At 47.7% G+C, this 57,671-nt stretch carries 57 protein-coding genes, 2 pseudogenes and 1 other annotated feature (1 of these 60 running past the window's edge); of the genes and pseudogenes, 33 read left to right on the top strand and 26 right to left on the bottom strand.

Annotated features, from left to right (window positions below; all coding sequences use genetic code 11):
- The 17 genes from wcaM to ugd all read left to right on the top strand — a co-directional run.
- A protein-coding gene (gene wcaM / locus CKK19_RS04495) for a colanic acid biosynthesis protein WcaM (protein ID WP_225455035.1) crosses the window boundary here: on the top strand, positions 1-675 show its 3' portion. The gene continues 717 nt to the left of window position 1, outside the view; 675 of the gene's 1,392 nt are visible here — the last part of the coding sequence; its start codon lies beyond the left edge, outside the window; its stop codon occupies positions 673-675.
- Between the two features lie 174 nt (positions 676-849).
- Positions 850-1,746: a GalU regulator GalF gene (gene galF, locus CKK19_RS04490; protein WP_017383282.1), complete on the top strand. Its 897-nt coding sequence runs from the start codon at positions 850-852 to the stop codon at positions 1,744-1,746.
- 381 nt (positions 1,747-2,127) lie between these two features.
- Positions 2,128-3,072 (top strand): NAD-dependent epimerase/dehydratase family protein, encoded by a 945-nt coding sequence (locus CKK19_RS04485; RefSeq protein ID WP_062932915.1) that lies wholly within the window; start codon positions 2,128-2,130, stop codon positions 3,070-3,072.
- Positions 3,072-4,115, top strand: a complete 1,044-nt coding sequence (locus CKK19_RS04480) for an MraY family glycosyltransferase (protein ID WP_063134482.1) — start codon at positions 3,072-3,074, stop codon at positions 4,113-4,115. The genes CKK19_RS04485 and CKK19_RS04480 overlap by 1 nt, the downstream gene beginning before the upstream one ends.
- On the top strand, positions 4,108-4,668 hold the full coding sequence (locus tag CKK19_RS04475) for a hypothetical protein (RefSeq protein WP_022648623.1): 561 nt from the start codon (positions 4,108-4,110) through the stop codon (positions 4,666-4,668). The genes CKK19_RS04480 and CKK19_RS04475 overlap by 8 nt, the downstream gene beginning before the upstream one ends.
- Before the next feature lie 38 nt (positions 4,669-4,706).
- Entirely contained in the window at positions 4,707-6,593 is a 1,887-nt protein-coding gene (locus CKK19_RS04470) for a polysaccharide biosynthesis protein (RefSeq protein WP_163347862.1), read from the top strand.
- Positions 6,594-6,695: 102 nt separating this feature from the next.
- Entirely contained in the window at positions 6,696-7,781 is a 1,086-nt protein-coding gene (rfbB, locus tag CKK19_RS04465; protein ID WP_225455034.1) for a dTDP-glucose 4,6-dehydratase, read from the top strand.
- Entirely contained in the window at positions 7,781-8,680 is a 900-nt protein-coding gene (rfbD, locus tag CKK19_RS04460; protein WP_063853291.1) for a dTDP-4-dehydrorhamnose reductase, read from the top strand. Before rfbB ends, rfbD begins: the two co-directional genes overlap by 1 nt.
- 52 nt (positions 8,681-8,732) lie before the next feature.
- Entirely contained in the window at positions 8,733-9,611 is an 879-nt protein-coding gene (gene rfbA / locus CKK19_RS04455) for a glucose-1-phosphate thymidylyltransferase RfbA (RefSeq protein WP_063853290.1), read from the top strand.
- Positions 9,612-9,614: 3 nt separating this feature from the next.
- Positions 9,615-10,163 carry a dTDP-4-dehydrorhamnose 3,5-epimerase gene (gene rfbC, locus CKK19_RS04450; RefSeq protein WP_074174375.1) on the top strand — a complete coding sequence of 183 codons (549 nt, stop codon included), beginning with the start codon at positions 9,615-9,617 and terminating at the stop codon, positions 10,161-10,163.
- Positions 10,164-10,225: 62 nt separating this feature from the next.
- Positions 10,226-11,446: an oligosaccharide flippase family protein gene (locus tag CKK19_RS04445; protein ID WP_063853289.1), complete on the top strand. Its 1,221-nt coding sequence runs from the start codon at positions 10,226-10,228 to the stop codon at positions 11,444-11,446.
- Positions 11,443-12,609 carry an O-antigen polymerase gene (locus tag CKK19_RS04440; protein ID WP_063853288.1) on the top strand — a complete coding sequence of 389 codons (1,167 nt, stop codon included), beginning with the start codon at positions 11,443-11,445 and terminating at the stop codon, positions 12,607-12,609. The genes CKK19_RS04445 and CKK19_RS04440 overlap by 4 nt, the downstream gene beginning before the upstream one ends.
- Positions 12,606-13,700 carry a glycoside hydrolase family 99-like domain-containing protein gene (locus tag CKK19_RS04435; protein WP_063853287.1) on the top strand — a complete coding sequence of 365 codons (1,095 nt, stop codon included), beginning with the start codon at positions 12,606-12,608 and terminating at the stop codon, positions 13,698-13,700. The genes CKK19_RS04440 and CKK19_RS04435 overlap by 4 nt, the downstream gene beginning before the upstream one ends.
- 6 nt (positions 13,701-13,706) lie before the next feature.
- Entirely contained in the window at positions 13,707-14,576 is an 870-nt protein-coding gene (locus CKK19_RS04430; RefSeq protein WP_063853286.1) for a rhamnosyltransferase, read from the top strand.
- A gap of 74 nt (positions 14,577-14,650) precedes the next feature.
- Positions 14,651-15,763: a glycosyltransferase family 4 protein gene (locus tag CKK19_RS04425; protein WP_063853285.1), complete on the top strand. Its 1,113-nt coding sequence runs from the start codon at positions 14,651-14,653 to the stop codon at positions 15,761-15,763.
- A gap of 208 nt (positions 15,764-15,971) precedes the next feature.
- Entirely contained in the window at positions 15,972-17,378 is a 1,407-nt protein-coding gene (gene gndA, locus CKK19_RS04420; protein WP_063853284.1) for an NADP-dependent phosphogluconate dehydrogenase, read from the top strand.
- 225 nt (positions 17,379-17,603) lie between these two features.
- Positions 17,604-18,770 (top strand): UDP-glucose 6-dehydrogenase, encoded by a 1,167-nt coding sequence (gene ugd / locus CKK19_RS04415; protein WP_022648612.1) that lies wholly within the window; start codon positions 17,604-17,606, stop codon positions 18,768-18,770.
- 48 nt (positions 18,771-18,818) lie between these two features.
- On the opposite strand, the gene CKK19_RS04410 is transcribed toward ugd, so the two are convergent.
- Positions 18,819-19,823 (bottom strand): NAD-dependent epimerase, encoded by a 1,005-nt coding sequence (locus tag CKK19_RS04410; RefSeq protein ID WP_063853283.1) that lies wholly within the window; start codon positions 19,821-19,823, stop codon positions 18,819-18,821.
- Positions 19,824-20,015: 192 nt separating this feature from the next.
- Here CKK19_RS04410 and wzzB point away from each other — a divergent pair, with 192 nt between their 5' ends.
- A complete protein-coding gene (gene wzzB / locus CKK19_RS04405; RefSeq protein WP_063853282.1) occupies positions 20,016-20,996 on the top strand; it encodes an LPS O-antigen chain length determinant protein WzzB in 981 nt (326 codons plus the stop codon).
- A 112-nt stretch (positions 20,997-21,108) separates the two neighbouring features.
- Positions 21,109-22,064: pseudogene (locus tag CKK19_RS04400) on the top strand (IS4 family transposase); the annotation flags it as partial.
- Positions 22,065-22,175: 111 nt separating this feature from the next.
- Here CKK19_RS04400 and hisIE read toward each other — a convergent pair.
- From hisIE to hisL, 9 genes are all read right to left on the bottom strand, one after another.
- A complete protein-coding gene (hisIE, locus tag CKK19_RS04395) occupies positions 22,176-22,787 on the bottom strand; it encodes a bifunctional phosphoribosyl-AMP cyclohydrolase/phosphoribosyl-ATP diphosphatase HisIE (RefSeq protein ID WP_045348858.1) in 612 nt (203 codons plus the stop codon).
- Complete coding sequence (gene hisF, locus CKK19_RS04390) at positions 22,781-23,557, bottom strand: imidazole glycerol phosphate synthase subunit HisF (protein ID WP_048966310.1); 777 nt, start codon at positions 23,555-23,557, stop codon at positions 22,781-22,783. Before hisF ends, hisIE begins: the two co-directional genes overlap by 7 nt.
- A complete protein-coding gene (hisA, locus tag CKK19_RS04385; protein ID WP_063853280.1) occupies positions 23,539-24,276 on the bottom strand; it encodes a 1-(5-phosphoribosyl)-5-[(5-phosphoribosylamino)methylideneamino]imidazole-4-carboxamide isomerase in 738 nt (245 codons plus the stop codon). Before hisA ends, hisF begins: the two co-directional genes overlap by 19 nt.
- Positions 24,276-24,866, bottom strand: coding sequence for an imidazole glycerol phosphate synthase subunit HisH (gene hisH / locus CKK19_RS04380; protein WP_003859485.1), 591 nt, complete (start codon positions 24,864-24,866; stop codon positions 24,276-24,278). The genes hisA and hisH overlap by 1 nt, the downstream gene beginning before the upstream one ends.
- Entirely contained in the window at positions 24,866-25,933 is a 1,068-nt protein-coding gene (gene hisB / locus CKK19_RS04375; RefSeq protein WP_063853279.1) for a bifunctional histidinol-phosphatase/imidazoleglycerol-phosphate dehydratase HisB, read from the bottom strand. The genes hisH and hisB overlap by 1 nt, the downstream gene beginning before the upstream one ends.
- The gene (hisC, locus tag CKK19_RS04370) at positions 25,930-26,991 is read right to left on the bottom strand and encodes a histidinol-phosphate transaminase (RefSeq protein WP_063853278.1); all 1,062 of its coding nucleotides are present in this window, start codon (positions 26,989-26,991) and stop codon (positions 25,930-25,932) included. Before hisC ends, hisB begins: the two co-directional genes overlap by 4 nt.
- Entirely contained in the window at positions 26,988-28,292 is a 1,305-nt protein-coding gene (gene hisD, locus CKK19_RS04365) for a histidinol dehydrogenase (protein ID WP_023300525.1), read from the bottom strand. Before hisD ends, hisC begins: the two co-directional genes overlap by 4 nt.
- A 5-nt stretch (positions 28,293-28,297) precedes the next feature.
- The gene (hisG, locus tag CKK19_RS04360; RefSeq protein ID WP_000886595.1) at positions 28,298-29,197 is read right to left on the bottom strand and encodes an ATP phosphoribosyltransferase; all 900 of its coding nucleotides are present in this window, start codon (positions 29,195-29,197) and stop codon (positions 28,298-28,300) included.
- Between the two features lie 45 nt (positions 29,198-29,242).
- Positions 29,243-29,366, bottom strand: a sequence feature (His leader region).
- Positions 29,342-29,392 (bottom strand): his operon leader peptide, encoded by a 51-nt coding sequence (gene hisL / locus CKK19_RS04355; protein WP_099516347.1) that lies wholly within the window; start codon positions 29,390-29,392, stop codon positions 29,342-29,344. It overlaps the preceding feature by 25 nt.
- A gap of 172 nt (positions 29,393-29,564) precedes the next feature.
- Here hisL and CKK19_RS04350 point away from each other — a divergent pair, with 172 nt between their 5' ends.
- The 4 genes from CKK19_RS04350 to CKK19_RS04335 all read left to right on the top strand — a co-directional run bounded on the left by CKK19_RS04350 (position 29,565) and on the right by CKK19_RS04335 (position 32,990).
- On the top strand, positions 29,565-30,389 hold the full coding sequence (locus CKK19_RS04350; RefSeq protein ID WP_225455033.1) for an SDR family oxidoreductase: 825 nt from the start codon (positions 29,565-29,567) through the stop codon (positions 30,387-30,389).
- A gap of 41 nt (positions 30,390-30,430) precedes the next feature.
- Positions 30,431-31,360, top strand: a complete 930-nt coding sequence (locus tag CKK19_RS04345) for a LysR substrate-binding domain-containing protein (RefSeq protein ID WP_063853277.1) — start codon at positions 30,431-30,433, stop codon at positions 31,358-31,360.
- Between the two features lie 219 nt (positions 31,361-31,579).
- Positions 31,580-31,642 (top strand): membrane protein YoeI, encoded by a 63-nt coding sequence (gene yoeI, locus CKK19_RS04340; RefSeq protein WP_099458931.1) that lies wholly within the window; start codon positions 31,580-31,582, stop codon positions 31,640-31,642.
- The gene (locus tag CKK19_RS04335) at positions 31,632-32,990 is read left to right on the top strand and encodes an APC family permease (protein WP_022648602.1); all 1,359 of its coding nucleotides are present in this window, start codon (positions 31,632-31,634) and stop codon (positions 32,988-32,990) included. The genes yoeI and CKK19_RS04335 overlap by 11 nt, the downstream gene beginning before the upstream one ends.
- A 121-nt stretch (positions 32,991-33,111) precedes the next feature.
- On the opposite strand, the gene sbcB is transcribed toward CKK19_RS04335, so the two are convergent.
- A complete protein-coding gene (gene sbcB, locus CKK19_RS04330) occupies positions 33,112-34,548 on the bottom strand; it encodes an exodeoxyribonuclease I (protein ID WP_412523758.1) in 1,437 nt (478 codons plus the stop codon).
- Between the two features lie 191 nt (positions 34,549-34,739).
- On the opposite strand from sbcB, the gene dacD reads away from it, so the two are divergent.
- The 4 genes from dacD to CKK19_RS04310 all read left to right on the top strand — a co-directional run bounded on the left by dacD (position 34,740) and on the right by CKK19_RS04310 (position 38,137).
- Entirely contained in the window at positions 34,740-35,912 is a 1,173-nt protein-coding gene (dacD, locus tag CKK19_RS04325) for a serine-type D-Ala-D-Ala carboxypeptidase DacD (protein ID WP_225455040.1), read from the top strand.
- Between the two features lie 118 nt (positions 35,913-36,030).
- Positions 36,031-36,504: a DNA gyrase inhibitor SbmC gene (gene sbmC, locus CKK19_RS04320; protein WP_022648599.1), complete on the top strand. Its 474-nt coding sequence runs from the start codon at positions 36,031-36,033 to the stop codon at positions 36,502-36,504.
- A 91-nt stretch (positions 36,505-36,595) separates the two neighbouring features.
- Positions 36,596-37,654, top strand: coding sequence for an FUSC family protein (locus CKK19_RS04315; RefSeq protein ID WP_022648598.1), 1,059 nt, complete (start codon positions 36,596-36,598; stop codon positions 37,652-37,654).
- Between the two features lie 147 nt (positions 37,655-37,801).
- On the top strand, positions 37,802-38,137 hold the full coding sequence (locus CKK19_RS04310; RefSeq protein WP_000450410.1) for a DUF496 family protein: 336 nt from the start codon (positions 37,802-37,804) through the stop codon (positions 38,135-38,137).
- Between the two features lie 54 nt (positions 38,138-38,191).
- Here the strand turns inward: CKK19_RS04310 and CKK19_RS04305 are convergent, their stop codons facing one another.
- Positions 38,192-38,419 carry a hypothetical protein gene (locus CKK19_RS04305; RefSeq protein WP_225455039.1) on the bottom strand — a complete coding sequence of 76 codons (228 nt, stop codon included), beginning with the start codon at positions 38,417-38,419 and terminating at the stop codon, positions 38,192-38,194.
- Positions 38,420-38,764: 345 nt separating this feature from the next.
- Here CKK19_RS04305 and CKK19_RS04300 point away from each other — a divergent pair, with 345 nt between their 5' ends.
- The 5 genes from CKK19_RS04300 to CKK19_RS04280 are packed head-to-tail and all read left to right on the top strand — an operon-like array spanning position 38,765 to position 42,668.
- Positions 38,765-39,493, top strand: coding sequence for a hypothetical protein (locus CKK19_RS04300; RefSeq protein ID WP_100098101.1), 729 nt, complete (start codon positions 38,765-38,767; stop codon positions 39,491-39,493).
- The gene (locus CKK19_RS04295; protein WP_100098102.1) at positions 39,493-40,104 is read left to right on the top strand and encodes a TIR domain-containing protein; all 612 of its coding nucleotides are present in this window, start codon (positions 39,493-39,495) and stop codon (positions 40,102-40,104) included. Before CKK19_RS04300 ends, CKK19_RS04295 begins: the two co-directional genes overlap by 1 nt.
- 41 nt (positions 40,105-40,145) lie before the next feature.
- Entirely contained in the window at positions 40,146-40,658 is a 513-nt protein-coding gene (locus CKK19_RS04290; protein ID WP_072040168.1) for a TIR domain-containing protein, read from the top strand.
- A gap of 1 nt (position 40,659) precedes the next feature.
- Complete coding sequence (locus CKK19_RS04285; protein WP_225455032.1) at positions 40,660-41,853, top strand: toll/interleukin-1 receptor domain-containing protein; 1,194 nt, start codon at positions 40,660-40,662, stop codon at positions 41,851-41,853.
- Positions 41,850-42,668, top strand: a complete 819-nt coding sequence (locus CKK19_RS04280) for a hypothetical protein (protein ID WP_100098103.1) — start codon at positions 41,850-41,852, stop codon at positions 42,666-42,668. Before CKK19_RS04285 ends, CKK19_RS04280 begins: the two co-directional genes overlap by 4 nt.
- Positions 42,669-42,819: 151 nt before the next feature.
- Here CKK19_RS04280 and CKK19_RS04275 read toward each other — a convergent pair whose 3' ends face one another.
- From CKK19_RS04275 to CKK19_RS04245, 7 genes and pseudogenes are all read right to left on the bottom strand, one after another.
- A complete protein-coding gene (locus tag CKK19_RS04275) occupies positions 42,820-43,704 on the bottom strand; it encodes a restriction endonuclease (RefSeq protein ID WP_022065025.1) in 885 nt (294 codons plus the stop codon).
- Positions 43,705-43,720: 16 nt separating this feature from the next.
- Positions 43,721-43,864, bottom strand: a pseudogene (locus tag CKK19_RS04270) (IS30 family transposase); the annotation flags it as partial.
- Between the two features lie 428 nt (positions 43,865-44,292).
- On the bottom strand, positions 44,293-44,955 hold the full coding sequence (locus tag CKK19_RS04265) for a hypothetical protein (RefSeq protein WP_022065024.1): 663 nt from the start codon (positions 44,953-44,955) through the stop codon (positions 44,293-44,295).
- Positions 44,949-45,440: a TIR domain-containing protein gene (locus CKK19_RS04260; protein WP_100098105.1), complete on the bottom strand. Its 492-nt coding sequence runs from the start codon at positions 45,438-45,440 to the stop codon at positions 44,949-44,951. The genes CKK19_RS04265 and CKK19_RS04260 overlap by 7 nt, the downstream gene beginning before the upstream one ends.
- A gap of 21 nt (positions 45,441-45,461) precedes the next feature.
- A complete protein-coding gene (locus CKK19_RS04255; protein ID WP_100098106.1) occupies positions 45,462-46,493 on the bottom strand; it encodes a nucleotide kinase domain-containing protein in 1,032 nt (343 codons plus the stop codon).
- Positions 46,483-47,040: an adenylate kinase gene (locus tag CKK19_RS04250; protein ID WP_100098107.1), complete on the bottom strand. Its 558-nt coding sequence runs from the start codon at positions 47,038-47,040 to the stop codon at positions 46,483-46,485. The genes CKK19_RS04255 and CKK19_RS04250 overlap by 11 nt, the downstream gene beginning before the upstream one ends.
- Positions 47,037-48,122, bottom strand: coding sequence for a thymidylate synthase (locus tag CKK19_RS04245; RefSeq protein WP_225455031.1), 1,086 nt, complete (start codon positions 48,120-48,122; stop codon positions 47,037-47,039). Before CKK19_RS04245 ends, CKK19_RS04250 begins: the two co-directional genes overlap by 4 nt.
- A gap of 918 nt (positions 48,123-49,040) precedes the next feature.
- Here CKK19_RS04245 and CKK19_RS04240 point away from each other — a divergent pair.
- Positions 49,041-49,988, top strand: coding sequence for an ArdC family protein (locus CKK19_RS04240; protein WP_135711151.1), 948 nt, complete (start codon positions 49,041-49,043; stop codon positions 49,986-49,988).
- A gap of 192 nt (positions 49,989-50,180) precedes the next feature.
- Here the strand turns inward: CKK19_RS04240 and mobC are convergent, their stop codons facing one another.
- From mobC to CKK19_RS04205, 7 genes are all read right to left on the bottom strand, one after another.
- Positions 50,181-50,927: a MobC family replication-relaxation protein gene (gene mobC, locus CKK19_RS04235; protein WP_224396675.1), complete on the bottom strand. Its 747-nt coding sequence runs from the start codon at positions 50,925-50,927 to the stop codon at positions 50,181-50,183.
- A gap of 9 nt (positions 50,928-50,936) precedes the next feature.
- Complete coding sequence (locus CKK19_RS04230) at positions 50,937-52,796, bottom strand: type IV secretory system conjugative DNA transfer family protein (protein ID WP_224396677.1); 1,860 nt, start codon at positions 52,794-52,796, stop codon at positions 50,937-50,939.
- Positions 52,797-53,495: 699 nt separating this feature from the next.
- A complete protein-coding gene (locus CKK19_RS04225; protein ID WP_003036360.1) occupies positions 53,496-53,798 on the bottom strand; it encodes a TrbM/KikA/MpfK family conjugal transfer protein in 303 nt (100 codons plus the stop codon).
- A gap of 60 nt (positions 53,799-53,858) precedes the next feature.
- A complete protein-coding gene (gene virB11, locus CKK19_RS04220) occupies positions 53,859-54,878 on the bottom strand; it encodes a P-type DNA transfer ATPase VirB11 (RefSeq protein ID WP_003036362.1) in 1,020 nt (339 codons plus the stop codon).
- Positions 54,868-56,172 (bottom strand): VirB10/TraB/TrbI family type IV secretion system protein, encoded by a 1,305-nt coding sequence (virB10, locus tag CKK19_RS04215; protein WP_063945085.1) that lies wholly within the window; start codon positions 56,170-56,172, stop codon positions 54,868-54,870. Before virB10 ends, virB11 begins: the two co-directional genes overlap by 11 nt.
- The gene (virB9, locus tag CKK19_RS04210) at positions 56,169-57,059 is read right to left on the bottom strand and encodes a P-type conjugative transfer protein VirB9 (protein ID WP_003036368.1); all 891 of its coding nucleotides are present in this window, start codon (positions 57,057-57,059) and stop codon (positions 56,169-56,171) included. Before virB9 ends, virB10 begins: the two co-directional genes overlap by 4 nt.
- Positions 57,056-57,671, bottom strand: a 616-nt coding sequence (locus tag CKK19_RS04205; RefSeq protein WP_225455030.1) for a virB8 family protein, incomplete at its 5' end; no start/stop codon positions are given. The genes virB9 and CKK19_RS04205, both read right to left, overlap by 4 nt.

The raw sequence follows: 57,671 nt of genomic DNA, 5'->3' as shown, positions 1-57,671 counted from the left end.
TATCCAGAACAGCAGACCGTTAAAAACTTCGTGGTGGCAAATATCACCGGCAGCAACTGTCGGCAGCTGGTGCATGTCGAAAACGGTAAACACTTTGTGATCCGTAATATCAAGGCCAGCAATATTACCCCTGACTTCAGTAAAAAGGCCGGAATTGATAACGCGACAGTAGCTATTTATGGCTGTGATAATTTCGTTATTGATAATGTCGATATGGTCAACAGCGCCGGAATGCTAATTGGTTATGGCGTGATCAAGGGCGATTATCTGTCGATACCGCAGAACTTCAAACTTAACGATATTCGCCTGGATAACCGACAGCTTGCCTATAAGCTGCGCGGGATACAGATTTCCTCCGGCAATGCTACGTCGTTTGTTGCCATCACCAACGTTGAGATGCAGCGGGCAACGCTTGAGCTGCATAACAAACCCCAGCACATTTTCTTACGTAATATCAACGTGATGCAGGAGTCAACGACGGGACCGGCTCTGAAGATGAACTTCGATTTGCGCAAAGACGTGCGCGGGAAATTTATGGCTAAAAACGAGACGTTGCTGTCGCTTGCGAACATAAAAGCGGTTAATGAAAAGGGGCAGAGCTCGGTGGATATTGATCGCGTTGATCAACACGTGGTGAATACGGAACGGTTGAATTTTGCGCTGCCGCACAGGTAATCATCCAGACTATTTTGCGACAATTCCTGGAACGAAATCGCGATCTATTCAGATTACAACTACTGTAATTTGTGGTGGGGTGACCTAGGATTACTTCATATTTACGGCAAAACATGCTGGCGAAAACAGGTTTAAAAGCTATAATTCGTCAACCATTTTAAGGTGGAAGAAATAATGATTAATTTGAAAGCAGTCATACCGGTAGCGGGTCTGGGCATGCATATGTTGCCAGCCACGAAGGCAATTCCTAAAGAGATGCTGCCGATCGTTGACAAGCCGATGATTCAGTACATCGTCGACGAGATTGTTGCTGCAGGGATCAAAGAAATCGTTCTGGTGACGCACTCTTCGAAGAATGCGGTAGAGAACCACTTCGACACCTCTTATGAACTCGAAGCGTTGCTTGAGCAGCGCGTTAAGCGTCAGCTTCTGGCGGAAGTTCAGTCTATCTGCCCTCCTGGCGTGACCATCATGAACGTGCGTCAGGCGCAGCCGCTGGGTCTGGGCCACTCGATCCTGTGCGCGCGTCCGGTCGTAGGCGATAACCCGTTTATCGTGGTACTGCCGGACATCATTATTGATACCGCTTCCGCCGATCCGCTGCGTTACAACCTGGCGGCAATGGTGGCACGTTTCAATGAAACGGGCCGTAGCCAGGTGCTGGCGAAACGTATGAAGGGCGATCTCTCTGAGTATTCTGTAATTCAGACTAAAGAGCCACTGGAGACGGAAGGGCAGGTGAGCCGTATCGTTGAGTTTATCGAAAAACCCGATCAGCCGCAGACCCTGGACTCCGACCTGATGGCAGTTGGCCGTTATGTGCTGAATGCGGATATCTGGGCTGAGCTGGAAAAAACTGAGCCGGGCGCCTGGGATCGTATCCAGCTGACCGATGCGATTGCTGAGCTGGCGAAGAAGCAGTCGGTTGATGCGATGCTGATGACCGGCGATAGCTATGACTGCGGTAAGAAAATGGGGTATATGCAGGCGTTTGTGAACTATGGCCTGCGTAATCTGAAGGAAGGGGCGAAGTTCAGAAGCCGGATTGAGAAGTTGCTGGCTAACGACTGATAGTCCTGCCAAGGCCTGAACAACGGCAGTTACCATTTTGGGATGTTGAGACATTACCAAAGTGATAACTGCCGTTTTTTGTTATTAATTTTAATGATTACATACGGTTATCTGATTCAAATCTCAGCAGCTTTGTAGCGATTTGTGCTTGTTTCTCTGGTCGTTTAGGACGACAATTAACGCCTGTTTTTGTCTGTAACCAGACAAGCAAAATCATTAATCAAACATCGCTCAGTGCACTGGTAGCTGTTAAGCCAGGGGCGGTAGCGTGCCTGGCATTTACAATTGAATTTTAAACGAACAGTTGTGAACGAGACAGTTTCACGCAAATCTGCACTACGTGCGTGCGTAAATATCAGATTGAGCAGATAGGGGATGTCAATGAAAGTAATGGTGACGGGCGGGACCGGGTTTCTTGGAACTGCTTTAGTCCAGGCGTTGAAGTCATCAGGACACGAGGTGATATTAACAACGCGCAAGCAGGAGAACCCTGAACAGGGCATTTACAACCTGGGTGATATCTCAGCCAATACCAACTGGTTAAATCTCCTGCAAGGATGCGACACTGTCATTCATACCGCAGGAAGGGCGCATATCCTTAATGATGATGCTCAGGACGCTTTAGCGGAATTTCGCCGTGTCAATCACGACGCAACGATGAAATTAGCGAGCGATGCTGCGACCAGCGGAGTTAAACATTTTATCTTTGTAAGCTCAATCGGCGTTAACGGTAATGCCACCTCAGGGATCCCATTTACTGAAGCCTCGGAGCCACAACCCACCTCTGATTACGCCATTTCCAAGCGAGAAGCCGAGCAGAGTCTGCTTAATCAATTTGCAGAAAGTGATATGGCGATCACTATTGTTCGCCCGGCATTGATTTGTGGTGAAAATGCACCGGGTAATATACAGCGCCTTTTAAAACTGGTTTCTAAAAACCTACCGTTGCCATTTAAAAATGTCAGGAACAAGCGAGCGCTGGTGTCTCTGGATAATGTCGTCAGTTTCATCAACGAATGCGTGGTAAATGAGAAATCCAAAAATCAACTCTATTTACTCGCAGATGTGGAACGACCTTCTACAGCAGATATGATTAATGCCTTTGCTTCAGGAATGGGCATTAAAGCGAAACTGGTCTCTTTCCCAACGGGTATCTTCAGGTTGTTGCTTTCTTCTGTTGGTAAACGAGGAATTTACGATCAGCTGTTTGGCGATCTGGAAGTCGATGCCTCTAAATCCCGGGAGCATTTAAACTGGACGCCCCCGATAACGCTTTATGAAACGATGAAAAAAACGGCGAAATATTATATCGAAGGTAATAAATAATGACGAATTATGGGATTGTGATATTCGCTTTTTTAGCCTCCTGCGCATTGACTTGGGGATTGCGGGGGTATGCAATAAAGCATAATGTTATTGATCGCCCAAACCAGCGAAGCTCTCATTCTGTGCCCACCCCACGAGGTGGAGGAGTAGCGATCGTCCTGACGCTCCTGGTCGCTTTGGTAGGATTTTATTTTAACCATACGCTTACGTTCGACAGCTTCCTGGGTTTATTTGTTCCAGGTGTAATTGTCGCCATCATTGGTTTTCTTGATGATCATGGTCATATTGCGGCGCGATGGCGTCTATTAATGCATTTCCTGGCAGCAGCAATTGGCATTTATTTCCTGGGATCCTTCCCTGTAATTACGCTGTTTGGTTACGATCTTTCTTTATCCTGGATTGGTATGATTCTCGGCTGTGTATATCTGGTCTGGATGCTGAACTTATATAATTTTATGGATGGGATTAATGGCTTAGCCAGCGCTGAAGCAATAACATTCGCCGCATGTAGCGCAATGTTGATTGTTGTAAACCAGTACACGGACGCGCCTGGAAGTATTTATCCGCTGACGCTTGCCCTAATCGGTGCCGCCGCCGGTTTTATTGTCTGGAATTTCCCGAGAGCAAAAATCTTCATGGGGGATGCCGGGAGTGGTTTCCTGGGGATAACTCTTGGACTGATGATTCTCCATATTGCGAAAGCAGATACGCATTTCTTTATTGCAGAATTATGTCTGCTGGGCGTATTTATCGTCGATGCCACGACAACGTTATTGAGGAGGCTCGTAGCAGGTAAAAAGGTCTATGAAGCACATGCCAGCCATGGCTACCAAATCCTCGCAAGAAAATATGGCAGCCACGTTCCGGTGACATCATTGGCAATTGCCGTCAATCTGCTGTGGCTTTTCCCCTTCGCCTTTTTTATTGCCTCAGGCAAAATTGATGGTGTTGTGGGGCTGCTCATCGCCTGGTTCCCGCTTCTCGTTGTTGCACTGAAATGTGGTGCAGGAGTTAAAGACAAAGAGAGCAACGTCAATGCATGACTTATTGATTTTGGGCGCGGGTGGTCATGGCCGTACGCTGTACGAGACAGCGAGACTGCTGGGATATAAGGATATCGTTTTCCTCGACGATAATACCTCTGCCTGCCAGGAAATTAATCAGCTGATTATTGGAAAAATTTCCGAACTACAGTTACATATTGGTAAGGTCAGTCATGTCGCTATTGGCATCGGAAACAATAAAGTCAGAGAGCAGCTCTATCAGCAACTGCTCGGCTTAGGTATTCATCCTGTAACGCTTATACATCCCTTTGCATTTGTCAGTCCATCGGCGACCCTTGCTGAGGGAACTGTTGTGTTAGCGGGAGCTGTAGTGGGTGCCAACGCAAAATTAGGTTTGGCGACGATTGTGAATAGCCACTCGACAATAGATCACGATGCCATTCTTGGTGATTTCGCTCATTTAGGTGTTGGTGTCCATCTTGCGGGCAGCGCTGTGATTGGGAAAGCAGCGTTTCTCCAGGCGGGGACAGTGGGCGGTTATAATACTAAAGTAGACGATTACTCAGTGTGTCCTGCTGGTACTATTTTATAAACTGAATGCAAGCTTTAGTGAGGCGACCAGTTTTTAGTATGCTAAATTATTTAATATCTTTACCACGACCAATAAAACGTATTATCACACTCTCTATAGATGTTGTGCTTCTGTTGTGCGCATTTTGGTTTGCATTTTGGGTGCGTATTGATTCAATGACTCCATTATATAGTACGGAGCATTGGCTTTTTATTTTCTCAATTATTTTAGTTACTCTGGCAATATTTGTTAAATTAGGACTGTATCGGGCAGTAATTCGTTATATTACTGCCAAGATATTATTGGTCGTAACGATGGGGATGGTCATATCGTCCATTTTACTTATTATCGCAGCGTTCTATACCAACCTCTATTTGCCGAGGACGATTCCTTTTATCTATTTCTCATTCGGTCTACTGTTTATTGCCGGATCACGGCTTGGGATGAGAATGTTGGTGAATCGTGGGTTGAATCTGGGCACTCGGGTAGTTATTTATGGTGCAGGTGCATCCGGTCGTCAATTACTGCCTGCGCTGAGCCAGATGGACGAATATTACCCCGTTGCTTTTGTCGATGATAACCGTGCCCTGCAAGGTCAGGTGATTCACGGGGTAAGCGTTTTTGCGCCAGAAAAACTGCCCTGGCTGGTTGAGAAATACGAAGCGAAGAAAATTCTGCTGGCCATGCCAAGCGCAAGCCGGGCAAGAAAGAACGAAGTCATTAAAACACTGGAAGGTCTGCCGTGCGAAGTGCTCTCCATCCCGGGAATGGTCGATTTGGTGGAGGGGAAGGCAAGTATTGATTCCTTACGTAAAGTCGTTATTACAGACCTGCTGGGCCGCGATCCTGTCTCACCCATTCCGGAACTGATATCGCGTAATATCAACGGGAAAACAGTGATGGTTACCGGGGCAGGGGGGTCTATAGGGTCTGAACTATGTCGACAGATAATTAAAAATAAGCCAAACCAGCTTATTCTGTTCGAACTGTCCGAATTCTCCCTCTATTCCATTGATTCCGAACTGCGTAACCTGAATCTGGGTCAGGATTTTAAGGTTAAAATCTTTCCGATCCTCGGAAACGTTCAGGATAAAGAGCATCTCGAAAGGTTAATCAGAGCATTCAACGTCGACACAATTTATCATGCTGCGGCGTACAAGCATGTACCGCTTGTCGAGTTCAACGTACTTGATGGCGTGCGCAATAATATCTTTGGTACGTTGAGCTGCGCTCAGGCTGCGGCAAGTTGCGGTGTTGAAAACTTTGTTCTGATTTCGACTGATAAAGCCGTTCGCCCTACCAACACCATGGGGGCGACCAAGCGCATGGCGGAGCTGGTGCTGCAAGCGCTGGCGAAGGAATCCAGTAAAACCTGCTTCAGTATGGTTCGTTTCGGCAACGTGTTAGGCTCATCAGGCTCAGTTGTGCCGTTATTTGAAAAACAGATTGCTGCAGGTGGCCCGGTGACGTTGACTCACGAAGACATCACTCGTTACTTTATGACCATTCCTGAAGCGGCTCAATTGGTGATCCAGGCGGGAGCCATGGGCACGGGCGGCGATGTTTTTGTTCTGGATATGGGGGAACCCGTCAGGATTATCGATCTTGCACACCGCATGATTACGCTGCAAGGGCTAACCGTTCGTGATGATAAAAACCCCTATGGTGATATTACGATAAAAACGACGGGTCTGCGTCCAGGTGAGAAACTATATGAAGAGTTGCTTATCGGCGACAATGTCTCTGCAACACAGCACCCGCGTATCAGGACTGCTAACGAAGTGATGTTGCCTTGGAGTGAGATGAGTATGATTCTCAACGATCTCGACAAAGCCTGCTGCGAATTCGACTATGAACGTGTGCGTGAGATACTCTTGCAAGCACCTGCTGCGTTCAATCCTACGGATGGTATCTGCGATTTACTTTGGAATGAAAAGGCAAGTTAAAATAGCAGATTGTCATTTTCTCCGCCCCGGATACTTTTCGATAGTTATCGGGGCGACGGAATATAATTCATTGTTCCTGAAAACATTAAGAGCGAAATAAACGTGAAAATTCTGGTCACTGGTGGAGCAGGCTTTATTGGGTCTGCAGTGGTACGACACATTATTAATGATACGCAAGACTCTGTTATTAACGTTGATAAACTGACTTATGCAGGAAATCTTGAATCGCTGGCTGGTGTCTCACTCAGCAATCGCTATCATTTTGAACATGCTGATATCTGCGACAGCGACGCCATGGCGCGTATTTTTGCAGAGCACCAGCCGGATGCTGTGATGCATCTGGCCGCCGAGAGCCACGTTGATCGCTCAATTACCGGCCCGGCAGCTTTTATCGAGACTAACATTGTTGGCACTTATGTTCTGCTGGAAGCCAGCCGTAAATACTGGGCTGAGTTAACTGCTGATAAAAAAGCGTCATTTCGCTTTCACCATATCTCAACAGATGAAGTTTATGGCGACCTTCCGCATCCGGATGAAGTTACAGAGGATTCTGAACTCCCTCTGTTTACTGAACAAACCGCCTATGCGCCAAGCAGTCCATATTCTGCTTCAAAAGCCTCCAGCGACCATTTGGTCCGTGCCTGGCTGCGTACCTACGGCTTCCCGACTATTGTGACTAACTGTTCTAATAATTACGGTCCTTACCACTTCCCTGAAAAACTTATCCCGTTGGTCATTCTCAATGCGTTGGATGGTAAAGCTCTGCCAGTTTACGGTAAAGGAGACCAAATTCGTGACTGGCTGTACGTGGAAGATCACGCCCGCGCATTATATACCGTAGTGACACAGGGCAAGATAGGTGAAACCTATAACATCGGCGGCCACAATGAAAAGCAGAATCTTGATGTGGTAAATACCATCTGCTCACTGCTGGATGAAATTGTGCCGAAGGAAGGTTCCTATCGTGACCAGGTAACGTATGTTGCTGACCGTCCGGGTCACGATCGTCGCTACGCGATTGATGCAGAAAAAATTAGTAAGGAACTTGTCTGGAAACCTCAGGAAACGTTCGAAAGTGGCATTCGCAAAACCGTAGAATGGTACTTGGCGAACACACAATGGGTAGAGAACGTAAAAAGCGGTAGCTACAAGTCCTGGATTGAAGAAAACTATGGAGACCGTGCTTGATGAATATTCTTCTCTTCGGTAAAACCGGTCAGGTGGGTTGGGAGCTACAACGTGCCCTTGCGCCGCTGGGTAATTTGATTGCTATTGACGTCCATTCGCAGGAGTATTGCGGTGATTTCAGCAACCCTGAAGGCATTGCAGAAACGGTGCGCCGCATTAAGCCTGATGTCATCGTCAACGCGGCCGCGCATACCGCCGTCGATAAGGCCGAGTCAGAACCCGAATTTGCTCAGTTGCTGAATGCCACGAGTGTGGAGGCGATTGCCAAAGAGGCCCAAAAATTGGGGGCCTGGGTTGTTCACTACTCTACTGATTACGTATTCCCGGGTAATGGCGATACGCCGTGGCTTGAAACGGACGCCACAGCGCCGCTTAATGTGTATGGTGAGACTAAACTTGCTGGTGAAAAAGCGTTAAGTGAAAATTGTTCACGCCATTTGATCTTCCGGACTAGCTGGGTTTATGCCGGTAAAGGGAATAATTTTGCGCGTACTATGCTGCGACTGGCAAAAGAGCGTTCTGAGCTGTCTGTTATTAACGACCAATTTGGGGCCCCTACGGGTGCTGAGTTATTAGCAGACTGTACGGCTCATGCTATTCGGGTTGCCCTGAATAAACCTGAAGTGGCAGGGACTTATCATCTGGTTGCCAGTGGTACAACAACCTGGTACGACTATGCCTCTCTGGTATTTGATGAAGCGCGCAAAGCAGGAATTGAACTGGCATTAAAGCAGCTTCATGGAGTGCCGACCAGCGCGTACCCTACGCCTGCAAAACGTCCGGCAAACTCCCGCCTCAATACGTTAAAGTTACAACAGAATTTCAACCTCGTACTGCCTCAGTGGGACGCGGGAGTTAAGCGTATGCTGACTGAGTGGTTCACAGCAACAGCAATTTAATAATGATCGGGATGCCTGGGAATGGGCATCCTATGACTATAGAGATGATGAAATGAAAACGCGTAAAGGTATTATTCTGGCGGGTGGCTCTGGTACTCGTCTGTATCCAGTGACCATGGCTGTTAGTAAACAATTATTGCCTATTTATGATAAGCCGATGATTTACTATCCGCTTTCAACGCTGATGCTGGCAGGTATTCGAGATATTTTAATTATTAGTACTCCGCAGGATACACCGCGTTTTGAACAACTTCTGGGTGATGGAAGCCAGTGGGGGCTGAATCTCCAATACAAAGTTCAGCCAAGCCCGGATGGATTAGCCCAGGCCTTTATCATTGGCGAAGAATTCATTGGCAACGATCATTGTGCCCTGGTTTTGGGGGATAATATTTTCTATGGTCACGACCTTCCTAAATTGATGGATGCCGCGGTTAATAAAGAAAATGGTGCAACGGTCTTTGCCTATCATGTAAACGATCCTGAGCGCTACGGCGTTGTCGAGTTCGATAAAAATGGTACAGCCATCAGCCTCGAAGAAAAACCGCTGGAACCGAAGAGTAATTATGCGGTGACGGGACTCTATTTCTACGATAACAGTGTCGTTGAGATGGCGAAGAATTTAAAACCGTCAGCACGTGGTGAACTGGAAATCACGGATATTAACCGTATTTATATGGAGCAAGGAAAGCTTTCCGTGGCTATGATGGGCCGTGGCTTTGCCTGGCTTGACACAGGGACTCACCAGAGCCTGATTGAAGCGAGTAACTTCATTGCAACCATTGAAGAACGCCAGGGGCTGAAAGTGGCTTGTCCTGAAGAAATTGCTTACCGCAAAGAATTTATTGATGATGAGCAGGTTAAAAAACTCGCTGCTCCGTTGTCAAAAAACCAATATGGACAATATTTACTGAAAATGATTAAAGGTTATTAATTAATGAATATCATTAAAACAGAAATACCCGATGTGCTAATTTTTGAGCCGAAAGTTTTTGGTGATGATCGTGGTTTCTTTATGGAAAGTTTCAATCAGCGAATTTTCAACGAAGCTGTTGGTAAAGAAGTTAATTTTATTCAGGATAATCACTCTAAATCCAGCAAAAATGTACTTCGTGGTTTGCACTACCAACTACAGCCCTATGCTCAAGGTAAATTAGTCCGTTGTGTCGTCGGCGAAGTTTTTGATGTCGCTGTCGATATTCGTAAAGACTCACCCAATTATGGGAAATGGGTTGGCGTACATTTATCTGCAGAAAATAAAAAGCAATTATGGATCCCTGAGGGATTTGCTCATGGATTTTATGTTCTGAGCGATACAGCAGAATTTGTGTATAAAACAACTAATTATTATTCTCCTGAACATGAGCGTTCAATCTTATGGTCAGACAGCGAACTGAATATTGAATGGCCTGTCAGCCCCGATTGTTCACCGAGTTTGTCTTCGAAAGATCTTGCTGGTAAAGCATTTAAAGATTCAGACTATTAATTCCTACGCAGGCCTGTAAATAGCATACAGGCTTTTTTCACATTACTGAGTGTATCATACCAGTGAAAAAAAACATTATACTGCTATTTTTTGTACAGGCTTCAAATTATTTATTCCCTTTGTTAACCCTCCCATATTTAATGCGAGTGTTAGGGGCTGAAAATTTTGGAATTGTAGCTATGGTCCAGGCGTGGCTACAATACATAATAATTTTTGTTGATTATGGCTTTAACTTTAGTGCGACGTTACTGATTTCAGTTAATAAGAATAATCAATCCAAAATTGATTCTATTTATACAGCAGTAACTGCTGCTAAGTTAGTTTTATTACTGATAGTTTCATGTATTTTTGCTTTATATGTAATTATTAATGGTACGAGTGTATACCCTTATCTGATCCTGTTGGGGATGATATCCGTAATAGGTACAGTTTTATTTCCTGTATGGTTATTTCAAGGGATTGAAAAAATGCAGGGTATTGCAATTTGTACAACCATTGCAAAATTTGTCTCCCTTGCGCTGATTTTCCTTTTAGTAAAAACGCCTGAAGATATGAATATGGCCGTTATAAGCCAATCATCAGGGATGTTTATCTCAGGTATTTTGGCTTGTTTCTTTATAAAAAAACAAAAATTGGCCAAATTTACTCAAGTATCAATACAAGAAATCTATTCGGTTTTATCTAAGGGATTTGACCTTTTTGTATCTAATATAACTATAAGTTTTTATACAACTTTAAATATATTAATCATTGGATATTTTGGTGGTCCGACGCTGGCAGGTTATTTCTCAGCAGCAGATAAAATCCGAACTGCAGCGCAAGGTTTGATGAGTCCCGTTCAGCAAGCGATGTTCCCAAGAGTCAGTTCATTGATTAGTGAAGGAAAAACACTAAATGAAATCTGGAACTTGTATGGTAAGAAGTTTATTGCGTTCGGATTGTTAATATCGATCGCAATGGCTGTCATAGGATACCCTGTATCACTTTATTATTATAGTGCGGAATATCGAATATCTTCGATGATATTGTTGATGATGTCTCCTTTGCCATTTATCGTTTCAGTGGGCGTTGTATATGGACAATGGTGGTTAATACCTAATCATTTCACAAAAATTGTCAGGAAAACATATCTTGCTGTGAGTTTTATGCATATTATAGTTTCTATACTATTAATGCATCTGAATCCAACATATGGCGTGACAATTAGCGTGATTATTACAGAAATAATTGTTTCGGCTATTTTTGTCCTGGTGAGTTTTAATAGCGAAAAGAATTCAAGATGATTAAACGAAGACCTAGAAATCCATCTGTTTATTTATGCCTGTATGTTGTCTTTGCATTAGTATTATGGGTTTCACAAAGTAGCCTCTACATCACATTTGATTCTGGTTTGATGATCCTAATTGTTGCTTATTTATATTTTTTCTTAGGATGCTATATAGGTAATAAAACAACAAGATTTCGTCAGCAAGATAATCTAATAAATAATCAATCGCTCTTTAATGCTTCCTTGCAGGTAAAAATTTTACTTGCAATCAACTTCTTCATATTGATTTATTTAGTGTTTTTGTTTAAAAATATAATGGCGAGTGGTATTTCGTTCGCAGAATACAGAGAAAGTTTATTTAAAGATCAATCAATAAAAGAATACTTTGGAGCATTTGCTGCTTATTTATTTGTATTTGCAACCCTGGTGCCGCTTTTTGGTATTAGTTATGGTTTGTATTTGAAGATTAATAAAAATAAATCTGCAATCTTATTTTTATCATTTTTAATGTTGATTGGAAAAGAAAGTATCTTGATTTCAAGATACTATGTTTTCGCCCCGGTGCTGGCAGCAATATTAATATTATATTGCTATGATAGCAAAATGACCTTGAAGAAGGTTGTTTTTGCTCTGGCTGTATTTTTGATTTTGTTATTAGCTATATTCACTTTTAGAGGTGATAGCGACTTAAGTCAAAGCCTGATTAATACTCGCAATTATGCGATTGCAGGTTACTCACTTTTTACTCATGCAATTGATAGCGGTGATACTGATACTTTGTATGAGCTTTCGAGTCCATTTTCATTCTTAGGTATACTTGGCGCTAAGTTTTACGACCAAAGCGCTTTCTTCACAAAAGTACAAAATTTCGTTCTGCTGGGCAGTGGTGGTTATTTTAATGCTTTTTATACATCCTTGTTATTACCCTTTCTTTATTTCGGTAGTTTAGGGTTAGCTGTACTCAGTATGCTGTTTGGATATATTGTATCGAGAAATCACAATTGCATTATCAATAAGAACTCATTCCTTAACTTCAACTCCCTGTTTGCTTTGATTGTTATTTTCTTTTCTCATCAATTTTTGCCGGTGCAGTTATCCTTCTTTTGGGATTATTTCCTGATTTCGTTATCAGTTCATTTTTTTGTAGTTTGTTATAGAAATATAAGGAGTAATTTTTGAAAACATTAGCATTTTATCTTCCGCAATTTCATGAGATCGAAGAAAATAATAAATGGTGGGGAGAAGGTTTTACCGAATGGGTCAATGTTAAAAAGGCTACGCCTCTTTTTAAAAATCATAACCAGCCCAGAGAACCTCTGAATGATTATTATTATAATTTGCTTGATGTAGAAACATTAAAATGGCAATCGGAACTTGCAAAAAAGCATAATATTAATGGTTTTTGTTTCTATCATTACTGGTTTAATGGCAAGCGTTTACTGGACAAACCAGCTGAACTTTTACTGAAGAACAAAGATATACATCTCCCGTTCCTTTTTTCATGGGCTAACGAACCATGGACGCGTAGTTGGGATGGTAGTCATCGAGATGTTATCATGCCCCAAAGTTATGGTGATGAATCAGACTGGTTAAATCACTTTAACTATCTCAAGCCATTTTTTGAAGACGAAAGATACATTAAACATAATGGTAAGCCTGTATTTCTGTTATATCGTTCTGCTAGCTTTGAAAAGTGTAATGCATGGATTCAGTATTGGCGGAAACTGGCAAAAGAAACGTCTTTCGGTGATATACATTTTGTGTCAACACTTACCTCATTCGCTCAAGATCATCGTAAGCTAGATTTTGATGCCGAGTTAAATTTTGAACCAATGTGTACTTTTGAACACAATATGGGGAAACTTAAACCAATATTGCGAAAAGTTATCGGAAGAATAAAACGTATTTCCAATGAAAAATTAAAAACAAATTACGTTGAGCAGATATTATCTTATCAATCAATTTGGGACAAAATCCTTGAAAAGGATTTTAGTGAAACACATTATTCAGGTGCATTCGTTGATTGGGATAATACGCCAAGGAAAAAAACTAAATCACTCGTGATGAAAGGAAGTAATCCGCACGTATTTAAAAATAATTTCGATAAACTTTATAAAAAATCTATTGCTGCTAATGTACCATTTTTATTTATAAATGCTTGGAATGAATGGGCTGAGGGTACGTATCTTGAACCTGATAAAAAAAATGGCTATGGTTATTTGAATGCAGTAAAAGATATTGTTGAAAAATACAAAAAAATTAATAGGTGATAGGTCGTGATTAGTTCTGTAACTGTGACATTTAACCCTGATATACTTTGCTTAGAAAAGCAATTTCTTTCTTTGCAAGGCCAAATAGACAGTGCTGTTATAATAGATAACGGCTCTCGAAATTACGAAGAGATAAAAAATTTAGCAGAAAAATTTAATTTCGTCCTGATCAACTTGCCCGAGAATATGGGTCTTTCGCATGCGCAAAATATTGGTATCCAAAATGCTATATCTTGCGGTGCCGAATATTTATTACTTCTTGATCAAGACAGTGTGTTAGGTGCTAATTTCATCAGCGCCATGAGTAAGATTTACACTCAGTACAACGTTGGTATCTTGGGGCCTTCTTTTTATGATCCGCACACAAACGAATTCTATTGGGGCACTAATTACATCGGTCCATTTATTAAACGAACGCCAATAGAAGTAATAACAGATGTTACCTACGTTATTGCATCTGGCTCTTTCTTTTCTTCTGAAGTTTACGAGAAAGTTGGTAAAATGGAAGAAGCATTGTTCGTGGATTATATTGACGTGGAGTGGGCCCTGCGTGCTAAAAATTTTGGGTATCGCGTTGCAATGACTAATCAGGCGTCAATGGCTCATACGATTGGTGATTCAAGGCTGAATCTGTTAGGACGTAAAATATCTGTTCATAGCCCGATGCGACGTTACTTTTTGGTCAGAAATAGCTTCTTTATGATCAGAAAGCCATATATCCCAGTGGGTTATAAGATTCGTGAGGTTTTCCTTAATTTTGCTCGTGCTGCAATATCTTTAATTCTTAATAAAGAAAAAAAGAAAACGTTGATGATGATCTTTTACGGTATTTCTGATGGTCTTTCTGGAAGATTTGGACCATTCAAAAGACATTAATATCAGGTGTGGCTGTCTCGTTGCAAGTTAATGAGCGTTAGTAACGATATATTTATCGGACTGTTTCAAAAACTATGAAAATTCTTTATATAATTACACGCGCGAATGAAATCGGTGGGGCTCAGACTCATTTGCGTGATATGACATCTGGTTTAGTAAAGGATGGTCATCAAGTTGAGTTAATCGTTGGAGAGCAAGGCGCTCTGGTTGATGAAGTTCGCGCATTAAATGTGAAGATTCATATTATCCCTGAGCTGGTAAGGGAAATATCGCCTTATAAAGATATTAAATGTGCTTTAATTATACGCAAAATTATAAAAAAATTTTCCCCGGATGTTATTGCGCTTCATTCTTCTAAAGCTGGAATTGTAGGGAGATTGGCCGCTCTTTTCCTGAATATTCCTGTTGTTTTCACCGTACACGGTTGGTCATTCGCAAATGGTGTTAATGATAAGAAACGTCGCTTGTACATTGCTATTGAACGATTATTCAGTAAAATTACTGATGAAATAATCACAGTCTCTGCTCAGGATAAACAACTTGCAATCGAACATAACGTTGCGTCTGCCAGTCAGCAAACGGTAATCCATAATGGCGTTCCGTTAAAAAGTGTTGCTCCTCATGTTTACCATACTCATGACGTAGTGAAGTTAATTTCGGTAGCTCGTTTTTCAGAACAAAAAGATCATGAAAGCTTATTGAAAGCGTTGAGTCGATTAGAAACAAGAAACTGGGCGTTAACGCTGGTAGGAAAAGGCCCCAGGTTAGATGAGATGAAACAGCTTTCACAGGATCTTGGAATTAGCGAAAATGTACTGTTTACAGGCGAACGTTTAGATATTGATGCCTTACTGGCAGACAGTGATATTTTCCTGTTAATTTCTAACTGGGAAGGTTTTCCTATCAGTATTCTCGAGGCTATGCGTGCAGGCTTGCCTGTTTTAGCATCAGACGTTGGTGGTGTTTCTGAATCTGTCATTGATGGCAAAACGGGATATCTCGTTCCTCGTGCAGATATTGATGCCATTAAAAGCAGACTCGCTGACTTAATTAGTGATAGGGCTTTACGTGTTGAATTAGGCAAGTCAGGAAATGAATTGTTCCTTGAAAACTTCTCATTCAATGCAATGTATAATAAAACGGTTGAACTTTATCAAAAAGCAATTAATAAAAAACATAATAAATAATAGAGTTTGTTATCTGTTGTGATTTAGCTCATTTATAAATAAAATATACCTACATGCTTTATAGGGATTTAATATATCCAGTTTTCTGTCGTCTTGCGTGATCAAGGCCACAAATGCCTACCTCTGTCCCTGATTTATGAGTTAAGATTCTTGCAAATTATATCTGTCGGGGTTACCCGACAGTGACCACACCTGACAGGAGTATGTAATGTCCAAGCAACAGATCGGCGTTGTCGGTATGGCAGTGATGGGGCGCAACCTGGCGCTCAACATCGAAAGCCGTGGTTATACCGTCTCCGTTTTCAACCGCTCCCGTGATAAAACTGAAGAAGTGATTGCCGAGAACCCAGGCAAGAAACTGGTTCCTTTCTATACGGTGAAAGAGTTCGTTGAGTCTCTGGAAACGCCTCGTCGTATCCTGTTAATGGTGAAAGCGGGTGCAGGAACCGATGCAGCTATCGACTCTCTGAAGCCTTACCTCGAAAAAGGTGACATCATCATTGATGGCGGTAACACCTTCTTCCAGGACACCATTCGTCGTAACCGTGAGCTGTCTGCTGAAGGCTTCAACTTCATTGGTACCGGTGTTTCCGGTGGTGAAGAGGGTGCTCTGAAAGGTCCATCCATCATGCCTGGCGGCCAGAAAGAAGCGTACGAGCTGGTTGCGCCAATTCTGACTAAAATTGCAGCCGTTGCTGAAGATGGCGAGCCGTGTGTGACCTATATCGGTCCGGATGGTGCTGGTCACTATGTGAAAATGGTGCACAACGGCATCGAATACGGCGATATGCAGCTGATTGCAGAGGCATACTCCCTGCTGAAAGGCGGCCTGAATCTCTCTAACGAAGAGCTGGCTGAAACCTTTACCGAGTGGAATAAAGGCGAGCTGAACAGCTACCTGATCGACATCACCAAAGATATCTTCACTAAAAAAGATGAAGAGGGTAAATACCTGGTTGATGTGATTCTGGATGAAGCTGCGAACAAAGGTACCGGTAAATGGACCAGCCAGAGTTCTCTGGATCTGGGCGAACCGCTGTCTCTGATCACCGAATCTGTCTTTGCGCGTTACATCTCTTCTCTGAAAGAGCAACGCGTCGCGGCATCTAAAGTGCTGTCTGGCCCTCAGGCTAAACCAGCCGGTGACAAAGCTGAGTTCGTTGAGAAAGTGCGTCGTGCACTTTACCTGGGTAAAATCGTTTCTTACGCGCAGGGCTTCTCTCAGCTGCGTGCGGCGTCAGACGAGAATAACTGGGATCTTAACTACGGAGAAATCGCGAAGATCTTCCGCGCGGGTTGCATCATTCGTGCACAGTTCCTGCAGAAAATCACCGATGCCTATGCTGAAAACGCCGGTATCGCCAACCTTCTGCTGGCACCGTACTTCAAAAAGATTGCGGACGAGTACCATCAGGCGCTGCGTGACGTGGTCGCTTACGCAGTACAGAACGGTATTCCGGTTCCAACCTTCTCCGCTGCGGTGGCATACTACGATAGCTATCGTGCTGCCGTGCTGCCTGCCAATCTGATTCAGGCGCAGCGTGACTACTTCGGTGCGCATACCTACAAGCGTACGGATAAAGAGGGTGTCTTCCATACCGAATGGATGGAATGAGTTAACTCTCTGCAATAACATCAACCCGGAGCTCGTCTCCGGGTTTTTTTATGCAAAAAATGCCGCGCAATAATCGAAGTAGTCTGAATCTCGTCCCGCTCGTAATGATTACTCCTGGTTTGCCTTGACAGTGTTGTTTGCCAGGAGGTACAAAGCCCAACAGTTATGTTTATCGCGATGGTCTGGCGGCCATCAGTACAGTTAACTAAAAGAAGTCATTAGCGAATGAAAATAACAATTTCCGGAACAGGGTATGTCGGTCTTTCAAACGGCATTTTGATTGCTCAGAACCATGAAGTGGTTGCACTTGATATCGTGCAGGCCAAAGTGGATATGCTCAATGAGAAGAAATCGCCGATCGTCGACAAAGAAATCCAGGATTATCTCAGCAACAAAACGCTGAATTTCCGCGCCACGACGGATAAAGAAGATGCATACCGCGATGCGGATTACGTCATTATTGCCACGCCTACTGACTACGATCCAAAAACCAACTATTTCAACACCTCAACCGTCGAAGCGGTTATCAAAGATGTTATCGGCATTAACCCTGATGCAGTAATGGTTATCAAGTCGACGATCCCGGTTGGTTTTACCAAATCCATCAAAGAAAAATTTGGTATTGATAATATCTTCTTCTCGCCAGAGTTCCTGCGTGAAGGGAGGGCGCTTTACGATAACCTGCACCCATCCCGTATCGTGATTGGCGAGCGTTCCGAGCGTGCAGAGCGTTTTGCTGCGTTGCTTCAGGAAGGCGCAATCAAAAAAGATATTCCGGTGCTGTTCACCGATTCCACCGAGGCAGAAGCGATTAAGCTTTTCGCTAACACCTATCTGGCCATGCGCGTGGCTTACTTCAACGAGCTGGACAGCTATGCCGAGAGTTTAGGTCTGAATACCCGTCAGATCATCGAGGGCGTATGTCTCGACCCGCGTATCGGTAACCATTACAACAACCCTTCATTCGGTTACGGCGGCTACTGTCTGCCAAAAGATACCAAGCAGCTGCTGGCAAACTATCAGGCAGTGCCGAACAACCTGATTTCTGCCATTGTGGATGCCAACCGCACGCGTAAAGACTTCATCTCGGATTCTATTCTCGCTCGTCAGCCAAAAGTGGTGGGCGTGTATCGCCTGATCATGAAGAGCGGTTCCGATAACTTCCGCGCTTCTTCCATTCAGGGGATCATGAAGCGTATTAAGGCGAAGGGCGTGCAGGTCATTATTTATGAACCGGCGATGCAGGAAGATGAGTTCTTCCATTCGCGTGTGATCCGCGATCTGGATGCGTTTAAGAAAGAAGCGGATGTAATTATCTCCAACCGTATGGCGGAAGAGCTGGCGGACGTGAAAGATAAAGTCTATACCCGCGATTTGTTCGGCAGCGACTGATCAAAATCGTGATATAAAAAACCCGGCGCTGTGCCGGGTTTTTTGTTTTTAAACGTTATAGAAGTTGCGGTACCAGTCGACGAAGTTTTTCACTCCTTCTTTGACTGAGGTTTGTGGTTTAAACCCAATAACGTCATACAGCGCTTTGGTGTCCGCACTGGTCTCCAGCACGTCCCCCGGCTGGATCGGCATCATATTTTTCACCGCTTCTTTCCCCAGCGCCTCTTCAAGCGCGGTAATGTAATCCATCAGTTCGACAGGTGAGCTGTTACCGATGTTATACACGCGATACGGGGCAGAGCTGGTTGCTGGCGAACCGGTTTCGACTGTCCAGTCGGCATCGGCCTGAGGAATAACGTCCTGTAGGCGAATAATCGCCTCCGCAATATCATCGATATAGGTGAAGTCGCGCTTCATCTTGCCGAAGTTGTATACGTCGATGCTGTTGCCTTCAATCATGGCTTTGGTGAATTTGAACAGCGCCATGTCCGGTCTGCCCCATGGGCCATACACGGTAAAGAAGCGCAGGCCAGTGGTAGGCAGATTGTACAGATGCGAATAGGTATGCGACATCAGCTCATTGGCTTTTTTGGTTGCCGCATACAGGGAAACCGGATGGTCTACGGAGTCGTCAGTAGAAAACGGCATCTTACGGTTGAGGCCGTAAACAGAGCTGGATGACGCATACAGGAGATGCTGAACCTTGTTGTGGCGACAGCCTTCCAGCACGTTAAGGTGACCTACCAGGTTAGCATCTGCGTAGGCATGCGGGTTTTCCAGCGAGTAACGCACGCCCGCCTGTGCGGCAAGATGGATCACGCGGTCAAAGTTCTCATTGGCGAAGAGCGCAGCCATGCCCTCGCGGTCCGCTAAGTCCAGCTTGTGGAAGGTGAAACTCCCGGATTTGAGCAGTTCGAGGCGAGCGAGCTTGAGGTTAGGGTCATAGTAATCATTCAGATTATCAATCCCAACAACTTCATGCCCTGCATCAAGCAGGCGCTTGCTGACATGAGAACCGATAAAGCCCGCCGCGCCCGTTACCAGAAATTTCATAGCTTCCCTCATTCACAGTGTTCTTGTTGATGTCCCAGGACATCAGAATCCGTCTATGATAGCGCGTTGCTCTTCACATACATAACCCATCTTTCCGATATAACTCATCGGATTCTTATAGAATTTTCTACAACAAGAGATACACTATGGAAACAAGATTATTTTTGCCCTTTTTCATCTGTTAGGGATTGTATGACGCAGAACAACGATAGCCTGGTCAATCGCAGCAATGACCCGGAGCAAATTGATTTACTTGATTTAGTAGTACAACTATGGCGCGGTAAGTGGGTAATTGGAGCGTTTATTGCTGCTTTTATTGTTCTCGCTGTTGCATACATCACTGTTGCTAAAGAAAAATGGACTTCATCCGCCATCATTTCCCAGCCTGATGCGGCGCAAATTGCCACCTATGCAAACGCGTTGAACATCCTTTATGGCGGTGCCGCACCTTCTATGTTGGACATTCAGAATCGCGCCATTGGCCGTTTCAACTCTTCCTTCTCCGCATTAGCGCAGGCGCTTGATAATCAGGAAGATCCGGAGAAACTTACTATCGAACCGACCGTGAAAGGCCAGGCATTACCCTTAACCGTTAGCTATCAGGGTGAATCGGCTGAGGCTGCACAGAAGCAACTGGCGCAGTATATTCAGCAGATCGATGAGCAGACGGCTAAAGAACTGGCGCTTGACCTAAGAGACAACCTCAAGCAGCAGATTACTACATTGAACGATTCCCTCAAAAATGAGGAGAAAGTCGTACAGGAGCAAAAAGATCTGCGTATCAAGCAGATTTCAGAGGCGCTTAAAAACGCAGAAGCCGCAAAAATTAGCACACCGCAGCTTCAGCAAACTCAGGATGTGACCCAGGAAACGATGTTTCTGTTAGGTACTGTTGCCCTCAAATCAATGGTTGATAACGAAGCATCTCGCCCGCTGGTGTTCTCTGGCTCTTACTATCAGACCAAAAAGAATTTACTGGATATTCAGAATCTCAACGTTAATCCTGATACCATTCATGTCTATCGTTACGTTATGAAACCGGACCTTCCTTTCCGCCGTGATAGCCCTAAAAAGGCTGTAACCCTCATCCTCGCGATACTGCTTGGTGGTGTTATTGGTTCTGCTGTCGTCCTTGGCCGCAATGCGCTGAGAAAATACAACCCAAGAGCCTGATTTACAAACAAAAAAGACCGGGTCGCCCCTTATGCCGATCTTTTAAGGATCGGTTGACCGATCCAGTGGCTGGTGTAAAAAGGGTTCATGTCTCTTCATGGACCCTTTTAAAATGGAACTTTCTCAGGCTCCCGGTAATATACATCTCACCGCACCGGAACGTGCCTGTTCCCTTTCCGAACTCATCCACGCAGACCTTATCCGGGAAGCCTTCAGGCTGACCGATACTGTGACGCTCCGTAAACGTAAACTCCCATTGAATCAATTGCATGGCTTGTTGTCGGCATGTCTGTTTTCTGTGACAGGCCGATGACCGATATTGTTAATCTCATGGATATCACTGACCGTTCGGGCGCGCCATTCACCGCACGAAGCGCCGTTATCCAGCGCCGCAAAAAGCTCGGCGAGGGGGCTGTCCGGGAGCTTTTGATATCACGCAGCAATACTGGAACCAGCAGGTGTCACACCCGCAATGGCACGGACTGTACCTGTTTGCGATGGATGGTGTGGTCTGGAGAACGTCTGACACGCGGGAGAACAGCGAAGCGTTCAGCAAACACGGCAACCAGCACAGCGAAGGCAACTATCCGCAGGTGCGCATGGTCTGTCTAATGGAGCTCAGCAGCCATCTGATTAACGCCAGCGCTTTCGACAGTGAGAGCGTCAGCGAAATGCGTCTGGCGGCACAGTTAACGGACCGGGTACCGGATAACAGTATCACCCTGTTCGACAGGGGATATTACTCCCCGGGGCTGCTGCATCACTGGCAGCACGCCGGAGAGAACCGGCACTGGCTGCTGCCCCTGATAAAGAATACCCAGTATGAGGTCGTGTGCCGTCTGGGGAGGGGTGACGAGCGGGTGAAGCTGAAAACGAGCCCGCTGGCCCGGAATCAATGGCCGGGACTGCCGGAAGAGGTCACTGCCAGACTTCTGAGCCGGAAAGTGGACGGAAAGGAGTAGAAAAGTCCTCACGTCTCTGGAAGGCCCCTGTCGTTATCCGGCGGGTGCGGTGAGCGAGCTGTACCGTCACCGTACGAACAGGCGAGATGGCTGGTATTACCGGGAAGACGGGAGCGTAGTTACCCGAGAGAGCTCAGGGTGAAGGGCAGGAATTACCCGGATAAAAAAACTGCTGGTCACCTTAAGTGACCAGCATTAGGGTTTCCCCGGTCTTTTTTTATTTATGCCGTTTCCGCAGATTCTCAATCACCGTCGTTAAATCCAACTCCTGATCCTGAAGCAGCACCAGCAGGTGATACATTAAATCCGACGCTTCGTTCGTCAGCTCCTCACGGTCATGCACAGTGGCCGCCAGCGCCGTTTCAACGCCTTCCTCACCCACTTTCTGCGCAATACGTTTGGTGCCGCTGGCGTACAGCTTCGCCGTGTACGAGCTCTCGGGATCCGCTGATTTACGCTCTGCCAGCAGCTGTTCCAGCTGATAGAGGAACAGCCACTGGTGGCTCGCCTCGCCGAAGCAGCTGCTGGTGCCTTTGTGGCAGGTCGGCCCAATCGGGTTGACCAGCACCAGCAGGGTGTCGTTGTCGCAATCTGGCGTAATGCTGACCACATTCAGGAAGTGACCTGAGGTTTCTCCTTTCGTCCACAGGCGCTGTTTGGTGCGCGAGAAAAACGTCACCTTGCCGCTGTCGATCGTTTTTGTCAGTGCCTCCTGGTTCATGTATCCCAGCATCAGCACTTCGCCTGAAACGGCATGCTGTACAACCACCGGCAGTAATCCGTCAGTTTTTTCCCAGTCCAGCTGCGCCTGTTGTTGCTCTGTTAACATACCCTGATCTCCACGCCCTGGTCGGCCAGGTACGTTTTTAACTCACCAATATTGATAATCTGTTTGTGGAACACGGAAGCGGCCAGCGCGCCGTCTACGTTCGCATCGCGGAAGGCTTCAAGGAAGTGTTCCATGGTGCCCGCGCCGCCGGAGGCAATCAGCGGAACCTGGCAGACCGCGCGCACTTTTTTCAGCTGCCCGAGGTCGTAACCGTTACGAACGCCGTCCTGGTTCATCATGTTCAGCACGATTTCACCCGCACCGCGTTTTTGCACTTCCTGCACCCAGTCCAGCGTCTCCCATTGGGTGACGCGCGTGCGGCTTTCATCGCCGGTGTACTGGTTAACGTGATATTTTCCCGTTGCGGCATCAAACCAGGTGTCGATCCCCACGACAATGCACTGCACGCCAAAGCGATCCGCCAGACGCGTAATCAGCTCCGGGTCGGCCAGGGCAGGGGAGTTAATGGAAATTTTGTCCGCACCGAAAGAGAGAATTTTCGCCGCATCGTCAGCAGATTTAATCCCGCCCGCCACGCAGAAGGGTATATCAATCACCTCTGCCACGCGCGCCACCCAGCTTTTGTCCACCACACGGCCATCGCTGGAGGCGGTGATATCGTAAAATACCAGTTCGTCTGCGCCTTCTTCGGCATAGCGTTTAGCCAGGGGAACGATGTCGCCAATGATCTCGTGGTTGCGGAACTGCACGCCTTTTACAACCTGACCATCACGCACGTCCAGGCAGGGAATTATCCGTTTTGCCAGCATTGAATCGCCTCCTTCACCGTAAATTTGCCTTCCAGCAGCGCGCGACCCACGATCACGCCGCGTACACCGGTTCCGCGCAGAGCGGCGATATCCGCCAGGTCGCCGATACCACCAGAGGACTGAAACGCCACCTGCGGATAACGCGCGCAAACCTCTTCATACAGCGAGACGTTAGAGCCTGCGAGCGTGCCATCGCGTGAAATATCCGTGCACAGCACATGCTTTAGCCCTACGGGGAGATACATCTCAACCAGCTCTTCCAGCGTCACGCCGGAGTTTTCCTGCCAGCCGCTGACCGCGACCTGCTTGTTACCCTGTTCGTCAATGCGCACATCCAGCGCCAGCACCAGCGCATCCGCGCCGAAGCGGCGGAACCAGCCCTTGACCGTCTCAGGATCTTTCACAGCGGTCGAACCGACTACCACGCGCGCCACGCCCGCGTCCAGTAAGGCGGTAACATCGGCTTCCGTACGCACGCCGCCGCCCACCTGCACCGGGACGTCCACGCCAGCCACCAGTGTTTTAAGCAGCGGGATCTGGCGCTTCGCCGGATCTTTCGCGCCGGTCAGATCGACCAGGTGCAACACCTCAGCGCCTTCAGCGGCGTAAGCCTGTAACCGCGGCAGCGGGTCGTTGCCATAGTCGCGCTGCTGCCCGTAATCACCCTGATGGAGACGAACAACCGTGCCGTCAATTAAATCTAAAGCGGGAATTATCATCACATCTCCAGGAAATTTTTCAGCAGCTGCGCACCGGCGGCGCCGGAGCGTTCCGGGTGAAACTGCACGCCGTAAAAGTTATCTTTCTGCACTGCGGCGGTGAACGCCTCGCCGTAATTGCACTGGGCGATGGTGTAGGTATTCACGGGCATGGCGTAGCTGTGGACGAAGTAGAAGTACGCGCCGTCTTCGATTCCCTGGAACAGCCTGTTGCCCGCCTTCGGATAAACGCGGTTCCAGCCCATGTGCGGCAGCGGCAGGCCGTGGTCGGTCATTTTCGGCACGTCTTCTTCTATAATGCCCAGCAGATCGACGCCGTTGCTCTCTTCGCTGCGGCGGCCAAGCAGCTGCATGCCGAGGCAAATGCCCAGCACCGGTTGAGTACAGGCTTTGATGAGATCCACCAGCTCGCGCTCGTGGATCTGATCCATCGCCGCCTGGGCGGTGCCTACGCCCGGCAGAAAGAGTTTATCCGCGCGCAGCACCACGTCCGGGTCGCGGCTCACCACCGGCTCGTAGCCGTGGCGCATAATCGCCGACTGTACGGAGTTCAGGTTGGCGCATCCGGTGTCCAGAATCACCACGTTCATTACAGCACTCCTTTCGACGAGGGAAGGGCGTCACCTTCCACGCGGATCGCCTGGCGCAGGGTACGGCCAAAGGCTTTGAACAGGCTCTCGACGCGGTGGTGATCGTTTTTGCCTTTGGTTTTCAGGTGCAGCGTCAGGCCCATAGTGTAAGAAAGCGAGCGGAAGAAGTGCTCCACCATCTCGGTGCTGAGATCGCCCACGCGCTGGTAGGTGAAGTCGGCTTTATATTCCAGGTGCGGACGCCCGGAGATATCCATCGCGCAGCGCGCCAGGCACTCGTCCATCGGCAGAACAAAGCCGAAGCGGTTGATGCCGCGTTTGTCGCCGAGCGCCAGCTTCAGGGCTTCGCCCAACGCCAGGCCGGTATCTTCCACGGTGTGGTGATCGTCGATATACAGGTCGCCCTTAACGGCGATCTCCATGCGGAAGCCGCCGTGCGTGGCGATTTGATCCAGCATATGGTCGAAGAAACCGACGCCGGTGTGGATCTTGCTGCCGCCTTCGCGATCGAGCCAGACCTTCACGTCGATCTGCGTCTCTTTGGTGTTGCGTTCAACGTGGGAATAGCGGTCGCGTCTGGTGAGCTGCTCGCCAATCATCGCCCAGTTTAGCGTGTCGCGGTTATAGCGCAGACCCGCAATGCCCATGTTTTCCGCCAGCGTGATATCCGTGACGCGATCGCCAATCACATAGCTGTTGGCTTTATCCAGCGCCTCTTCAGCCAGATAACGTTCAACAAGCTTCACTTTTGGCTTGCGGCAGTCGCACTCGTCGGCAGGCATATGCGGGCAGATCAGCACCTCGTCGAAGGCGATGCCCTGCGAGGTCAGCACCTGCATCATCAGGTTTTGCGGGCCGTCAAAGTCCGCCTGCGGGAAGCTGTCGGTGCCCAGACCGTCCTGGTTGGTGATCATTACCAGCTTATAGCCTGCTTTCTGAAGCTTCAGCAGCACCGGGATCACGCCGGGTTCAAACGCCAGCTTGTCGAAACGATCGACCTGAAAATCGCTGGGTGGCTCCGAGATGATGGTGCCGTCACGATCGATAAAGAGATACTTCTGACTCATACTTTCTCCGCTTTCAGGGCGTCAATCACGCGCTGGCTCTCCGCGCGGGTGCCGACGGTAATACGCAGGCAGCCGCTCAGGGTAGGTTGTTTATTCTGGTCTCGTAAGATAATGCCCTGATCCCACAACGATTTAAATATCGCGCTTGAGGCGGTGAAGCGCACCAGGATGTAGTTGGTCTCCGAGTCGAACACCTGCTCCACGCACGAAATCGTTTTCAGGGCATCGACTAGATATTGACGCTCCTCCAGGATCAGCGCCACACGCTCGCGCATCGCGCTGATGCCCTGCGGGGCCAGCGCCTGTGCCGCAATATCGGCAACCGGCGTTGAGAGCGGATACGGGGCGATCACTTTCAGCAGCAGGTCGATAACCGCTTTATTTGCCAGCGTAAAACCGCAGCGAAGACCGGCGAGAGCGAAGGCTTTCGACAGGGTACGCAGCACGACGAGATGCGGATACTCTTCAAGCCAGCCTGCCAGTGTCGCCTGCGGGCAGAACTCAATGTAGGCTTCGTCGGCCACAACCAGCGCTTTGCCGCGCGTCATTTCCAGCAGGGAACGGATATCCTGCGGATTGATAATCTGCCCGGTCGGGTTGTTCGGGCTACAGACAAACACCACCTTCACGCCGTCGAGGTTATCGGCGATGCCCTGCAAATCCAGCTGCCAGTTGTCGAGCGCCTGTACGTTGCGGCAGGCCACGCCAAAGGTTTCGGCGCTGACGCTGTACATCCCGTAGGTGGGCTGGCAGTACATCACCGCGTCTTTACCCGGCTCGCAGAAGGCGCGGATCAGCAGCTCAATCCCTTCATCCGCCCCACGGCTGACCAGTACCTGCTCAGGCTTCACGCCTGCATACTGCGCATAGTTCTCGATCACCGCTTTCGGCTGACACTCCGGGTAGCGGTTCAGCGTCTGCTGCGAGAGCTCAAAGGCCACCGCCGTGGGATATTCGTTGGCATTCAGCCAGACGTCGCCGTTCCCGCCCAGACGACGCGCAGACTGATAGGGCGTCAGGCGACGGACATTTTCGCGGGCTAATTCTTCAATGTTCATGCTTGCTCCTTCAGGGCGGCAACGCGCAGCGTCACGGCATTTTTGTGGGCAGTCAGGCGCTCGGCGGCGGCCAGGGTTTCGATGGTCGACGCCAGCGAGGCAAATCCCTCGCGAGAGAGTTCCTGCACGGTCATGCGCTTCTGGAAATCCGCCAGCCCCAGGCTGGAGCAGGTTGAGGTATAGCCATACGTGGGCAGCACGTGGTTGGTGCCGGAGGCGTAATCCCCGGCGGATTCCGGTGACCAGTCCCCGAGGAACACCGAGCCTGCGCTGGTTATGCTGTCGACCAGATCGCGCGCGTTACGGGTCTGAATAATCAGGTGCTCCGGCCCGTACTGATTGGAGATGGCGATGCACTGGTCGATATCGCGAGCCACAATCAGTCGGCTGGCCGATAGCGCCTGACGCGCCGTTTCCGCACGCGGCAGGTCGGCCAGCTGACGCTCAACGGCCTCGCCCACGCGTTTTGCCATATCGGCATCTGGCGTCAGTAAAATCACCTGCGAGTCAGGGCCGTGCTCGGCCTGCGAGAGCAGGTCAGAGGCCACGAAATCCGGTGTAGCGCCGCTGTCGGCAATCACCAGCACTTCAGACGGACCGGCAGGCATATCAATCGCCGCGCCGTCCAGACGCTGACTGACCTGGCGCTTCGCTTCGGTAACGTATGCGTTACCCGGGCCAAAGATTTTGTCGACTTTGGGAACAGACTCCGTCCCGAACGCCAGGGCGGAAATCGCCTGCGCGCCGCCCACTTTATAGATCGCCTGCACGCCGCACAGCTTCGCCGCATACAGGATCTCATCGGCGATCGGTGGCGGAGAGCAGAGCACCACCTTTTGACAACCGGCGATACGTGCCGGGGTGGCCAGCATCAGGACGGTCGAAAACAGCGGGGCAGAGCCGCCAGGAATATAGAGGCCAACGGACGCCACCGGGCGCGTCACCTGCTGGCAGCGCACGCCGGGCAGGGTTTCCACATCCACCGCCTGCAATTTCTGCGCGGTGTGGAAGGTATCAATATTTTTCACCGCGACGGCCATCGCCTGTTTGATCTCATCCCCAAGGCGGCTTTCCGCCCCGGCGATCTCCTGTGCGGTGACCTGTAACGCGTCGACCTCAGTTTTATCAAACTTCGCGCTGTACTCGCGCAGCGCGTCGTCTCCGCGGGCTTTGACGTTATCGAGGATCTCCGCCACGGTGCGGGTGATGCTCTCTGAGGCGGAAATTGCCGGGCGCATCAGCAGCTCACGCTGTTGCGCGTCGCTACAGGTATTCCAGTCGATGATTGTGTTAAAGCTCATGGTCGTTACTCCATCATCTTCTCAATTGGCAGCACCAGAATAGAACTCGCGCCCAGCGCCTTCAGTTTTTCCATCGTTTCCCAGAACAGGGTTTCGCTGCTCACCATGTGCATCGCCACGCGCTGCTGGTCGCCCGCCAGCGGCAGAATGGTTGGGCGTTCAGCGCCCGGCAGCAGGGCAATCACTTCGTCCAGGCGCTCGGTCGGCGCGTGCATCATGATGTATTTGGATTCACGCGCCTGAATCACGCCCTGAATGCGGGTCAGCAGTTTGTCGATGAGCTGCTGTTTGGCATCGGCCATCTCGCCGTCGCGCTGGATAAGGCACGCTTTGGAGCGGTAGATCACCTCCACTTCGCGCAGGCCGTTGGCTTCCAGCGTGGCGCCGGTGGAGACGAGGTCACAGATGGCATCGGCCAGGCCCGCACGCGGCGCCACTTCAACAGAGCCGTTCAGCAGACAAGATTTAAACTGCACGCCTTTTTGATCGAGGTAACGCTTCAGCAGGTGAGGGTAAGAGGTGGCGATACGTTTGCCGTTCAGCGCGGCCGGGCCATCCCAGGCTTCATCAACCGGCGTGGCCAGCGACAGGCGGCAGCCGCCGAAGTCCAGACGACGCAGGGTAAAGTAGCGCGGATCTTCGCCCTGCGCGCGGCGGGTTAATAACTCTTCTTCCAGTACGTTTTCGCCGATGATGCCGAGGTCAACGACGCCATCCATCACCAGGCCCGGAATATCGTCATCACGTACGCGCAGAATGTCGATCGGCATATTTTCAGCCAGGGCGATCAGGCGCTGGGTGTGCAGGTTGATTTTAATCCCGCAGCGGGCCAGCAGTTCGCGTGAATCATCGCTTAAACGGCCTGATTTTTGAATAGCTATGCGTAAACGTGAGTTATCTAACATTCTGTGTTCCTCGTTAACCTGTTTTAACCTGTCTGAATGCGGTCCAAAAAAAAGCCCCCGGAAGAAGATCTTCCGGGGGCTTTTTCATGCGTTCATGCACCACTGGAAGATCCAAACGTCTTCCAGCACACATCGCCTGAAAGACTAGTCAGGATGATGGTGATGATGGTGGTTTTTAAAAGGAACGCGTGTCATATAAATTCTCGTTGAATGCTTATGCATTTGATGTCTTTTAACCTAAACCAGTTGTACGCCATAAAGCAAGGGCTTTTTTTGATCATTAATTCATTTCATATTGATGGTATGAATTGTGCGTTCCATAAGGCTGGCGTAGCCTTATAACAGGCGTCGTTATGCGGAGAATGTCATGAAAAAGGTCGCGATTGTCGGATTAGGGTGGTTAGGAATGCCACTGGCGATGTCATTAGCCGCGAAAGGCTGGCAGGTGACAGGGAGTAAGACCACGCGGGACGGGGTTGAGGTGGCGCGCATGTGCGGCATTGATGGTGTCGAGCTGCGTCTCGAACCCGAGCTTATCTGCGATACCGACGAGCTGGATGAACTGATGAATGTGGACGCGCTGGTCATTACCTTACCGGCGCGGCGCAGCGGGCCGGGCGAGACGTTTTACCTGCAGGCGGTGCAGGAGATTGTCGACAGCGCCCTGGCGCACCATATTCCGCGTATCATTTTCACCAGCTCGACCTCCGTCTATGGCGATATCGACGGTACGGCGAAAGAAAACACCGAGCGCCGTCCGGTAACCGCCAGCGGACGGGTACTGAAAGAGCTGGAAGACTGGCTGCACAATCTGCCTGGCACGCAGGTGGATATTTTACGCCTCGCCGGGCTGGTGGGGCCGGGGCGTCATCCGGGACGCTTCTTTGCCGGTAAATCCGCGCCGGATGGTCAGCACGGCGTTAACCTTGTACACCTTGAAGATGTTATCGGTGCAATAGAGCTGCTTTTACAGGCTCCGAAAGGGGGGCACATCTATAATATATGTGCGCCTTCGCATCCGCCACGCAGCACCTTTTATCCGCTGATGGCGCGCCAGCTGGGTCTGGCGCCGCCGGTGTTCAGTGAGGCGCAGGGGGAGCGCAAAGGCAAAATTATTGATGGCAATCGTATTTGCCATGAACTGGGATTTGAATATCAGTATCCCGATCCGCTGGTTATGCCCATGGAATAATTGCGCCGGCGGAGGCCATCGCACACCGCAAGGGGGCGAAGATGAAACCGCTGCTGGATGTTCTTGTTATTCTGGATGCGCTGGAAAAAGAGGGGAGCTTTGCCGCCGCCTCGGCGAAGCTCTATAAAACCCCTTCAGCTCTGAGCTACACCGTGCAGAAGCTCGAGAGCGATCTTAATATTCAAATCCTTGACCGCACTGGCCATCGCGCGCGTTTCACCCGTACTGGGCAGATGCTGCTGGAAAAAGGGCGTGACGTGCTGCATACGGTTCGCGAGCTGGAAAAACAGGCCGTCAAACTTCATCAGGGCTGGGAAAATGAGCTGGTGATTGGGGTTGATGATACTTTCCCTTTTTCGCTGCTTACCCCGCTTATTGAGGCGTTCTATCAGCGCCACAGCGTCACCCGGCTGGTTTTTATCAATGGCGTGCTGGGCGGTTCCTGGGAGGCCCTGACGCAGGGCAGGGCGGATATCATCGTTGGAGCGCTGCATGAGCCTCCTCAACTGAGTGAATTTGGTTTTGCGCGGCTGGGTGTTCTGGAGCAGGTTTTTGCCGTTGCGCCTCACCACCCGCTGGCGAATGAACCGGAGCCTGTTACCCGACGCGTCATTAAAAACTATCGCGCCATTGTGGTTGGAGATAGTTCTCGCCCCGAGTGCGGCATTTCATCGCAGCTGCTGGATGAGCAGGAGGCCATCACCGTTTTTGATTTTAAAACCAAGCTGGAACTGCAAATAAGCGGCCTGGGGTGCGGCTACCTTCCCCGTTATTTAGCACAGCGCTTTATTGAAAGCGGCGCGCTGGTGGAAAAACAGGTTTTAGCGCAGAGCAGTAACGAATCGGTATGGGTGGGCTGGAATGAACAGACCGCCGGGCTTGCCAGCGCCTGGTGGCGAGACGAAATTTTAGCAAATAGTGCTATCGCGACAGTTTACACTCAGGCAGGTGATGGGAAATCAACCAGTTAGTAAAATTAATTTATGGGCAGGTTTCTCAATGTATTGCCTTTTGTATCTGGAATAGGGCAAAATGCCGCCGCTGCAAACAAATGAATAATCGACGATATAAAAGGCGTCGGTTATTTTTTTTTGCATGTACGAAACGAAACTAAAAACCAAGAGGCCGGGCTTCGTACCGGATAGATATTTACTAAAATCCGACAGTTGTTGTCGCTGAGGAAGAAAGAAATGGGGCAATTTTTCGCTTACGTGGCGGTTATCACCGTAAAGGAGAATAACTATGTCGCATAACGCAACTCCAAACACCTCTCGCGTGGAATTACGTAAAACGCTTACGTTGATTCCGGTTGTTATGATGGGCCTTGCCTATATGCAACCGATGACGCTGTTCGATACATTCGGTATCGTATCAGGCCTTACTGACGGTCACGTTGCAACGGCGTACGCCTTTGCACTGGTCGCCATTCTCTTTACAGCGCTGAGCTACGGTAAACTGGTTCGCCGTTTCCCGTCCGCAGGCTCTGCGTACACCTATGCTCAGAAATCCATTAGCCCGGCTGTTGGCTTTATGGTGGGCTGGTCATCACTGCTGGACTACCTGTTCATGCCGATGATCAACATTCTGCTGGCAAAAATTTACTTCGAAGCGCTGGTACCTTCCGTACCGTCGTGGATCTTCGTTGTGGCGCTGGTGGCCTTTATGACCATCTCTAACCTGCGCAGCATCAAGACCGTGGCTAACTTCAACACCCTGATCGTGATCCTTCAGATGGGGATTGTTGCGGTTATCGTTGGGCTGATCATCTACGGCGTTTCCCACGGTGAAGGCGCAGGTACGCTGACCAGCACCCGTCCGTTCTGGTCTGAAGGTGCGCACGTTGTGCCGATGATCACCGGGGCGACTATCCTGTGCTTCTCGTTCCTGGGCTTCGACGGTATCTCTTCTCTGTCTGAAGAGACCAAAGATGCCGAGCGCGTGATCCCGAAAGCGATTTTCCTGACCGCGCTGATTGGCGGCCTGATCTTCATCGGTGCGTCTTATTTCTTACAGCTGTACTTCCCGGATATCTCTCGCTTTAAAGATCCGGATGCATCGCAGCCTGAAATCATGCTGTACGTGGCGGGTAAAACCTTCCAGTGGGGCGTGCTGATCTTCTCCAGCGTCACCGTACTGGCATCCGGTATGGCAGCGCACGCGGGCGTTTCTCGTCTGATGTACGTGATGGGCCGTGACGGTGTGTTCCCAACTCGCTTCTTTGGTTACGTGCATCCGAAATGGCGTACCCCGGCGTGGAACGTGCTGCTGGTGGGCGCGATTGCCCTGCTGGCAATCAAGTTCGACCTGGTAACGGCCACTGCGCTGATTAACTTTGGTGCGCTGGTGGCGTTCACCTTCGTTAACCTCTCCGTGATTTCGCAGTTCTGGATCCGTGAGAAGCGCAACAAGACGCTGAAGGACCACATCAACTATCTGGTGCTGCCAGTGTGTGGTGCCCTGACGGTGGGCGCCCTGTGGATCAACCTGGAAGAGAGCTCAATGGTTCTGGGTCTGATCTGGGGTGCAATCGGTCTGATTTACCTGGCTTGCGTAACGAAGAGCTTCCGCAACCCGGTTCCTCAGTACGAAGACGTCGCGTAAGACTGTGTCGGGTGGCGGCTATGCTCAACCCGACCTACAGTTTTGTAGGCCGGGTAAGCGTTAGCGCCACCCGGCAAAAAAAAGCCGGAGACATCGCCTCCGGCTTTTTTGTGCCCGCTACTCAGACAATTTCTTGCGCGTACTGGAACAGCACTTTCAGCAGCGCCTGTTTCTCAGCATCCCCTTCATACTGGCCGTAAAGCATCTCCAGCTCCTGGGCATAGCTATTAAGAAACTCAGGCGTAAACATGTTGCGCCGATGCTGTAACCAGCGCTCCTGCTCTGCTTCATCCAGCGTGCCTGGATAGTTGCGCGCACGGTAGTTAAACATCAGCTTCTTAATGCGCGTGTCCGCAAAGGTGATATCCAGCGCGGGCAAATTACGCGGGTCGGTTTGCAGCACGATGTTCATCGCCGCGCGATCGGCATCGCTAAAGAAGCCGTTATAAAGCTGCGCATCCACATTCTCAGACGGCACGAACGGCTCTGCTTCGGCAAAAATGGCGACGACTTTCTCGCGCACCTGCGGGTTGTCGCGCAGCACTTTCAGGTTATCGAGGCAGTGCTGACGGTTAATCCCCAGCCGGTCGGCGTCTTCCGGACGCAGCGTGTTGGCCTGCGCAAGCACCGGGCATTTATTGATGTGCACCAGTTTTACCGGTACGGCTGGCAGGTCACCCAGCGCCTCTTTCGGCGTATAGAGCCGTTCACGTAAGGTGTCGCTGTCGAGCTCAAGCATCGGGGAGATATCCCCGGCAAGATCCACCATGATGACGGCGTTACGGTTGTCCGGATGCCAGGCAAGCGGCGCCACCCAGCTTGTGTTCCCGCGCCACGCGCCGAACATCCCTGAAATATGCACCAGCGGTTTCATCTGCGGCACGTCAATCAGCGTCATCAGCTTTTGCTTGCTGCGATGGCTCAGCAGATACTCAAACAGGCGCGGCTGCGCGGTTTTTACGAGCTTCGCCATAGCGATGGTCGCGTAGACGTCTGCCATCGCGTCGTGGGCGTTGCTGTGCTCGATGCCGTTGGCCCGCGTCAGGTGCTCGAGCCTGAAGCTCGGCAAGCCGTCGTCGTTCTCCGGCCAGTTAATCCCCTCCGGGCGCAGCGCATAGCAGGCGCGCATGATATCCAGCAAATCCCAGCGCGAATTGCGGTTCTGCCAGCTCCAGGCATACGGATCGTAGAAGTTGCGGTAGAAGATATTGCGCGTCACTTCATCGTCAAAACGGATGTTGTTGTAACCCACCACGCAGGTATTGGGCACCGTGAACAGGTCGTGGATGCGACGGGCAAATTCTGCTTCGCTAACGCCTTTATCCCGCGCTTCCTGAGGCGTGATGCCCGTCACCATCACCGCGCCTGGCTGCGGCAGGTAGTCATCGGCGGGTTTACAGTAAAACACCTCGGGTTCGCCGATGACGTTAAATTCGTCATCGGTTCGGATAGCCGCAAACTGCGCCGGTCGGTCCAGCGCCGGATGGGTGCCAAAGGTTTCGTAATCGTGGAACAAAAAAGTCGGGCGCGCGGCAGAGTCAGACACCAGTAATCTCATCCTGTTAAAAATTGACGTCTCTATGGTAAACGATTGGGGTGAGCAGTCCGAATAAAAAGCACCTTCAGGCAAGAAATTTGCGAGATTTGTTCCGAAAAAATCTGCGTGCTGTCACATTTTTTTGCAATTAAGGCAGGTAACGACATCAGAACTCCCGTAAAAAGGTCATCGATTTTTACTGACCTGAGGATATACCGTTGAAACGCCGTCTGTTTATTGCTGTTTCTTTACTCGCTTCGAGTATTTCATCCGCGCTGGCTGCCGAGCCGCTGGATTTTTCACCTCAGCCGCCTGCCATCCAGGCAGGATCCTGGGTATTGATGGATTACACCACGGGTCAAATCTTAACGGCGGGCAACGAACATCAGCAGCGTAATCCGGCGAGCCTGACCAAACTGATGACGGGGTACGTTGTCGATCGTGCCATTGATAGCCACCGCATCAGCCCCGATGACATTGTGACGGTCGGACGTGACGCCTGGGCAAAAGGCAATCCGGTCTTTGACGGTTCGTCTCTGATGTTTCTGAAGCAGGGCGATCGGGTTTCTGTGCGCGATCTCAGCCGCGGCCTGATTGTTGATTCCGGCAATGACGCCTGCGTGGCGCTGGCGGATCACGTGGCGGGCGGTCAGCCGCAGTTCGTCAGGATGATGAATGACTACGTTGAAAAGCTGAACCTGCGCGATACCCACTTCGAAACCGTACACGGGCTGGATGCACCGGGTCAGCACAGCTCCGCTTACGATCTCGCCGTACTTTCCCGCGCCATCATCCACGGCGAGCCTGAGTTCTACCACATGTACAGCGAGAAGAGTCTGACCTGGAACGGCATCACTCAGCAGAACAGCAACGGCCTGCTGTGGGATAAGACCATGAACGTGGATGGTCTGAAAACGGGACACACCTCGGGCGCGGGCTTTAACCTGATCGCCTCCGCAGTGGATGGTCAGCGTCGACTGATTGCGGTGGTGATGGGGGCAGACAGCCCGAAAGGACGTGAAGATCAGGCGCGCAAGCTGCTCCACTGGGGACAGCAAAATTTCGATACGGTGCAGATCCTGCATAACGGCAAAAAAGTGGGAACCGAACGCATCTGGTATGGCGATAAAGAGCAGATCGCGCTGGGCACGGATCAGGATTTCTGGCTGGCATTACCCAAAACGGAAGTGCCGAACATCAAGGCGAAATATGTAATGGATAAAAAAGAGCTGGAAGCGCCGATCGCCGCGCATCAGCGGGTAGGGGAGATCCAGCTGTACGATCGTGACAAGGTGGTAGCGCACTGGCCATTGGTTACGCTGGAGCGCGTTGAAAAGGGCGGCCTTTTCTCCCGCCTCGGCGATTATCTGCATCATAAACTCTAACCTTTTCGGGCAGACTGGCAGTGTTGCGAGTCTGCTCACATAATAAACACTCCTGGTTTGCCGATAATCTCGATTCTGCTTTATAGTGTATATATATACAGTAATAAACGGAGGCAGCATGGACTACAGCATCAGGCAGCAACAGAAACGTACGATCGCTGGCTTTCATCTCGTGGGGCCGTGGGAAAAGACGGTCAAGCAGGGATTTGAACAGCTGGTTATGTGGGTAGATGGACGTCATATTCAGCCGCAGGAGTGGGTGGCCGTTTATTATGACAATCCGGATGACGTGCCGGCAGAAAAGCTTCGCTGCGTTACCGCCGTAACGGTAGCGGACGATTTCACTATCCCTGATAACAGCGAAGGGGTAATGCTGACCGAAATCGCTGCCGGAGAGTATGCTATTGCCGCCGCGCGCGTCGAAAATCATGATTTCGCCACCCCGTGGTATCAGTTCTTCAACTCCCTGCTGGAAGACAGCAAATTCCAGATTGCGCCAAAACCCTGCTTCGAACGCTATCTGAACGATGGCAATGCTGACGGCTACTGGGATATTGAGATGTTTGTACCGGTAGAGCACAAAGTGGGATAATCCTGCGAAACGCAGGGTTTTTCAGCCGGGCGCGATCCACCCGGCTGAAAACACAGTACAATTGTGGTTTGCCGTAGAGCTGGAGACGGGTGTGCGCCCCGACAAGTCATTAACCCCTTTTGAAATTCGGTTATACAAACATTATCGCGTGGTGCACGGTTGCCGCATTGCGCTGGCGTTTGTGCTGACCTTCGTACTGGTTCGTTTGCTGGATATCCCGGAAGGGACGTGGCCGCTGATCACGCTGGTGGTGGTGATGGGGCCGATCTCATTCTGGGGGAACGTGGTCCCTCGCGCTTTCGAACGCATAGGCGGTACCGTTTTAGGCTCGGCGCTTGGGCTTATCGCCCTGAAGCTGGAGCTAATTTCATTTCCGTTCATGTTGCTGTGGTGCGCGGTGGCGATGTTTCTTTGCGGATGGCTGGCCCTCGGAAAAAAACCGTATCAGGCGCTGCTGATTGGCATTACGCTCGCCGTTGTGGTCGGCGCACCGGCGGGCGATATGACCACCGCATTGTGGCGAAGCGGGGACGTGATCCTCGGCTCGTTGCTCGCCATGCTGTTTACCGGCATCTGGCCGCAGCGCGCCTTCCTGCACTGGCGCATTCAGATGGCAAACTACGTCACGGCATTTAACCGGGTCTACCAGGCCGGGTTTTCGCCGAATCTGATTGAGCGTCCGCGGCTGGAAAAGCACCTGCAAAAAATCCTTAATGATGTGGTCAAAATGCGCGGGTTAATTACCCCGGCAAGCAAAGAGACGCATATCCAGAAAGCCATTTTTGAAGCCATTCAAACGGTCAGCCGTAATCTGGTCTGTATGCTTGAACTGCAAATCAATGCCCACTGGGCCTCACGCCCCAGCCATCTTCTGATGCTCAACGCGCATACGCTGAAAGAGACGCAGCAGATGACGCAACAAACCCTGCTGACCATCGCTCATGCACTTTACGAAGGTAACCCACAGCCGATACGGGCGAACAGCGAGCGGCTGAATGACATCGTCATCGAGCTCAAACAGCTGATGAATGAGCGTCAGGGCGACAATGTGTCGGAAACGCCCATCCACGGCTATGTCTGGCTGAGTATGGAGCTGGCGCGACAGCTGGAGTTGTTATCGCAGCTGATTTGCCGGGCACTGCGCAAATAAAAAGCGTATGTGATGCCTGCTGCTTCGATTCAGCAACAATTAGGGTTATGATGGTTTTAAACGATATACTCATTGTCATTCGCAGCCGCTGTCTGTTAAAACGGTTGCATTAACGAATCCGAATCTCACATTATCAGGGGTGTAAAAATGGAAACTACCAAGCCTTCGTTCCAGGATGTTCTGGAGTTCGTCCGCCTGTTCCGCCGCAAAAACAAGCTACAGCGCGAAATCCAGGACGTAGAGAAGAAGATCCGTGACAACCAGAAACGTGTCCTGCTGCTGGACAACCTGAGCGACTACATCAAGCCAGGTATGAGCGTTGAAGCCATTCAGGGCATCATCGCCAGCATGAAGAGCGATTATGAAGATCGCGTTGATGACTACATCATCAAAAACGCTGAGCTGTCCAAAGAGCGTCGCGACATCTCCAAAAAGCTGAAAGTGATGGGCGAAATCAAAAACGTCGACGCTAAAGGCGAGTAATCGCACACTCTGTTGCCCGGTGGCGCTGCGCTTACCGGGCCTACAGTACTGTTATCACGTAGGTCGGGTAAGGTGAAGCCGCCACCCGACAATTTCACGAACGCAAAAAAGCAAAAAGTCTGCTCTAAAAGCAGGCTTTTTAAATTTGGCTCCTCTGACTGGGATCGCCTTTGCCAATAACTGGCTAATAAGTAAGCTAAACCTGAATTCCTTTTCTGTCAAGACCACCAGAATGACCCCCTCTAAGAAATGTATGCACTTGTAAGAAGAAGCAATGCCCATTGGGGGGATAAGGTACAATCGGTACTCTGCCGGTGCATTATGTTTTAGTGATCTGTTACCGTCCTGCATTGCCACAGACAGCTAGCTGATGAAGATATCCACTGCTTGTCTAGAGAAAACTCCAATGCAGTCCATCAGATATACGCAAATTTTTAATCAGGCTGTGAAAAGTGAAATTGATATCCTGAAGGATTTCGGAGAAATCCGAATCAGGGTATAGTAATCTCTGAGTATTAATTAGTAATTGCGTTATGTGGCTTTAACTCATTGATAATAGTGAATAATATTTTTTCAGTATGTTGATGAAAATGCAACTTGATTGAAATTTTTCATAAGGATTCGCTTATGGTTAGGGGATTGTTACTACTTGGAATTATTTTAATAGCAATTATTTTAATGGGGTGCTTCTCTTTTTTACCGGCCTCACAATGGTGGTTTATCAAAAATATCATATCAAATTTTGATTTTGTAAAAGCGCTCCTTTCAATTCTAATATTATCATTGATTACTATATTTTTGTTTTTCGGTATTTTAGAGAGAAAATATTCATTAAAGTTAGAAAAATTAACTTTCGGCGGGTTAAATATTTTATTTGATAGTTCTGACTTGCTATATAAAAGATCTGTTCGCAATTTCCTTGATACTAAAAGAAGTGTGTTCAAAATTGATCCACATTCTGACTCATTTGAGGAGGTTTTTAACTCTTTATATGATATCTATAATTTCATTCGTGTTGAAATAAGAGTGCTGGATGTTAAGCGGAAAAGAGATATGGAGTTGTATCGTATATCTAATAAAATGCTAAAAAAACTGAATCAATTGCTTACCAAACATCAGAATAATTACAGGCGTTGGCATAAGTACATCTCAACAAACGATATTGTATTGACGAGGGATAAGGATTCTAACGGTGAAAATGTTTCTTTAATTTATCATTTAACACCAATTGGAATAATCCAGACTCATTACTATCATTTCAGCCAATTGATGGCTGATTTTGAATGCATTAATAAATTTTTCTGTGAGGAAGTTAGTGTTATTTTTAACATCGATATTGCTAAGTGGGAGGAGTAATGCATAAAACTTTTCTGAGTTATCATCATGCAAACGAACAAGATTTGAAGGACGGAATCATTGAAGCATTTGGTGGTGCGTCATTTATTGACAAGTCCGTAAGTGACGGGGATATCAGCAGTAATGTCAGTGAAGATTACATTATGCGGAAAATTCGGGAGGACTATCTTGGTGACTCTACCGTAACAGTAGTACTCACAGGTACAGAAACTGCCAACAGACCTTTCATTAACTCAGAAGTTCAAGCATCTTTATGGGGGGCGAATCCTGCTGGATTAATCGGTGTAATTAGAGATGAAATATATTCGAGCGTATTTAGCTCTGGTGTATGTAGTGATGTTTTTTGCAATTGCGGCATTGGAATTAGAACCATTGATTGGGGTTATGAACATTATCTCCCTTGGTTAATTAAAAAAAATCATAGCTTTTCAAAAGTCGTCCCTCACTATGAGGATATGGATGTTTATTGCTCACTAGTTAAGTATTCAGATTTTATAGGGAATAGTGAATTTTATATTAACCAGGCATTTGATAAAAGAAATGTTATGGAACCAGCAGCAAAGAAAAATCCCGCGGATGTTCCTGCTATAAGAACTAATATACTATGGTGATTAGATTTTTTTTACGCTAAGATAAATTTAAGGGATCAGATATGTATAATAGCGAAATAATTAAAAGAAAGGTTTTTTTAAGTTACCACCATGATGGTGATCAATATTACTATAATGAATTCTCAAAAAAATTTCATGATGAATATGAGGCTGTAACGGATAATTCCCTTGATCGTCGAGTTGATAGTGAGGATATTGACTATGTCATGCGACGTATTCGTGAGTATTATATCACAGGGACTTCATGTTCTATTGTCTTGGTCGGTAATGAATCATGGGGGAGGAAATATATTGACTGGGAAATTAAAGCGACGCTTGATAAACAACATGGACTTATTGGTGTCCAGTTACCAACATTGTTATCAAATTCTTCTGGACGAGTGAATGTGCCCGCTCGACTCAGTGATAATATTGATTCTGGATATGCACTGTGGGTAAGTTGGGCTAATTTTACAGCTAACATTTCGTCGTGTAGGGGATATATCGAACAAGCCAATTGCCGTAGTAATACTCTGATAAGAAATACTCGTGAACGCCGCTTAAGGAATGCATAATATGCTTGAGACGAATTTAGCAAAACCATTTCTTGTTGTTTATATCATTTGGCACCCGGATTTCGCCGGTGGTGCTGGACTGGCTGAAATATTGCGGGGACACTTTCGTCGGGAACTCTATCAGAACGTTGCTGGAGGAACCGGTTTAAGTGTTATTTTTCGTTCTGAGCCTCTACCTGAAACGGGGAAGCCGTTGCCGATCAATTTTTCAGAATCAGAGACCACCGCAGTCCTTATACTTGCAGAATCATGTATGGCAAATGATCCTGAATGGGGGACTTACCTTCGGGAGCTATCCACGCAGTCGGAAATAGCTGGACTGGGTACACATCTTTTCCCCATTGCTATTGAAGGAGAAGGATTAAATCTTGGACTGGAAGAGCAGGCATTGCGCTGGGACCAATGGATACAGGATGGGAGTAACAATACTGCAAATCTTCATATACGATTGATTAGTGAGCTTACATACGAATTTTGCAGGATGCTGCGCCATTACCTGGAACATCTGAAACAACCAGAAAAAGATGAAGATGATTTGCTTAATTATCTCAAGAAAGTTCAGATATTCCTTAGCCATTCTAAACATGATGAAGATGGAGAGCGGATTGCTCGTTTGATACGTGAGCAATTACATAGTGGACATGGGTTAAGTTCATTCTTTGATGTCCATGATATCCCTGCTGGGCTTCGGTTTCATCAGGTGCTATTGAAACAGCTGGCGCAAAGCGCAGTTGTTGCCATACATACCGACTCTTATTCCTCGCGTGAATGGTGTCGCAGAGAGATTATAGAAGCTAAACGTAATAGTGTACCTTTAGTTGTTGCCAACTGTATTAGCGAATTGGATGAAAGGGGATTTCCTTATATGGGAAATGTCCCCATAGTGAGAATGGATCCCCAGCAGGCTGAACGAATTAATATCATTATTGCACGCCTGCTTGATGAGGTTCTGAAAGATTTTCTGTGGCGTTGTCGTATACAATTGGTTAATACTAAACAAAGTGCAGTGCAGTTTGTTCCACGTGCGCCGGAGTTAATTTCACTTGCTGGTTTAAAGTTCCCCGGTATTGGGCAACCTACAATTGTATATCCTGACCCACCCTTAAGTTCGGAAGAAGAGCGATTATTTGAAGAAGTTAAATCCGGTATCAGGCTTAGAAGTTTTACCGAATGGCTGGCAGAGGGAACATCATGACTTATCGTGAAATGCTTAGTCAGCATATTATTGCAATATCTACATCAGATAGCCCAGATATGCCTGTATTGGGGTTAAGTAAACAGCATTTATATGACGCGATGACAGAAATTGCGCGTCATTTATTAGCCTTGGGAGCCCGGATTGTTTATGGCGGAGATCTACGTGCTAATGGTTTTACTGAACTGTTATTTGAGTTAGTAGCACGCCATAGAAGAGATGCCGATGAGGGGGATGAACGTTCCAGTATATTGAACTATCTTGCATGGCCGGTGCATATGCAAAAAGATGCCAGTGACTTGGAAAGGCTCAGTGCGGACCTGAAAGGAATGGCAAGACTTGTTTTGTTCAATCGGGATGGCGAGCCGTTGCCAATGGCAGAACGAGCCCATTACATAGCAACTATTCCTTCTAATGAAGATTGGGAAATAGGTTTGACAGCAATGCGACATGCTATGTTACAAGACACACATGCCCGTATTATTCTTGGCGGGCAGGTTGATAAGTATAAGGGGGCAATGCCCGGTATAGCAGAAGAGGCTGTATTATCAATTCGTGCTAAACAACCCCTTTTTATTATGGGAGGCTTTGGTGGATGTGCAAAAGATATCACGGAGTCTCTGAATATTGTGGCATCTGACGGAATGCAGCAACGCAACTGGAGAGGGCGGGAAGAATTTGCCGGTTTTTCTTACAAGGATCTGAACAATGGACTTACTGAGTTGGAAAATGTTGTGCTAGCACAGACTCCTCATGTAGATCAGGCTATCGCTATGATTTTGAGAGGGCTTTTTCGATTAGTAAAACGTGGCTGAAAAAAATCTATCGTCCATTTTATGTATCAGCTTAGAATTAATTCGGAACTCTAATGGCGCAGAGCTAAATCTAATCTTACAGACAGTTCTGTGCCGAGAGCGGACGTGTCTATCAGAACGGCTTGCACTATTGTTCGGATATATCAAACCCTCAATTAATCTTCCGACTTTTTCTGTAGTCTTCTGCCATTTTTTTTTGTGCAATCAAGATTTTTCTTTCCTTTTCAGGAAAGAAACTATAATCTAAAAAGTTATCAATTCTTTCTTTAGTGCAAATTCTAATGATGTCAGGTGTGTAATATTCATATATAGGATCGAAATCTCCGTTGACCTTCATCATTATTTCAGCATCTAGTATTCTACGATCTAACTCATTCAAACTTAAATTCAACCAATGCATTAACTCATGAAAACTGTTAATTGGATCTATTTGTTTCCCTGTGTAGTGAGAAACATCAAATGGATAGGTAATCTCTTCATCGATAATTAAGTCGGTAACAATAATGAGAATTACAGCGCATGAAAGGATTTCTCTATCATCAAACATTTCATATCTAAGTTCATATTTTATCCTTGTTTTCTTTGTATGCCCCCAGTATCTAGTGCTAGTTAAAATAGCACGATTCAAAAAAGATTTTAATATATTAGATTGCACAAGATGGTTTGTTTTTTTCTTAAATTCGTCAAGTGTATACAAACTTATATTTGTATGCTTTGTGGCTTCTATTGCACCTGATTGAAAACCTTTTTTTGAAATGATGAAACCTCTATCGGCACCGGTATTTTGAAGCACTGTAAAAAAAGCATGAACAATTTCTTTTGTGACATTACTATTCCAATACTTAGCCTCTACGAACCATTTGAAATCAGTCCCAAGATATTTGGATTCCACTACCACATCTATATTCGAAATTCCTCTTACACCTTCTACTGTAACATTCGTCTTAGCGTTGGCACCTAAATTTTTAAAATGTTCACAAATCTCTTCTTGGAAATTATACCAATCTGTATCGATATTTTTCTTATGGTTGCTCATTTAAACTTCCTCTTAATGTCTGGTGCATAGTGGGCATGATAGAAGAATGATATCTGTCGAATATTCTGGCGATGTCATACAAGGAATCATCATGCTTATATCTGTCCCAGATAATCGCTTTCTGTTCTGGCTTGTAGTTAATAGACGTTCTTCGTTTCATGGTAACACCCCCCTTGATTAAGGATGGCATTGCATCGATACGTTGAACTCACAGCTCAAAACTGACGATCAGATTTGATTGTACGCTGCCAGAGAAAACAGTCAGTTCAATTTTGAGCTAATAAATTTTATATCTAACAATTTGTTAAATCAGGCAGGTATCACTTACATAAATAAACCGTTTCTCTTACTGATGTATACACCACACTCAATCGAATGTCTTTTTACTGGGCATAACGGTGGAAGCTTTGGGTTTTATTTTGTTTAGAATATTTAATGATGTCTGAGGTACTATTTAACGCCTATCTAAAGAATATAACAGCAAGCTATTTCATGAGTTTTTGTCTAGACTTCCTCCGGGAGAGTAACCGCGATGGTTGAAAAAAATGATAGACTAAAAATATATGGAACACAAAATATGTGCACCTATCAATAAAGTTCTCCAGTTCGCTGATCTACACGTTTATAGAAATCAGAAAAATTGCATGGGTCAGATATAACTGAATTTTTATCACTTCTAAAATCAAATTCAATTCTTTTTATAAGGTTAATGGCTGGTATTGTAGAATTTAAAGGAATCTTTTTATAGTTTCTAATTCTATGATATTCAAGAGAGTCTAAGTCTACTTCAATCGCTTTATTACCGAAATAATAAAAATGATCAGAAATCAACACGTTATTAGAACTAGTATCTCGTTCAAGATTTGTCATGTTAAATGAACCATCAGGATTGCTATGATGAGAATCTTCTTGTATCCATTCATTTTTTTCATTTTGATGGTAGATGTTATCGCCCAGAATTTGTACATGACTACCATTTCTAGCAGGCTTTTTGATAGAAAACCTGGTATCCTCCCAATAAGCATTGAAACTAATTTTTTCTGAAACTTTCATTAATAGGATACATTTTTTTTTAGCTGATTTTAAATTAGCTCCACCAACTCCGAGTATCCAATCACCCACTTTAGCAGACTTTCTAATTCCAGGTTTGCATGTTGCCAAGGTACAACTTCCATGAAATGGATTGGGTGCAAAACCAAAGTCTCTCGTTATTGCATAGACATAAAGGTGAGAGTTAGGCTCAATTAGCATACGACATTCCCACCTTGAACTTTATCACGATCCGTACCATCAGGTTTTTCAAATGAAGTTTTACCTTCTAGTGCGTTGATAATGGCGTCACTTCTCCAGGCCACTATAGAGGTTGCATACTTTTCGAGATTCTCTGGTAATTTTACATCGCCTTTTAAACCATTTTCATATACACCTATGATTGGTTTTCCAAGTTGATGAGCTACTTGAATTTCCCAGTTTACCCAAGGTCTGGTATGCGTTTCTTTCCCGATAACAACTATAACTTGACTAGCCCACCTCATTTTCATTCTAAGTAAACGTGCAATCGTTCTATCACTAAGTTTTTTTTCCTCAACTCGTCGCTGGTTTTCAGGTTTCATTCTGATAGAACTATTACGTAAATGATAACCTTTTGCTGCAGCTAAACGAGAAATCCCATCAACACTAGCGTCATCTTTATGATGATGGCTAACAAAAACATTTTTCTTAATTTCTTTAACCATTTTAAAATCCTTTGTAATTTGCTAATTATAAAATAATTCTATATTATTACTTTGATAATGATACTTTTGTTTCGGTCTTTTATTGTTAAATTTAGTTCGGCATCTTTTATCTATCTCGCATGCACCACTATTTTCCATATCCATTAAGGTGTAAACTCTTTCTTCTTTAGGCAGGAAATGGAATATTTCATCCATGTTCCAGTGTTCATTATATTTTTCTGCGATGTTGTTTTGGTTAATAGTGAACCAGAACAAACACTCTTCGCTATTCATTCCATCTCTATTAGAAAAAATCCAATTAATTCCTCTTTCACAACCAGGGCCTGAAATAACAAAATTCAACTCTGTAAACGGAAAATTGGCTAAGTATGTCAGATCTATGAAAATTTGATATGCTAGAAAATCCCCAATCCCTGAAAATGATTTTAAATTTTCAAAAACTTCAAGCTGATTTCTTGATGATTTTACACCATTAACGATTTTATCTTGGTTATAATAAACAAATTTGATCATTCTAATTACCATGTCATTTTCCGTTGTGCCCTCTATATTTTCTAAGTATTTCCCGAAATTAAACTTCGGACCTCCTAAAATATAGGCTGCACTAAAAAATACATAGCCTGGTTTTTTTATGGATATATTGAGAGTCTTCTCCCTGATTTTTTCATTAATATCACGAATCGTCATATTTGTGAAATCAAAGGGCGCATCAATCTCATTGAATGTATCGCTTTTATTTACCACTCTAAATAGAAATGAATTGAGTATTTTATTATCATAACTCAATTTATCATTGTTTGTTATATTTGTTAATAACCACTTGGTTTCTTTGTCCCATGTTCTTTTAGTATTTACAAATTTATAGTTTCTCAATATCTTGTCTTCTGTCCAATATGGCGGAAGGTTAAGTATCTCTTTCTTGTAATATATAGAGGTTCTCTCTCGTTGATGATAAAACCATTCTCTGATAACAGCTTCATTTAAGATGGGTTTAGCGGTTTTAATTTTCATTTCTCTGACATTACAAAAAAGTTGATCGTTTTTACTGTTCACTAAATAATACCCTTTCGAAAAAGTTTTTAAAACTATCAATTCCGTTCACACTATTGTTAAAATGATAGTCTGATTTTGTTTTGTTCTCATTTACATACTTGTCAATTTCGTATCTTTTATAATTATTATTTTCCCGTTCTATATGAACTATTGTGAATTGATTGTTCTTACACCATGCGAATTCTTCATTTGATCTTATGTCAGTAATTATTATGTTTTTATTCGTCCCTTCATTTTCCTCTAAAACTTTCAACTCTTCTGATAGCATTCTAATAAATATTTTTTCTTCAATTTCCCTTAGTTTGTCTAAGCTCAGCCATATATCTCTTGGTGAATGGTTGATAAAGTCGCCTGTAGGTAAGGCTATATTGAGTGATAACGTTTTCTTTTCAGGGCTATAATCCTTTTCCATCCAAGGGTAAATATGATTGGCCAATTTTTTGAGTTGATCGCTAAATGATAATCTAACAAATTCATAGTTGGATATTAGATAATTAGCAAGAAAATCTTTTCCACTACCCGATATTCCCATGAATGCAATTCTCATAGGCGCTCCTTATTAGAATTATTGAAGTGATTGGAAGTTACGCTTAGATTGAAATCATCGCTTAACTTAGCTGTTAACACTATTGGTTGTTTAAACCTTTCCTGAAAAATATATAATAAAGCTGCTTCTGCATATCCCCAGAGTAAATTTCTTTCAGTTTCTACAAAATGTTCAATAAATATTTTTTTTAGTTTTTCAGTTTCCTTCTCTATTGTGTCTATTTTATATGCATTTTCTGTTATTATTCTTTCAAGGAATAAGACTATATCACAGAATAATGATTTTATATTTGGTAGTGATGGAGGAAATGATATTTCATCATCGTTTATCAAATCTGTCATTTGTTCTTCTTTTCTTTTGTGTATTTCATTGGCTTGTTCTATTCTATCATCATATATATGAAGATTGGTTACTGAATGATGTAAGTATCCTAGTTTAATCTCGCTATCAACTTCCCTCTGTAACATTGAAAGTACTATCTCTTGAAGTAAACTAAACTCGAAAATGTTTATATTGCTTACTCCAAATATTAGATCGCCACTTCTTTGGACTATTTTAATATTTAAATTTTTGTCAGGAGTGATAAAAAAATGAATTAAGTTATTACAAGGTATATCGACACTATGTTCTATGTTGTATAACTTTATGAGGCTTTTACTTGTATCTCTGTCAGGCATGTATAGGCTAATGACCGCTCTTCTTGTAAATATTCCTTCGTTTTTGAATTGTTGCACGACATTTTCAAGTTGCCCGTGAGCGTATAGTCTTTCTCCATAAGCTGCTCGCCAAGTGACACCATCATCTGAGTATTTAGGCGCTCTTGGTAAAAAAAAAGTTAGATATGGTTTAATTCGGTTATCGCCTGCAAATACCCATATAGCTTCAGCAAATGTGGAGAATATGTTGTTTTTTCGACCCGCTAAACTTAAATGTCTTGATCTAGGGTTTCGCAAGATCATACTAACATCATAAATAGTTATAGCATCCCCATTCCTTGTCGAAACACGAACTCCTTCATTAAGCACTTTTTCCAAGAGTTTCATTATTACATCGTTAATAGTTTCTCCGTAAATGACGTGCATAAACAAAACCTCATGCTATTAAAAATATTTTTCTAGTTGATATAGTTTATTGGACCTAATCCAGAATTTGGTCCAGCCATAGTCTGGACTAACCGGATAGCACGTATCAATCTCTTGCTGCTAAGAACAGGCTCGAACGTGATAGCCAATTGGCTTCCAATGTAGAAAGTGAGACCTCGACCCACGCTACCGCCCTCAGTTGCCTAGGCACTGCACTTGTATGAATATTTACAAATGTTACTCATGTTATGGATTTGGTCAATCTGGCAATCAGATAATTACGAAACTTTAGACTTATTACTTAAGTGGGGGGGGCGAGTCGCTAGCTAGTAAGACCGCCTCTTATATGTACTAGAAGCACAACTGACGATGTTGGTTACTACCAAAACCATAGTCACACCTGCGTAGCAAGCTGGGGCCGCTCGCTACGCCCGGGTGCCCCGGTTACGGCGCTGTGGCCTGTTTCAAGAAATCTCTAATCCCGGGTCCGGGTGGTGTTAGATAGACTCTATGCTGCGTTCAATACGTAGACAGCCCAGAACAGGTAGTGATTGATGCCGGAACGAGACAATTTAACAACAAACCGCCCCCAGTTAGCAGGACCGTCTCGTCCGGCAGGAAAGCATGCTAACACCTACATGAAGTTCCTGTCAGTGCCAGTCTCCGGCTCAACATCACCAAATCTGCTTTTCACCACTGCGGAGTAAGGGGTGCTACGCCCGGCTATGCAGGGGCAATTTTTTCTCCTGTGTGCTTTGCGTTCCCCGTATTCGCTTCCGGTTAATCGTTTCCCAACACAACCCGTCCCGCAAGGGTAAATGGCACGCATTCTGCGCCCTTGCAGGACAGAACGATGCCGGGAAAGCGAACCGTCAGGCGATACGAAGACGAAAATCACACACTGACGGAGAAAAAACCATGACGAATTCCCTGCATACCTCCCTGACAAGAGCCCCTAACGCCGCAGCGGCGACCAGCGTATCCCCGCTGGACCCGTCAGGCTCCTCAAAAACGAAATTGTCTAAAACCAGAACGGATATTTATCAGACCGTCACCGACAGCATCATTGCTGCACTTGAAGCGGGTGTTAAACCGTGGTCCTGCCCGTGGCAGCGTGTACCGGGTATGTCTGGTCTGCCATCCAATTACGCTACCGGCGTAGCCTACAGCGGCATGAATATCATGTTGCTGTGGTGCAGTGCGTCAAAACAGGGTTTCAGCGATTCCCGCTGGATGACCTACAAACAGTCGCAGGCAGCAGGCGGACAGGTTCGCAAAGGTGAGCACGGTACAACTGCCATTTTCTACACCACGCTGGAGAAGGAAAACGACGCCGGAGACACTGAGCATATCCCGATGCTGAAAACCTTTACTGTGTTTAACGTCGAACAAATTGATGGTCTCTCACTGACGGCAGAAACTGTTGCCCCGGAAGTGACGTTTGACCCGTTGCCGCAGGCTGAGAACCTGTTATGGAAGAGTGGCGCAAACATCATCGAGAAAGGACAAAACGCCTTTTTCCAACCCTCAACTGATGAAGTATGGCTACCGGAGCGCCATCTGTTTTCAGATGCAGCTAATTTCTATGCTACTGGCCTGCATGAGCTGGTTCACTGGAGTGGGGGTAAAAAACGCCTGAACCGTGAAATGAAAGGGAAGTTTGGCAGTGCAGATTATGCGAAGGAGGAATTAGTGGCGGAGCTGGGAAGTGCCTTTCTGATGGCGGATTTGGGGATTGATGGCGAGGTACAACATGAAAGCTACATCGCTTCCTGGCTGAAAGCGCTGAAAAACGACAAGCGCTATATTTTCAAAGCGGCCAGCGCAGCCTCTAAAGCGCATTGTTATCTGATGAATAAACTCTGAGGCCGGAGCCGGATAACCGCAAGGGAATGTGGTTACATGGTTTTTACCGGCAACGCTGCAAGGCACAGACTGAGGCGGAACGCAGCACAGCGAGTACCGAACAGTCTGCGCCTCGCAGTGCAATAAAAAACTTCCGGCCTGGCGGTATCGCCGCCAGGCCGGTGAGGCCATCATGATGGCCTGAGTAAAAGCTTACGTATAGCTGCCTAATGACAGGTGTTTCAGTTCATCAAAGGTATAAATGCGAAACACCCGACGGTGGCGTTCTTCCAGCGGGACGTGCTGATGGTTGATGATGACATGCCTGATGCTGTCAAACAACAGTTCAAGCGCACGCTTCTTCTGTGGATCGGGCACAACATAAAAAACGTAAATCCAGTTCTTGCGGGTACGGGCCAGCAGGTGACTGGCAATTATCGACTGATAACGGGCCCGGGTTTTCTGGCGGCGCTCGGTTTCAATGGCAATAACGTTTCCGTCAGGCAGGGTTAATAACCCGTCCGGGCGATGTTTCACCTGATACTGGCTGATAAAGGTGGCCCGGTCGCCGTTAATCCATCCCGAAGCGCCTTTCTTCTCCAGAATAAGCCTGGCGGCCTGATTATCAAGATGGTGCTCCAGCGTCCAGCCGGTGATTTTTGATGGTTCAAACCGAGCAGGAAAGATTTTATCATTCGGGGTTAACACCACCGCCAGCCCGTCGCTGGTGATCCCCCATAATGAAATCTTCATTGTTCGTGATTCAAGCATATGCTTCTGTATTAACCCCATTCGCTCTGTTTTTGCCAGCAGTGAATAAAGCGACTTATGATCCCGGAAACCAAATAACAGCATCAGCGTTTTAAAATCGCTGTAGGTCTCTTCTTTCAGGAAATTTAGCAGTTGTTTGATTTTTTCGTTGTTACGCGTCTGGCGCTCGTGATATGACGAAATCAGCATAACCGCTCCTTAAAAATCCAGCGGGGAGAAGTGTTCTTCATCATCAGATTGGGGCTTTGCCGGTTTTACTTCGCTTATGTCGAAGAAAAGATCCGGATGCGATGTCGTCACCTCCGGTGCGGAAGGTTTATCATCGTCGCCAAAATCCAGCGCGATTTTCACCGGGGCTGCCGCTGCGGCAATATCAGGGGAAACAGAAAAGTTTTTTAACCGACGCTTTCTGACCTTTATCGGTGAAATCAGTGAGGCAGAAGGTAGCGTTTTTGTCGTAAAGATAAAGCTGACAAAATCGGGCAGGTTCAGGATCATATTGCTGTCAATGAAGAAACGTTCGGCCTGGCGGATTGTGCGCTCACTGTCGATCGTTTCCGTCAGCATATTATCCGTTTTCGCTTTACGGAGTTCATCATCCACCAGAATCGTGCCTGACATTCTCGCCACCCATTCCGCCGTATCCGGGTCCATAACCCGGTAAACCAGTTTGAATTTGGCATTTTCTACCACAGCGCCGACAACGGCGTCACCTTTCAAATCTGCCGGGCAGTCTTTTAAATCGGCGATGGACTGGTGGTCCATAATAATGTGTACGCCTTTATCCCGTGCCGCGCCTAAACCTTCCAGCGCTGGCCTGGATAGATGGTATTTCAGTTCGGAAAGATAAACAGCAATAGGGCGGGGGACGTCTGTTACTCGATCGCGCTTTTCTGCCAACTGGTAAAGGCGAACCAGCAGCATGCGCTGGGCTGTAATAATTTTGCTGTTTCGCATGGAGCCGACAACATAACAGCAACCGCCTTCATCAAATATGTGCTTAAGCGAAAAGCCTTCTGGTGAGTTAATGGCATTGAGTAATGCCAGTTCCTCAATCTTCCCAAAGAACGCTTTGATTTTTTCGGCAATACCCTGAACGTAATCACCGTTATAAACATCACGGAGAGTTGCCGATGGGTTATCACTGACAAATTGCGCGGCCATACGCGCGGCTTTCCGGTCATCAATACGATAGAAGTCCGATTCCTGCCCTTTTTCCGCCAGGCTGAAACCGGCAACAAACAATTCGTCCAGTTCATCGGAAGTAATATTTTCAATCAGGTTTAACTGGTATTGCTGTTTTCGCAGGTCAATTAAGGCAAAGGGTTTTCCTGCATCCTCGCAGGCTTTGCGGTAAAGATGCGGTGCCCATTCATCATCCTTGGGGTCCATCACAAATACTCCTTCACCGGTCAGAATGCTTTGATAAAGCAAAATGCCAGCGGCAACCCCTTTACCGGCTCCGGTGGTGCCGATAATATCCGCGTGTTGTTTCTGCCAGTCTTTTAACGGGAGATACATCGGTTCATTCTCCCTGTTCATGCCAGTAAATATGCCTTTATTCAGGTCGATATAATCCAGCGGGTTATAATGCAGAGTTTCCGGCAGAAGGGATTTTACGGTGCGGACATCAGTGCGCAATTCCCGTTCAAGGGTGGTCTTTTTAACAAGGCGTTTCTTTACTCTGTCCAGTTCCGGCGTGAATATCCGGCGAAGCATAATATGAAAAATAATCCCGGTTACAGTGAAAGCAATCCGTACTGACCAGGCCAGTCCTGAATTATCACTGGTGAGTCTGATTTTATACAGCCACTGAAAGGCTCCGATAACTATCGGAGCCAGTGTGCCGGAGAGAAAACACAGCAGGGAAAAAGCCATAATCAGCTTTTTCCAGAGCGGGGCTTTCTGCCGTTCATCGCTTTTCATTGATGCAAAAAACGGCATCGTCAGCCCCGCTAATAATGCCAGCATCAGTTGTTGCTGTTGCACAAAAGCGAGCAGCGCCAGCATCCCGTTCACTATCGGCGACAATGAAGCGGCAAGCTTATTTAAAATCATCGTGCCTCCTTCGTCAGTGATTCGCCCCATGACATCGCCCCATCAGTTCGCCCCACGGGGTCGGGCGAAAAGGCGGGGCGAACGTCTGGGACGAAGAAGGTGGCCGCTGTGCGGCCATGTGCAGGAAAGCATGCTTCCCCGCACGAAACGGCGTGCGCCAGTTCATGCGGGCTGGACGCCCTTATGATATGTCGCATGGGGGTAATGTCGTGGCTGGACGCCGCGCCAAAACCCCCGGGGTCAAAAGCGGCACACCGTCGCCCGCTACGCGCGACCACCCTCTTTAAGACGGTCGCTTTCGCCTTTTTCTTCCCTTTGCTCGTTCCTCGCAGCGGGAATAAAAGGGAAGCTGACCTTTAAAGAGGGTGGTCGCGCCACGCTACCGGCTTTGGGCCGGAGACTTAGCTGCGACGGTGTGCGGGGCTGCGCCCCCCGGGTAAACCGCTGTCGTGGGCGACAGCTTTTCGCTCGCTGGGGCGGCGAAATTTATCCGGCTCCCCCCGGCCTGCAAAATCCGCGTGGGCGCGGCTGTTTGCAGGTGAGGTGCGGTGCCTGAATTATTTTCGCTCCTTAACCCGCGAAAATATTTCTGTCCGCAGCCTCATTTTTACGGCCCCTGTTTCTTCGCTTCTTAATCCGCGAAAAATAGAAGCCGTAAAAACCTGAAAACCGTCATGCTCTGTGCCCGTCTCGCCAGTATTAACCACGAATGCGGCCATATTTACTGATGATCTGACTGATAGCCGCAGGGTCTGCCAAATCACATTCACTTAAAAATGATTGTCTGGCATCGGCCGTATGGTCAGGAAGAAAGCCGTGTTTATTCTTTATCACGATATTAAAGAATGCACGTTCAGCGGAATGACATTCACTGCCGCCGCCATTTCCGGTTGCTTTACCGTACATACATAACACCACCTCGCAGGCATCAGCAGCCAGTACAGATGTTGAACATGATGCAATAACGCAGAACAATAATACGGAGGATATTGCTTTTTTCATTTCAGTTACCATTATGATTAATTAAAGGTTGCGTTTTTTGGCTAATGTTATTTGTCGGGGTTATTTTCTGAATGTCTCTTTCGTGCTGTTTAAATGAACTGGCTTAAAGTAAATATCACTCATCCGGCGCACATCGCCGTGTATATCAATGCTGACGATGACATCAATGCTTTTAAGTACCTTGCGTAACAACACATCAAAAGGAATGTTCCGGCAGTCGGGGTTTTCATAGCAGCGGTCAATGATCCCTTCAATACATTCTGCCGGACAGCCCGCATGCAGGGAGGTGATTAACCCCTCATGCCCGGAGCCGACAATTTTCAGCGCGTCCCACGCTTCCCGCCCACGAATTTCCGCCAGTAATATCCGGTCAGGGTTCATACGATAATTAGCACGGATCAGCCTGCCGGGCGTGACAATAGCATTATCCCCGGCATCCGCCGGGTAAAAAAGATGAACATAATTGCTGTGGTGATAAAAACGGATTTCGGGATTATCCTCAATCGTTACCAGACGGAGATGCAGCGGAATATAATGCAGCAGCGTTTTCATATAGGTGGTTTTGCCGGAGCCGGTTTCACCCACAATAAAAATCGTTTTGCCGTATTCCACCGCCTTTTCCATAAAGTGGGGAATATCCCCGCTGTGATATAACCGGATTAGTGCATTATCCTGACTTTCCGTTTTTTCCTGACCGGCCACGCGCTGATAAAATCCCGCATCAATCCATGACTGATGTGTTTTCTGCTCAAACGAGGGTTTGCGCAGCGTAATGGACACCGTATTACGTTCACAGGCCGGAGGAATAATCGCCTGAATACGTTCGCCAGATCCTAATGTTGCAGAAAGGATGGGTGATGTATCGTCAATATTATCGTCATGCCAGGACGCCAGCGCTCTGGCAAAAGCATGGCACTGACGCAACGTGATGGGGGATGCCTGCTTTTGCCATTTTCCCCGAATTTTTGTATGCAGCTCACCCGGCCGGTTAACAGCAATTTCTGTCAGGCCATCCTGAGCAAGAAAGTCGCCAAACAGCCGGTTTTTCATAAAATCCAGTGACAGGTTTTCAGCGTTCATACCATTTCTTTTTCAGCCGTAGTTGATAAACAGAGGAAAAATCAATATCCGTACCGGTCATGATGCCGATCACATCGCCCTGGTTCAGGTACATCGTGGGCGGGATATTGATGCTGTTTTCCAGCGTCGTTTTCGCCATTTCCGCCGTGGCGGCGCGGGTGTTTTCGGTATAGTCGGTATTGCGGTCTTTACCCGGCGCGGCATCTGATGCCGCTGCCGCCACGTCCTGCACGGTACTGAGCATCAGGGCGTTGCCGAAACGCGCCCAGAAATGGCTGTCGATCCAGCCCGCGATACCCGCCTCACCGAGCGGGCCGGTGGCCTGCGTATCGGTGAGCGGGATTTGCAGGCTGCCGGGCTCCGGCGTGCGCAGCTCCGTCCACAGCACAAACATCCGGCTGCGCCCGTGTTGCAGTGCGCCAGTGCGGTAGACGCCACGGGCGACCGTTCCTGCCGGGATCAGCTTCACGTGGTTACTGGCGCTCCAGACATTCTCACCGATCAGGCAGGAGATATGACCGCCAACATCGGATACGAAGCGCCGCATCATCGAACACGGAATATAACGATCCACCGGGATATAGAGATCGGGATCGAGGCCCAGCCGCCTGACACCAGTGACACTGGCAACGCCCGGATTGTCGTTGTTATTGCTGCCTGCCGGTGCTGTCGTATCCGGGCAGCGCAGACGTCCATCTTCGCCACTGACCAGTACAGACTGACAGGATGTGTACGCCGTGGAGGCTGACGGGCTGCCCGACGTTCCCGCGTTGTTGCGCGATCCGCTTCGGGACGTGCGTGTATCGTCGCCTGACCCTGTACTGTCGCTGTTCAGCCCGTCTGCCAGTGCTGCCGCCTTGTTCAGGGCGGGCGGCCCGGGCGGCAGAGCTGGAGTGGCCGGGGCGCTCTGACTGGCAGGGTCTGTGCTTTCCTGCCTCCCAGGCCCGAACAGGCCAAACGGGTTACTGTCCAGACCCAGATTCTTACGCTCATGCTGCACCGTACCGGAGGAGGGCGGCGCGGTGCCAGATTCTTTCTCATCACCCGTTTTCAGGGCGCTGAGAAGACGATCGCCACCGGATGCCAGCGCGATGACCAGGACCAGACTCAGCAGGCTGACGATCAGCGTGCGGCGACCTGAAGCTTTACGGAAACGGGTCACTTCCGGCTGACCGGGCGGCGTTTTCTGCTCCGGCTCCTGATATGCCATTGCCGCGCGGGCGCGTTCACGGGCTTCCGCTTCCCGTTCTGCGGTGGTTTTTTCCGGTTCGTCCGGGAAAGATTTGTCGGTCATTTTGCCTCCAGCGTAACGGACGGCGAAACGGTGTCACTGTTGGTCAGCGGGATACGCCCGGATCCGTCGTTTTCGATCCCCACCACCGAGGTGCCGTAACGCAGAACCAGTTGCGGCGATGCCGGAACCGCCATCACGGTGTAGTTGCCCTGTTTAATGGTTCGGGGCGTGACCGCCTGCTCCAGGCCGTTCACCACCCGGAAAACGGATGGCAGGGTTTTCGCAGGAGAAAAACCGATATACGCAAAACGACCGTCATCCCAGGTAAAGTCCGGGGCGATGGAGGCTGAGCCAGCTGCCACCCGTTTTGTATAGCGCCAGTTGCGCGGCGTGGTGGCCTGCCCGAATGCCGCCGCTATCCGCTGCCGGTCCAGTGCTTCCTGCTGATGTTGCTGACGGGCGGCGCTGGCGGCGGCAGACTTTTTTCGCAGTTCGTCGGGATAGCGGTAGCGGATAACAAAGGCCTGGGCGGGCGAGTCTTTATCCAGCACGTTCAGTTCCAGGCTGTAATCGCGCTTCGAGGTCACCACGAACAGATTGGTTTTCCAGTCTTTTGCCGTCGGCAGAAACACCTGGCTGACGTTGTTGCCGCTGGCGTCCGTGACCGGCTGGGTAATCGGGTTCGGGCTGACGCCCACCCGGTTGTCGCTTTTCGTCACGGTCCAGCCTTTGGGGAAACCCGCCTGCGCATCGATAACGGTTTCACCGTCATCAAACACCAGCATGGTGACGTAGCCGGGGCGGGTACTGACGACCGTGGCGTTCTGGCTGTTGTACGTGACGTTCTGCATCCGGCTGTCATACGCGCTGCCGCGCGGTGTCGCTGCGCCCCATGCCAGGCATGACACCATTAAGCCAGAGAGGAGCAGGGGATGTTTCAGCATCATTCCCCCCTCAGCTCTTTATCGCGCTGGTAGCTGGTGACGATAAAGCCCAGCGGGTTCACTTCGCGCTGGCTGTCGGTCAGTTGCCGGTGCGGGACGTAGCGGTAAGTGAGGCGGATATTCCACACATCCGTTTTCACGGAATTATCAGCAACACGACGGATTGTGCGCTTAATACGCAGTGTTGCCAGATTATCCGGCCCGGTGGCAGGCGCATGCACATTGGAAATAATGGCGATATAAACGACATATTCCGCCTTATTAAAAATCACGTCCGGTGCCTGGTCGCCGTTAAACCCGTCCAGATAGTCCCGGTTCACGCTGTCGCTGTTAAATAACTGCACGTCGTCATAATCACGCTGGAGGGAGAAATAATTATATCCCTCGCGAAGTCTGACATAGTGTGCTGCCAGTGAATGTGCCAGCGCTTTTTCAGCAGCAATATCCCGCTCCTTCACGCGGGTCATATATTCATAGCGCCCGGTCTGTTTATCCACTGACCATAATTCAGTGTCGGAGGTTTTCAGCGGCAGCAGAATAATAATGGCCGCAATCGCCATTGCGGCCAGAACCAGTCCGGCAGCGGCCACCCGCCATGAAGTGAACCCCATATAT

Source organism: Enterobacter sp. CCUG 70166, assembly GCF_020224095.1.
GTDB classification, from domain to species: Bacteria; Pseudomonadota; Gammaproteobacteria; order Enterobacterales; family Enterobacteriaceae; genus Enterobacter; species Enterobacter intestinihominis.
Note: the sequence above shows the minus strand (reverse complement) of the source record. Positions and strands in the feature narration are given on the sequence as shown.

Coding starts and splice junctions, on each gene's coding strand:
- galF (WP_017383282.1), top strand. CDS start 850: ATGATTAATTTGAAAGCAGTCATACCGGTAGCGGGTCTGGGCATGCAT.
- CKK19_RS04485 (WP_062932915.1), top strand. CDS start 2,128: ATGAAAGTAATGGTGACGGGCGGGACCGGGTTTCTTGGAACTGCTTTA.
- CKK19_RS04480 (WP_063134482.1), top strand. CDS start 3,072: ATGACGAATTATGGGATTGTGATATTCGCTTTTTTAGCCTCCTGCGCA.
- CKK19_RS04475 (WP_022648623.1), top strand. CDS start 4,108: ATGCATGACTTATTGATTTTGGGCGCGGGTGGTCATGGCCGTACGCTG.
- CKK19_RS04470 (WP_163347862.1), top strand. CDS start 4,707: ATGCTAAATTATTTAATATCTTTACCACGACCAATAAAACGTATTATC.
- rfbD (WP_063853291.1), top strand. CDS start 7,781: ATGAATATTCTTCTCTTCGGTAAAACCGGTCAGGTGGGTTGGGAGCTA.
- rfbA (WP_063853290.1), top strand. CDS start 8,733: ATGAAAACGCGTAAAGGTATTATTCTGGCGGGTGGCTCTGGTACTCGT.
- rfbC (WP_074174375.1), top strand. CDS start 9,615: ATGAATATCATTAAAACAGAAATACCCGATGTGCTAATTTTTGAGCCG.
- CKK19_RS04440 (WP_063853288.1), top strand. CDS start 11,443: ATGATTAAACGAAGACCTAGAAATCCATCTGTTTATTTATGCCTGTAT.
- CKK19_RS04425 (WP_063853285.1), top strand. CDS start 14,651: ATGAAAATTCTTTATATAATTACACGCGCGAATGAAATCGGTGGGGCT.
- gndA (WP_063853284.1), top strand. CDS start 15,972: ATGTCCAAGCAACAGATCGGCGTTGTCGGTATGGCAGTGATGGGGCGC.
- ugd (WP_022648612.1), top strand. CDS start 17,604: ATGAAAATAACAATTTCCGGAACAGGGTATGTCGGTCTTTCAAACGGC.
- CKK19_RS04410 (WP_063853283.1), bottom strand. CDS start 19,823: ATGAAATTTCTGGTAACGGGCGCGGCGGGCTTTATCGGTTCTCATGTC.
- wzzB (WP_063853282.1), top strand. CDS start 20,016: ATGACGCAGAACAACGATAGCCTGGTCAATCGCAGCAATGACCCGGAG.
- hisIE (WP_045348858.1), bottom strand. CDS start 22,787: ATGTTAACAGAGCAACAACAGGCGCAGCTGGACTGGGAAAAAACTGAC.
- hisF (WP_048966310.1), bottom strand. CDS start 23,557: ATGCTGGCAAAACGGATAATTCCCTGCCTGGACGTGCGTGATGGTCAG.
- hisA (WP_063853280.1), bottom strand. CDS start 24,276: ATGATAATTCCCGCTTTAGATTTAATTGACGGCACGGTTGTTCGTCTC.
- hisH (WP_003859485.1), bottom strand. CDS start 24,866: ATGAACGTGGTGATTCTGGACACCGGATGCGCCAACCTGAACTCCGTA.
- hisB (WP_063853279.1), bottom strand. CDS start 25,933: ATGAGTCAGAAGTATCTCTTTATCGATCGTGACGGCACCATCATCTCG.
- hisC (WP_063853278.1), bottom strand. CDS start 26,991: ATGAACATTGAAGAATTAGCCCGCGAAAATGTCCGTCGCCTGACGCCC.
- hisD (WP_023300525.1), bottom strand. CDS start 28,292: ATGAGCTTTAACACAATCATCGACTGGAATACCTGTAGCGACGCGCAA.
- hisG (WP_000886595.1), bottom strand. CDS start 29,197: ATGTTAGATAACTCACGTTTACGCATAGCTATTCAAAAATCAGGCCGT.
- CKK19_RS04350 (WP_225455033.1), top strand. CDS start 29,565: ATGAAAAAGGTCGCGATTGTCGGATTAGGGTGGTTAGGAATGCCACTG.
- CKK19_RS04345 (WP_063853277.1), top strand. CDS start 30,431: ATGAAACCGCTGCTGGATGTTCTTGTTATTCTGGATGCGCTGGAAAAA.
- CKK19_RS04335 (WP_022648602.1), top strand. CDS start 31,632: ATGTCGCATAACGCAACTCCAAACACCTCTCGCGTGGAATTACGTAAA.
- sbcB (WP_412523758.1), bottom strand. CDS start 34,548: ATGAGATTACTGGTGTCTGACTCTGCCGCGCGCCCGACTTTTTTGTTC.
- sbmC (WP_022648599.1), top strand. CDS start 36,031: ATGGACTACAGCATCAGGCAGCAACAGAAACGTACGATCGCTGGCTTT.
- CKK19_RS04310 (WP_000450410.1), top strand. CDS start 37,802: ATGGAAACTACCAAGCCTTCGTTCCAGGATGTTCTGGAGTTCGTCCGC.
- CKK19_RS04305 (WP_225455039.1), bottom strand. CDS start 38,419: ATGGGCATTGCTTCTTCTTACAAGTGCATACATTTCTTAGAGGGGGTC.
- CKK19_RS04300 (WP_100098101.1), top strand. CDS start 38,765: ATGGTTAGGGGATTGTTACTACTTGGAATTATTTTAATAGCAATTATT.
- CKK19_RS04295 (WP_100098102.1), top strand. CDS start 39,493: ATGCATAAAACTTTTCTGAGTTATCATCATGCAAACGAACAAGATTTG.
- CKK19_RS04290 (WP_072040168.1), top strand. CDS start 40,146: ATGTATAATAGCGAAATAATTAAAAGAAAGGTTTTTTTAAGTTACCAC.
- CKK19_RS04285 (WP_225455032.1), top strand. CDS start 40,660: ATGCTTGAGACGAATTTAGCAAAACCATTTCTTGTTGTTTATATCATT.
- CKK19_RS04280 (WP_100098103.1), top strand. CDS start 41,850: ATGACTTATCGTGAAATGCTTAGTCAGCATATTATTGCAATATCTACA.
- CKK19_RS04275 (WP_022065025.1), bottom strand. CDS start 43,704: ATGAGCAACCATAAGAAAAATATCGATACAGATTGGTATAATTTCCAA.
- CKK19_RS04265 (WP_022065024.1), bottom strand. CDS start 44,955: ATGCTAATTGAGCCTAACTCTCACCTTTATGTCTATGCAATAACGAGA.
- CKK19_RS04260 (WP_100098105.1), bottom strand. CDS start 45,440: ATGGTTAAAGAAATTAAGAAAAATGTTTTTGTTAGCCATCATCATAAA.
- CKK19_RS04250 (WP_100098107.1), bottom strand. CDS start 47,040: ATGAGAATTGCATTCATGGGAATATCGGGTAGTGGAAAAGATTTTCTT.
- CKK19_RS04245 (WP_225455031.1), bottom strand. CDS start 48,122: ATGCACGTCATTTACGGAGAAACTATTAACGATGTAATAATGAAACTC.
- CKK19_RS04240 (WP_135711151.1), top strand. CDS start 49,041: ATGACGAATTCCCTGCATACCTCCCTGACAAGAGCCCCTAACGCCGCA.
- mobC (WP_224396675.1), bottom strand. CDS start 50,927: ATGCTGATTTCGTCATATCACGAGCGCCAGACGCGTAACAACGAAAAA.
- CKK19_RS04230 (WP_224396677.1), bottom strand. CDS start 52,796: ATGATTTTAAATAAGCTTGCCGCTTCATTGTCGCCGATAGTGAACGGG.
- CKK19_RS04225 (WP_003036360.1), bottom strand. CDS start 53,798: ATGAAAAAAGCAATATCCTCCGTATTATTGTTCTGCGTTATTGCATCA.
- virB11 (WP_003036362.1), bottom strand. CDS start 54,878: ATGAACGCTGAAAACCTGTCACTGGATTTTATGAAAAACCGGCTGTTT.
- virB10 (WP_063945085.1), bottom strand. CDS start 56,172: ATGACCGACAAATCTTTCCCGGACGAACCGGAAAAAACCACCGCAGAA.
- virB9 (WP_003036368.1), bottom strand. CDS start 57,059: ATGATGCTGAAACATCCCCTGCTCCTCTCTGGCTTAATGGTGTCATGC.